Annotated in this window: 36 protein-coding genes; 18 read left to right on the forward strand and 18 right to left on the reverse strand. The window is 41.9% G+C overall.

What is annotated here, in order from left to right:
- Positions 1 to 746: 746 nt before the first annotated feature.
- Positions 747 to 1,265: a pentapeptide repeat-containing protein gene (locus KDK67_RS06440; RefSeq protein ID WP_250867987.1), complete on the reverse strand. Its 519-nt coding sequence runs from the start codon at positions 1,263 to 1,265 to the stop codon at positions 747 to 749.
- A gap of 304 nt (positions 1,266 to 1,569) precedes the next feature.
- Here KDK67_RS06440 and KDK67_RS06445 point away from each other — a divergent pair, with 304 nt between their 5' ends.
- The 4 genes from KDK67_RS06445 (at position 1,570) to KDK67_RS06460 (ending at position 4,852) form a co-directional block, all read left to right on the forward strand.
- Positions 1,570 to 1,863, forward strand: coding sequence for a hypothetical protein (locus tag KDK67_RS06445; RefSeq protein ID WP_250867988.1), 294 nt, complete (start codon positions 1,570 to 1,572; stop codon positions 1,861 to 1,863).
- 17 nt (positions 1,864 to 1,880) lie between these two features.
- Entirely contained in the window at positions 1,881 to 2,702 is an 822-nt protein-coding gene (locus KDK67_RS06450; RefSeq protein WP_250867989.1) for a TrkH family potassium uptake protein, read from the forward strand.
- Between the two features lie 67 nt (positions 2,703 to 2,769).
- Positions 2,770 to 3,717, forward strand: coding sequence for an IS5 family transposase (locus KDK67_RS06455; protein WP_250867990.1), 948 nt, complete (start codon positions 2,770 to 2,772; stop codon positions 3,715 to 3,717).
- A gap of 13 nt (positions 3,718 to 3,730) precedes the next feature.
- Positions 3,731 to 4,852, forward strand: a complete 1,122-nt coding sequence (locus tag KDK67_RS06460) for a FapA family protein (protein ID WP_250867991.1) — start codon at positions 3,731 to 3,733, stop codon at positions 4,850 to 4,852.
- A 114-nt stretch (positions 4,853 to 4,966) separates the two neighbouring features.
- Here KDK67_RS06460 and KDK67_RS06465 read toward each other — a convergent pair whose 3' ends face one another.
- The 7 genes from KDK67_RS06465 to KDK67_RS06495 all read right to left on the reverse strand — a co-directional run bounded on the left by KDK67_RS06465 (position 4,967) and on the right by KDK67_RS06495 (position 16,317).
- The gene (locus KDK67_RS06465) at positions 4,967 to 6,451 is read right to left on the reverse strand and encodes a type I restriction-modification system subunit M (RefSeq protein WP_250867992.1); all 1,485 of its coding nucleotides are present in this window, start codon (positions 6,449 to 6,451) and stop codon (positions 4,967 to 4,969) included.
- A complete protein-coding gene (locus KDK67_RS06470) occupies positions 6,448 to 7,878 on the reverse strand; it encodes an RNA-binding domain-containing protein (protein WP_250867993.1) in 1,431 nt (476 codons plus the stop codon). The genes KDK67_RS06465 and KDK67_RS06470 overlap by 4 nt, the downstream gene beginning before the upstream one ends.
- Positions 7,875 to 9,878, reverse strand: a complete 2,004-nt coding sequence (locus KDK67_RS06475; RefSeq protein WP_250867994.1) for a restriction endonuclease subunit S — start codon at positions 9,876 to 9,878, stop codon at positions 7,875 to 7,877. Before KDK67_RS06475 ends, KDK67_RS06470 begins: the two co-directional genes overlap by 4 nt.
- Positions 9,856 to 10,722, reverse strand: a complete 867-nt coding sequence (locus KDK67_RS06480; protein WP_250867995.1) for an EVE domain-containing protein — start codon at positions 10,720 to 10,722, stop codon at positions 9,856 to 9,858. The genes KDK67_RS06475 and KDK67_RS06480 overlap by 23 nt, the downstream gene beginning before the upstream one ends.
- 90 nt (positions 10,723 to 10,812) lie before the next feature.
- Positions 10,813 to 11,361 carry a PIN domain-containing protein gene (locus KDK67_RS06485; protein WP_250867996.1) on the reverse strand — a complete coding sequence of 183 codons (549 nt, stop codon included), beginning with the start codon at positions 11,359 to 11,361 and terminating at the stop codon, positions 10,813 to 10,815.
- Positions 11,362 to 11,494: 133 nt separating this feature from the next.
- Entirely contained in the window at positions 11,495 to 14,251 is a 2,757-nt protein-coding gene (locus KDK67_RS06490) for a type I restriction endonuclease subunit R (RefSeq protein WP_250867997.1), read from the reverse strand.
- Positions 14,252 to 14,397: 146 nt separating this feature from the next.
- A complete protein-coding gene (locus tag KDK67_RS06495; RefSeq protein WP_250867998.1) occupies positions 14,398 to 16,317 on the reverse strand; it encodes a sensor histidine kinase in 1,920 nt (639 codons plus the stop codon).
- 413 nt (positions 16,318 to 16,730) lie between these two features.
- Here KDK67_RS06495 and KDK67_RS06500 point away from each other — a divergent pair, with 413 nt between their 5' ends.
- Both KDK67_RS06500 and KDK67_RS06505 read left to right on the forward strand, forming a co-directional pair.
- On the forward strand, positions 16,731 to 17,537 hold the full coding sequence (locus KDK67_RS06500; protein ID WP_250867999.1) for a COG1361 S-layer family protein: 807 nt from the start codon (positions 16,731 to 16,733) through the stop codon (positions 17,535 to 17,537).
- A gap of 2 nt (positions 17,538 to 17,539) precedes the next feature.
- Positions 17,540 to 17,761 carry a hypothetical protein gene (locus KDK67_RS06505; RefSeq protein ID WP_250868000.1) on the forward strand — a complete coding sequence of 74 codons (222 nt, stop codon included), beginning with the start codon at positions 17,540 to 17,542 and terminating at the stop codon, positions 17,759 to 17,761.
- Between the two features lie 306 nt (positions 17,762 to 18,067).
- Here the strand turns inward: KDK67_RS06505 and purQ are convergent, their stop codons facing one another.
- The 4 genes from purQ to KDK67_RS14445 form a co-directional block, all read right to left on the reverse strand.
- Entirely contained in the window at positions 18,068 to 18,763 is a 696-nt protein-coding gene (gene purQ, locus KDK67_RS06510; protein ID WP_250868001.1) for a phosphoribosylformylglycinamidine synthase I, read from the reverse strand.
- Entirely contained in the window at positions 18,764 to 19,012 is a 249-nt protein-coding gene (gene purS, locus KDK67_RS06515; protein ID WP_250868002.1) for a phosphoribosylformylglycinamidine synthase subunit PurS, read from the reverse strand. It lies immediately after the preceding gene.
- Positions 19,013 to 19,166: 154 nt separating this feature from the next.
- Entirely contained in the window at positions 19,167 to 19,712 is a 546-nt protein-coding gene (locus KDK67_RS06520; RefSeq protein WP_250868003.1) for a CDP-alcohol phosphatidyltransferase family protein, read from the reverse strand.
- Between the two features lie 104 nt (positions 19,713 to 19,816).
- Entirely contained in the window at positions 19,817 to 20,317 is a 501-nt protein-coding gene (locus tag KDK67_RS14445; protein ID WP_420846924.1) for a tetratricopeptide repeat protein, read from the reverse strand.
- Positions 20,318 to 20,674: 357 nt separating this feature from the next.
- Here KDK67_RS14445 and KDK67_RS06530 point away from each other — a divergent pair, with 357 nt between their 5' ends.
- Together KDK67_RS06530 and KDK67_RS06535 are read left to right on the forward strand one after the other, a co-directional pair.
- Positions 20,675 to 22,150, forward strand: a complete 1,476-nt coding sequence (locus KDK67_RS06530; RefSeq protein ID WP_250868005.1) for an asparagine synthase-related protein — start codon at positions 20,675 to 20,677, stop codon at positions 22,148 to 22,150.
- 1 nt (position 22,151) lies between these two features.
- Positions 22,152 to 22,841: a diphthine--ammonia ligase gene (locus tag KDK67_RS06535; protein ID WP_250868006.1), complete on the forward strand. Its 690-nt coding sequence runs from the start codon at positions 22,152 to 22,154 to the stop codon at positions 22,839 to 22,841.
- A 119-nt stretch (positions 22,842 to 22,960) separates the two neighbouring features.
- Here the strand turns inward: KDK67_RS06535 and KDK67_RS06540 are convergent, their stop codons facing one another.
- Positions 22,961 to 23,158 carry a hypothetical protein gene (locus KDK67_RS06540; protein ID WP_250868007.1) on the reverse strand — a complete coding sequence of 66 codons (198 nt, stop codon included), beginning with the start codon at positions 23,156 to 23,158 and terminating at the stop codon, positions 22,961 to 22,963.
- Positions 23,159 to 23,525: 367 nt separating this feature from the next.
- On the opposite strand from KDK67_RS06540, the gene KDK67_RS06545 reads away from it, so the two are divergent.
- Both KDK67_RS06545 and pyk read left to right on the forward strand, forming a co-directional pair.
- A complete protein-coding gene (locus tag KDK67_RS06545; RefSeq protein WP_250868008.1) occupies positions 23,526 to 23,783 on the forward strand; it encodes a hypothetical protein in 258 nt (85 codons plus the stop codon).
- A 92-nt stretch (positions 23,784 to 23,875) separates the two neighbouring features.
- On the forward strand, positions 23,876 to 25,309 hold the full coding sequence (pyk, locus tag KDK67_RS06550; RefSeq protein ID WP_250868009.1) for a pyruvate kinase: 1,434 nt from the start codon (positions 23,876 to 23,878) through the stop codon (positions 25,307 to 25,309).
- 46 nt (positions 25,310 to 25,355) lie between these two features.
- Here the strand turns inward: pyk and KDK67_RS06555 are convergent, their stop codons facing one another.
- Positions 25,356 to 26,441, reverse strand: coding sequence for a (Fe-S)-binding protein (locus tag KDK67_RS06555; RefSeq protein ID WP_250868010.1), 1,086 nt, complete (start codon positions 26,439 to 26,441; stop codon positions 25,356 to 25,358).
- Positions 26,442 to 26,489: 48 nt separating this feature from the next.
- Here KDK67_RS06555 and KDK67_RS06560 point away from each other — a divergent pair, with 48 nt between their 5' ends.
- Complete coding sequence (locus tag KDK67_RS06560) at positions 26,490 to 27,746, forward strand: GntP family permease (RefSeq protein WP_250868011.1); 1,257 nt, start codon at positions 26,490 to 26,492, stop codon at positions 27,744 to 27,746.
- 44 nt (positions 27,747 to 27,790) lie between these two features.
- The gene (locus KDK67_RS06565; RefSeq protein WP_250868012.1) at positions 27,791 to 28,315 is read left to right on the forward strand and encodes an O-acetyl-ADP-ribose deacetylase; all 525 of its coding nucleotides are present in this window, start codon (positions 27,791 to 27,793) and stop codon (positions 28,313 to 28,315) included.
- Positions 28,316 to 28,559: 244 nt separating this feature from the next.
- Here the strand turns inward: KDK67_RS06565 and KDK67_RS06570 are convergent, their stop codons facing one another.
- Positions 28,560 to 29,468 (reverse strand): cache domain-containing protein, encoded by a 909-nt coding sequence (locus KDK67_RS06570; RefSeq protein WP_250868013.1) that lies wholly within the window; start codon positions 29,466 to 29,468, stop codon positions 28,560 to 28,562.
- A gap of 605 nt (positions 29,469 to 30,073) precedes the next feature.
- On the opposite strand from KDK67_RS06570, the gene KDK67_RS14450 reads away from it, so the two are divergent.
- The 5 genes from KDK67_RS14450 (at position 30,074) to KDK67_RS06590 (ending at position 34,514) form a co-directional block, all read left to right on the forward strand.
- Positions 30,074 to 30,193: a symporter small accessory protein gene (locus KDK67_RS14450; protein WP_332244238.1), complete on the forward strand. Its 120-nt coding sequence runs from the start codon at positions 30,074 to 30,076 to the stop codon at positions 30,191 to 30,193.
- Positions 30,194 to 30,196: 3 nt separating this feature from the next.
- The gene (locus tag KDK67_RS06575) at positions 30,197 to 31,789 is read left to right on the forward strand and encodes a sodium:solute symporter family protein (protein WP_250868014.1); all 1,593 of its coding nucleotides are present in this window, start codon (positions 30,197 to 30,199) and stop codon (positions 31,787 to 31,789) included.
- Between the two features lie 134 nt (positions 31,790 to 31,923).
- Positions 31,924 to 32,733 carry a DUF1638 domain-containing protein gene (locus KDK67_RS06580; RefSeq protein ID WP_250868015.1) on the forward strand — a complete coding sequence of 270 codons (810 nt, stop codon included), beginning with the start codon at positions 31,924 to 31,926 and terminating at the stop codon, positions 32,731 to 32,733.
- A gap of 139 nt (positions 32,734 to 32,872) precedes the next feature.
- The gene (locus KDK67_RS06585; RefSeq protein WP_250868016.1) at positions 32,873 to 33,970 is read left to right on the forward strand and encodes an RNA-guided endonuclease InsQ/TnpB family protein; all 1,098 of its coding nucleotides are present in this window, start codon (positions 32,873 to 32,875) and stop codon (positions 33,968 to 33,970) included.
- Between the two features lie 112 nt (positions 33,971 to 34,082).
- On the forward strand, positions 34,083 to 34,514 hold the full coding sequence (locus KDK67_RS06590; RefSeq protein WP_250868017.1) for an FAD synthase family protein: 432 nt from the start codon (positions 34,083 to 34,085) through the stop codon (positions 34,512 to 34,514).
- 48 nt (positions 34,515 to 34,562) lie between these two features.
- Here KDK67_RS06590 and KDK67_RS06595 read toward each other — a convergent pair whose 3' ends face one another.
- A complete protein-coding gene (locus KDK67_RS06595) occupies positions 34,563 to 35,705 on the reverse strand; it encodes a pyridoxal phosphate-dependent aminotransferase (RefSeq protein WP_250868018.1) in 1,143 nt (380 codons plus the stop codon).
- A gap of 50 nt (positions 35,706 to 35,755) precedes the next feature.
- On the reverse strand, positions 35,756 to 36,172 hold the full coding sequence (gene ribH / locus KDK67_RS06600; protein WP_270096836.1) for a 6,7-dimethyl-8-ribityllumazine synthase: 417 nt from the start codon (positions 36,170 to 36,172) through the stop codon (positions 35,756 to 35,758).
- Positions 36,173 to 36,324: 152 nt separating this feature from the next.
- On the opposite strand from ribH, the gene KDK67_RS06605 reads away from it, so the two are divergent.
- Complete coding sequence (locus tag KDK67_RS06605) at positions 36,325 to 37,371, forward strand: calcium/sodium antiporter (RefSeq protein WP_250868019.1); 1,047 nt, start codon at positions 36,325 to 36,327, stop codon at positions 37,369 to 37,371.
- A gap of 75 nt (positions 37,372 to 37,446) precedes the next feature.
- On the opposite strand, the gene KDK67_RS06610 is transcribed toward KDK67_RS06605, so the two are convergent.
- Positions 37,447 to 40,110, reverse strand: a complete 2,664-nt coding sequence (locus KDK67_RS06610; RefSeq protein ID WP_250868021.1) for a cation-translocating P-type ATPase — start codon at positions 40,108 to 40,110, stop codon at positions 37,447 to 37,449.
- Positions 40,111 to 40,510 lie beyond the last annotated feature (400 nt).

Raw genomic sequence — 40,510 nt, forward strand, 5'->3', positions numbered from 1 at the left:
GGCAGGATCAACCAGAGTTTGTTGTTAAAGCACACTTAAATGGAAGTTAAACTTAAAAATTGTCGGAAAAGAACACTCTAAAGTGAATTAGAGAGTTACTTATTCATGCACAATTTCGATTAGTTCTCGATAGATAGATTTACACTATCAGTCAGAATTAATCGAACTGCCAAATTCAACGTCAGACCGAAAAAGCTCCGGTCTCCACTAATGATCTTGATTTGAAGGTGATTGAAATTCCACACGTTGAGTGGATTTCCTTAAACTCCTCCATGCTATATATACGTTCCGAATCGGAAAGCATAACCACATTTTTGAGAATGTGAATCCAGTCATGAAAGAGCATAAACGTTTTTGAACCCTCATCCTGATCGTACCGAAAACGGCACCAATCAGCTCAATGAGAGCACCCCTAACACTACGCTCTCGTATTTATACGTTGTGTGACAATGTATAGCATGATTGAGCCATACACCAAAACTTGAATATCTAAAAGAAGACAGGTTGGTACATGATCGTCAGTGATAGCACGAAAATATGCATCAGCACTGAAGATACCCAGGGACAAAAGCACGCACGTTCATTAATGATCTTGAAATCGAGCTTTCAGACATTAAAACTTAAGCAAACATATATGAAAACCATTAATTATAAGCACATATGAGTTCGCTATGATGAAGACAAATGAAGTATCATTACAATTTACATAGGTACAATATGATACCATATTATGATTTAGAAGTTGTTCATTCCAATTCAATATCATAAACATTTAAGAGAGAAATAACTTCAGGAATAGAAAATTTTGTTTTCCTTAGAAAATTGTTGTTTGGATCTATATCATAGTTCTTTGCGTTTTTGAACGATGCAAAGCTCAGGTTCGCATTTTGAAAATGACTGTCCTTAAGATCGGAATTTTCAAAATTCGTTTTTGCCAAATTAGTATTTACAAAATCACAGTCATATATCTGGCAATTCGCAAAATTCGTATTTTCTAAATTCAGATGAGAAAACACTGACAGGGAAATAAATGAGTCTTCGAAACCAAAAGTGAGTATGAAGTCATTGCATTTTGAAAAGTCCAATCCCAGAACCTTACAGTTCTTGAATTTAATGTCCTGAAATCTTGTGTTATCCAGATCCACGTTTGATAAATTACAGTTTTCAAAAACACAATCAATGAACTTTGAATTTTTGAAAGATACGTCTGAAAGGTTAATATCCTTAAAAATTTGAGCTTCAAAGTACTCATTCTGAAATTCCATGGATAACAGATATTGTTGCCCCATTATATTCTTTGTTAGACTAACCCCTTCATTGATCATTTATAATTATTTTTTTGATTGATACCATTTCTATTAAAATGAGAAAAAACGAATGTATGAGAGGAAACGAATACATCCTGCAAGAATAATTTATCAATCATTAACAACAACGTATGGTATAGTGCACAATTTGCATCACATATCTATAAGTATACAGATTGATTGAGCATGGCACATTAGTAAAAAGGATGCCTTTTGATTGCAATCGAGTCTATTGTAAAAAACAAAGATTTAATAATGTGGTGTGATCGGTCTGAGATATAATGTCGTGCTGGGCGTATTGGGTTCTATTTTCTGGTTACTTGCCGGATTCATGATTATTCCATTGTTCGTTGCTGTTTATTATGGAGAAAGTTTACAGACATTTGCTATCCCTCTTGCCATTACCGTCGTTGTTGCATCTCTTTTTACATTGTTCTTTAAGAGAAAAGATGAGGAATGGAATCTAAAAGAAGGATTTTTTATTGTTGCAGTTGGCTGGCTTGTTGCTGCAATATTCTATTCATTCCCCTACATGCTTGAAGGCGTACCCCGATAAGTGCTTTATTCGAATCCATGTCCGGAGTAACAGCTACCGGAGCAACTGCACTTACTGACATTGAGAGCCATAGCAGAAGCCTTCTTTTCTGGAGAAGCATGACCCAATGGCTTGGAGGCATGGGAATTATCATGTTGTTCATTACCATCTTGCCAAAGCTCGGCATTGCAAGAAGGCAAATGTTCCGCGCAGAGGTGCCGGGGCTTCAGGAAGAGCAACTGCGACCGAGGACAAGGGAGACTGCAAAGATCCTGTGGCTTGTTTATATCGTGCTATCTATTTCGGAACTGCTTATCCTAATGATTGCAGGCTTGTCCCCTTATGATGCCATCACCCATACATTTACATCCATCTCATGCTCCGGATTTTCCCCATATTCAGACAGTATAGCAGCTTTTAATGACCCCATGGTCGAAGGGATCATCATGGTGTTCATGTTCCAGGGAGGAGCAAAATTTGCCCTTCATTATAAGTCGATCTTTTCTGATAGAACAAGCCTGATAAAGGACCAGGAGTTCAAGTTTTATTTTTCGATCATTGCAATAGCAACCATTGTTCTTGCCCATATGTTATTCAAGACCGAGGTATATTCGCTTGCTGATGCTTTCAGGTACAGCAGTTTCCAGGTCATTTCAATCCTCACGACCACCGGCTATGCGACAGCGGATTTCAACCTCTGGCCGGATTCTTCAAGGTCCATCCTCTTTTTGTTGATGTTCATAGGAGGCTGCGCAGGTTCTACTTCCGGTGGTGTGAAAGTAATACGTCTGCTTCTTCTATTAAAATATGCACAGAAAGGGCTCTGTAGAAAACCTATTTTCCGTTTAATTTTAACATAAAATTTTAAAAGGATTAATCCCCTGAGTATTACTTAGCACAAGAAAACACAAAGGGGATGATTGTGTTTTGCCTAACAAATATTTAAAGTTTGTTGATACAGCGCTAGCTGTATCAGGTAACTCCCACCTCCAGATATATAGTTGCAAGTATTCCAAAAGAAAATATACACAACACCAGTTATTGACATTGGTTTTATTGAAAGAGTATCTGAATGAGGATTATAGAGATATTGTTGAACTTGTCGAAGTAATGGATGAGGTCAAATCAAGAATCGGACTTAAACAGGTTCCACACTTTACGACACTTCATAAATTCACTACAAGACTCAATTCTGTTTATTTCAGCGGATTGCTACAGCAAACACTAAAACTCTTTTATTCTCATGGTGAAAAGATTGAGGTAACTGCCATTGATTCGAGTGGATTTACGAGTGGTCATTGTAGTTACTATTATTCGTGGAGAACAGAAAAGAAACGAAGATCTTTCCTGAAAACCAGTATTTCTGTTGATACTAATAAGTTTATTGTCACTGGTTTTAAGATCTCAGGTAAACCTGTACACGATTCAAAGCATGCAATGACATTGCTAAAGCAATGTCATAAAACTCGCAGATCAAGTTACTATGTCATGGATAAGGGTTACGATTCTGAAGATATACATTCTCTTGCAAGAGAAAAACTAGGGTCAATAGCCATGATTCCTTTGAGGCAAAGGAAAAGAAAGAAGATCAAAGGTAAGTACCGTAGAAAAATGATATGGGAATTTGATGAGGAACTGTATCATAATAGAAATCTGGTAGAAACGATGTCCTCGGTCCTGAAAAGAAAATATGGTGAGGAAATTAGGGCAAACAAGTACTGGAATCAATTAAAAGAGATTAAATTCAAGTTATTAGTGCATAACCTTGACAGGTATGCCCGGATTATTTTTATTATTCAAATGAGGATTTCTACAGAGCCCAAAATTCAGAAACATTTAATAGTCATTAATTTCAAACTTTACATTAAAAATTAAAAGGTGGGGTCATATGAAATTGAAAGATAGTCTATGGATGATATTCGTAATTGTATTCTTATTGTTATCTTTAACATCTAATGCAAGTGCATCCAGTATGTTCGAAAGCGGTAGCCTGGTAATCATCAATGAAACGGTCGAAGATGATGTTTACATTGCGGGGGACACCCTGATAGTGAATGGGGATGTCCGTGGAGATGTCGTAGCTGCCGGAGGTACTGTGCAGATCACCGGGAACGTTTCCGGGGATCTCATTGTTACTGCAGGTGATGTGACAATTACAGGCATTATCGGCGATGATGTGAGGGCCGCCTGTGGAACTTTCAAACTTAGCGGCCAGATAGGTGACGATCTTCTGGTAGCTGCCGGCACAGTGTCCACAACTGAGAATGCAAACATTGGCGGTGATACGACCATAAGAAGTGGCGATGCCGATCTTGGAGGAAACTTCGGAGGCTTACTTGAGGTCTCAGCAGGTTCACTGGTGATCTCAGGTAATATCGAAGGAGATGCAAAACTGGATTCGGCCGATATAACCATACAACCCGATTCAAGCATAAAAGGTAACCTGGATTACACCACCCCCAAAGAAATATCGATACCTACCGGTGTTGTAGGGGAAGATATCAAATTTGACAAGGGAGGAGAATACGACGACAGGTCCGATGCTGATGGAGTATTCAAAGGGATAGCCATCGTTGGCAAGATCTCATATTACATCTTCCTGTTCGCTCTGGGTGTAATGTCCATCCTGGTCTTCCCGGAAAAGACCGAAGAGATCGCAAAGAAAATACAGGAAGAACCTTTGAAGAAGATCGCAGTAGGACTGCTGATACTGATAGGCTCATTTATAGGAGCAGTCGTCCTCTTAATAACCATCATCGGCATCCCAATTGCACTCTTCCTGCTATTGCTGCTGGCCATCGTCCTGGTGATCGCAAAGATATACACTGCAATGTGGCTCGGAGAGGTAACGTTCAGAAAAGCAGGCTTCAAATATAACCAGTGGGCTGTACTGGCAGTCGGCCTCCTTATAATACTGATCCTTACAGAAATACCATTTGTAGGCGGAATAATCGGCCTTCTGGTTACACTGGTAGCAATGGGAAGTATGTATTTTGCATTGAAGAATTAATGCAGGGGACGTACTTTTTACTTTTTTACTTTTTTAAAATTAGACCTGAACGTGAAAATAGGTATCTATCCGAAAAAAGGGCTGTCTGCATAAGCAGACAACAGCATAAGATCCTCACTCTCCATTGATCACTACCATGATCTCCTTGAAGCTTTCAAGTGATGCTTCGATATTCTCGATGATCTCGTTTGCGAGAACATCAGGATCAGGCAAATTATCAAGGTCAGCAAGACTTGCATCCTTGAGCCAGAATATATCCAGATTCGTCTTATCCCTTGCCACGATCTCATCATAGCTGAACTTACGGAATCTTCCTTCAGGAGTTTCGTCGCTCCAGCTTTCCTGACGATCGAAGTGGTCTTCAGTATTGTAGCACTGGATAAAGTCTTCCAGGTCGGAGAATTTCAGAGGGTTCTTTTTAAGCGTGTGATGTACATTGGTCCGGTAGTCGTATATCCATACTTCCTTTGTCCACGGCTCTTTAGCTGCGGGTTTTGCTTCAAAGAAAAGCACGTTAGCCTTGACACCATTAGCATAGAAGATGCCTGTGGGTAAGCGAAGGATCGTATGCAGGTCGGTGGTCTCAAGGAGCTTCTTGCGCAAGACCTCCCCTGCACCACCTTCGAAGAGAACATTATCCGGCAGGACCACTGCTGCCTGACCGCCTGCTTTGAGGATGGTATGGATGTGCTGCACAAAGTTGAGCTGCTTGTTACCTGTGGTCACCCAGAAATCCTGACGGTTGTAGGTGAGGTCTTCTTTTTCAAGCTCTCCTGCATCGTTGGTGAAGGTCATGCTGCTCTTCTTACCAAATGGCGGATTGGTGAGGATGTAATCATAACGTTCCCCTGAATCAGCTATTAATGCATCCGAATTGGATATCGAAGGTTCCCCGTCGATCTCCCCGATGTTGTGCAGGAACATGTTCATCAGTGCCAGCCTTCGGGTTCCAGCAACGATCTCATTGCCACCAAAGGTACCATTCTTCAGGAAACGGCTCTGCTCCCGGTCCATCTGGTTATGCAAGGTCAGGAAGTCATAGGCTGCCAAAAAGAAACCACCTGTACCACAGCAGGGGTCACCTATTGTCTTCATGGGTTCCGGACGCAGACATTCCACCATCGTCCTGATGAGCGGCCGCGGAGTGAAATACTGCCCGGCCCCGCTTTTGGTATCCTCTGCATTCTTCTGCAAAAGTCCCTCGTAGATCTCGCCCTTGGTATCGACACCCATCATCACCCAGCTTTCCTTATCGATCATGTCAATGACCTTGTAAAGCATGGCAGGATCGCTTACCTTGTTCTGTGCCTTAAGGAAGATCTGCCCGAGCATACCCGGCTTTTTCGCCAGCTCCTCCAGAAGCATCTTGTAATGAGTGTCAAGCTCAGCCCCACGCTTTTGTTTCAGCACATCCCACCTATATTCCTCAGGTATCCCGATATCCCGATCATAAGGAGGTTTCCTGTATTCCTCTGCCATTTTCAGGAATATGAGATATGTCAACTGCTCCAGATAATCGCCATAGCTCACTCCCCCGTCACGCAGGACATTACAGAAACTCCACACTTTGGAGACAATGGATGATGTATGTTCGGTCATGTTTTTTTATCCTTGATATGTGAGTAGTATTTTTGATTTGGGCTATTTGGTTTATCTGGAATTGTCAGAAGGATTTTTCCTTCTTGAATAAGTGGATTTAAGATTTCTAACCTGAAATGCTTTCTATCCTTTAATCCCATAAATCCTTGGATTTCTTCCCTGCTTCTTGGTTCAGTACAGTATTCCAATAAGGCTTTAATTTTTTCACTTGTAGCTTGGGGGGTAGCTTGGGGGGTAGCTTGAGGGGTAGCTTGGGGGGTAACAGGAATAATTGTCTTGAAAATATCCCCTTCTATAAATTGTGTATCGTTCCCACCGGAATATATCCTTGTGTATTTATGGAGCTTGCGAACTCCTGAACCCAGTTCTTCAGCTCTCCCGATCTCTTTGAAAACGCGGGCAATTACTGGATTTTTGGGATAGGGGGTGAAATTTGAAGGATTGATCAGACCATGACCGTGCGGACGGTTCCCATTTTCTGTTATGACCTGATTCTTTTCAATGATCAATTTTGCAGGGAAATTGTTCAGATATTCCCTGTGGATGAGTATATTTGCAGCAACTTCCCTGAAAATATGATCACGCAGGCTGATCCTCTGGTCCTTTTCAAGATGGAACGGGTCTGGCAAATGTTTTGCAACAAAGGCCATCAGCCTATCATAACTTTCGATAAGATTGGTACGGATGTCATCCCTGTCATCATAGCGGTCAAGATTGACCCTTCGGAGAATGGCATCGGTTCTATATTGTGGCAGTATGCTCTGTATAACCTCATCTTTCCCAAATAGCAGAACTGCCGCAAGGGTATAACCTTCCTTTCCGCTCTGGTAATCACGCTGATATAAACGGGCACTGCTCAAAATCTCCTCATCACTCATAGCACCCCACGGATGATCTGGATTTTCAGCACGAACCATTTTCCTTACCCTCTGGAAAAGGTCACTTCTGAGATCATCCATTCTAACGTAAGGATAAATACGATTTTCAGAGAACGAACTCTGTTTACGAATATACAGATGAGCCACAGCATCGGACTGATTGGTTATATTCATATCTCCGTCCTCGTTCCTGTCAAATATCTTCCCGTTACAGTGATGAACCTGAGAGCCTTCAGGAATATTAAGATAAAGAACGATCTTCTCATCAATGACAATAGTCTCCGGCAAAATATACAAAGGCGGATTGATCTTCTGTGGATTGTTCAGCGCAGTGACCAGATCCTTTTTGATCTGTGGCAAAGCATCCTCATCGATCCCCGTAACGACCCCATCATCCCGAACCCCAAGAACGATATGCCCACCACTGCGATTCAGGAACGCACACACACTGTCATAGACATCCTTGTTCAGCTTATTCCTGCACTCCTTAAATTCCACAGTAAGCCCTTCACCATCCCTGATGATGCCCTTCAATTGCTCCGAGATCATGCTTTCCCCTTCTTACCGCTGCCCGCTTTTTCAGCCCTTATCCGTTCCAGCAACAACTCAGCCGGTTCCCAATCCGGCGCACTGTGCACCTCTTCCAGCTCCCGCTTATTGAGCAACTTCCCCTCGAACGCCCTTTTCAAAATACTCTGCCGCAGTGCCTCGGCTATTTTGAGATTCTCTTCGATGTCCTGCTCGACCTTATCGCATACTGAAAGGCGGGTTTCGATTTCAGTGACGATAGAATGTTGTTCGAGAAGAGAGCAGAGTGGGAAAACGGTATTTTCTATAATCCCTAAATTTAGATTTGGTTGAACTCCGCCTGAAGACTTTATTCGAATTTCATCATAGTTTTTCGTCAAGAACCATTTTAAATATGACCTGATTTTTTCTTCAGTTCTTTCCTGAACGATTGCAGCAATAGCTTGATTCGTTGTTGCTTCAATTAATAATTCAGAGCATTTTCCCCTTGTTTTCCCCTCTCCATAAAGAGCAATAAGCAAAGTATTCTTGGGATGAATTTTTAGATTTGTTTCTTTCAAGGCAATGTCAGTAACATAATCAGATGCTAAATTCACGTAGGATTCATTGAGTGCACCACTTGTAACCCAAGGGATTGTACCGCCCTCGTAAAAATCGCTCCTTTTTTTTAATGGTGTAACTCCAGTACCTACTTTTGAAACTTGACCTATTTTTGTCCATTCCCATTTTTCAGGTAGTTTAGGGAATTCATCTAGTTCGGGTTCTGTAAGTGGTTCAGTTTCCTTGGACTTTTTTGGTTTTGTGGGTTTTTTACCTTCCTTTCCTGCATCTTCCCACTCTCGAACTGCCCTTTTCCACTCATCCAGCTTCTTGTTGTAACTCTCTTCCCGCTCTACCTGAATCTGCTCCAGCAAATCCTTCGCTTCCGGCAGATCGGTCTGCTGTTCCCGCCATTCCCTCGTGAGCTCCCCCTCAAATGCTTTCTTCAGCACTGCCTGCCGGTACACCTTGAGCTGTGCCTGTGCCAGTTTGAGGTTGGCAATGCCGTTGTCCAGCTCGCTGAAGAGCTGCTCGATCTTGGAGACTATGACACGCTGTTCGGGGAGTGGGGAAAGTGGAATTATTTCACTTTTCAAAACTGCACCTGAAATCGCTTTAAATGTAGTGCCAGTACCTTTTTTATCCAACTCTTTTTCAATTAATCTTAAAAAGTAAAACACATACTTATTACAATAAGAGTAACGAATAGCTGCTAATCCTCTACCAATACAACAATTTTGATTGGCAATATTTGTTGTTCCAACTGGGGCTCGAACTGAAATTAGGATATCATTTGATTCAGCCGCCTTCTTTGGTTTTGAGCACCACTTTGAAACAACTGGGTGCAGTACAGTAAACTCTGCTTTTCCTTGAAAAAATGGGAGTCCAATTCCATTTTCATTGTAAGTTGAAGATGGTGGCGATTGTCCCATTATAATTTCAGCCATCTGGCTCAATTCGGCATCAATCCATCCAATTCTTTCTTCTACAGATTCAGAACTTTGGTTAAACTGAGACTTATTCTTATCAATTGCAGATATCTTTGCATCATATTCTTTGTTTTCTTCTGTTAAAAATACAGTTTCATATTTTTTTTCAAAATAATTCAACGGTAAATAGCAGTAAGATTGGGGTGGTCTAAAGTCCTTTTTTAATTTATAGGGATCAAACGGCTCAGAAAATGTCTCGAGATTGGTTATTTCGATTGCATAAGCAACATCTGAATTTTTGAAATACTCGAAAAAGTCATTTTCGGGAATTCCTCCGTATTTATGGCATTTATCCCACAGTTTTTGAGGTGAATCAGCAATGATTCGGGCAATCTCAAAGGAAGCAACTACTTTTTTGACAGGGGAACTCGAATAGATGAATACTTTTCCTAGATCTTTTTTCTTGAAAATAGCTTTTCTAAACTCGAATATCTTTTTACCTGCTAGGATTTCATCAACATATTTTGGTTTAATTGACAGTAAAACGTTCATCGAGTTTGCCACCGTTTTTTAGGGCTAAATATTGCTCATGGTTTATTTCAGTTATTGATTGTGGAGGACCATTGAGTATACCTTTTTGTTTAAGCTCACTCCAATTTAAAGGATTTGGGAAGTAAAAATGGTGTTTAAAAGGAATAATGAAAACTCCATCCTCTGCTTTTTCTATAAGTTGTTCCTCTGAATACACACTTCTTTTGCCTACAATTCTCTTAAGCTCATCAATATTGTTATTTCTTATAGGTTCTCGATCAACGATTCCAAGAGAAGTAATAGCTTTTTGGTCATGTGAACGATAGAATAAGACTATATCCCCTACACTCAATTTTGAAGAAAAACGTGATGAAAGATATGCTTTTTTTATTGTATTTCCAGGAACATTTATCTCAATATAATCTGTCAATTTCATTTGCCTATTTCTATATTCAGGAAATAGTATGTCATGAAATCGTGGCTGAATTGGAATTACAAATTTGTTAACACTTTCATCGTCTTTAAAACATGGATAATATTTTTTTGCAATCTCTAATGGAGATAATTCTTGTTGTTCACCGATGAGTTTTTTCAGATATACAGTTTCATCATTCTTTTTTAGTTTTCCAGCTCTTTCAAAGCCAAACTTATCAATAAGATGAAACAGACCATCATCTTCAACTTCAAAATGAGTTAAGTAGATTTCAAAAATATCATTATTGATACAATACTCAAAAGCGATTTTTAGGAAAAGCTCTCCTATTTTGGATCCAGAGAGATTTACTTTCAGTGTTGCAATTTTAACTCTTTTTGCCGCATGAATTGGATTATATGCCTCGATTGGTTCGTTTTCTTCTTTTAACATGAGAAAGGCTTTAGTTTCCCCATCAACTTCATAAATATAGCATTCACGACTTTCTTTGATACACTTATCATACCATATTCTAAAATCGATCTAACCATAATCTTCTTTCAATGAATCAAAAAAAGATTGGTCTATATTTATCTCGTGAGCATACATTTTCCTCAATAAACTGTGACTTGGAGAAAAACGTTGATACATCACATTAAAATAATCGAGAGCTGCCTCTATAGAAAAGACTCTATCATCGAGATTCAGCAAACTTGCTTTATTCTTGATACCTTTATCTTCTGTAATCAGGAAATCGACAAGATTTTTTTGAAGTGAATAAAGAATTTCGTTATCATTTTCATCATGTGAATTTGTAGGAGGACCTACTAACGAAATAAAATTATCATCTGGTTTAGGGGGTGAAGGAAGAAAAGGGTAACCAAATAATTTTGATAAAGTAACCTTCCTTCTTCCAATGTCATTATCATTTTCTATATCCTTTTGGGAAGCAGGATGAATAACCTCTTGATGACCATGTTCTCGGATTATTGCTAATAATGATTGGAGATTGGGAGAAAGTTCTTTTGGGTCATTAATATGAATCAGAATATTAGTATCATATAAAATTTTCATCTTCCACTTCAACTCCATTAATTATCTGAATATATAAACTTCAAATCTCAATAGGTGTATGACATTTTTTACTCCGAACTTTACTCCGAACTTTACTCCGAACCTTTCACCCAACGTATTACCCAACTTACCACCCAATCTTTTACCCAACTTAGACCGCCAATGCCTCATTCAATTCACTAATAACCACATTCATCCCGTCACCAAAGAGCTGGTACATCCTGCCACGGCCACCCATAGCATCGAAGGGGGTGTAATCGAGGTCTTCGAGGTCCAGGTGGAAACTGGTGGATACGTAATCCTTTATCATTCGGAGCCAGTTCATCTGGTCTTCATTGAACTTGAGGGTTCCGGCCTGTTTGCTGAATACCCAGTTCTGGAAGTTCCTGTTCACGGTCAGGTCGTAGGCTGTAAGGACGGGGTCGATCTCGGTAACCCTGCGGATGAGGGATACCAGGGCTGTAAGCTCGTTCTTTGGGGAGTTGCCGTTGGCCTTTTCCAGTTGCTCGTAGGCCTGCCAGACCCGTGAGGGTGCAAGGTGGGGTTTTTCCAGCTTTAGTTTCTCCAGCACTTCCCTGATCATTTTGAAGGTCACGTCCCTGCGCTGATAGGGCTGGTTGTAGAAGATGGTGAGGGCTGTGATCTCATCCTTGTTGGCTTCCATATAGGCTTTGAAATCACTGATAAGCTCATCTGCTTTTACAACGGCGTCCTTGTCCCACTCGGCCCTGAGGACTGTGTCGAGATTCACCGTATCGATGATCTGATCATGCACCCTGCGTACATTCTCTATATACTCGTTAAGCTCTCCTGAAAAGGTCGATCTGGCAACATCGATCAACTCCTGTTGTGCCTGCTCCTGTACCTCCTGTTCAGGCATCTGGGGTTGCTGTTGCTTTATGCCGGCGGCTCTGGCATCGATTATGTCAGGATTATAGGCACTGAACAGGTCCCTTATAGCCGCACTGATATCCTTTCCGTTGGCCTTTTCAGCAAAAGTTGCCCTCTCCTCATCGGTGATCTGTTTGTTCAGCCTTGCCAGCCGGCTGGCCAGTGAAATATAAAGGTCCTCATCCTGAGCGCCAAACGTTACCGCTTCCAGCAGGGTTTTCAGGGAGATCCCTTTTTTGCGGTCCAGCGGTCTGCTGTCGGTCTTGAGGTTCTTTGTAACGCCCACGGCATCTACTATCACAAAATGCGTCTTGGCCGAAACTGTCGAGGGTGTCACCTTCTTAAGATCATCGAAACCCATTGTCCGCGTACCTCTGCCCTTCATCTGCTCGAAATAGTTCCGGCTTTTCACATCCCTCATGAACAACAGGCATTCCAGTGGCTTAACGTCCGTACCGGTAGCGATCATATCCACAGTCACAGCAATTCTTGGATTGTAATCATTACGGAACTGCGACAGCACAGATTTCGGGTCTTCCTCGACCTTGTAGGTCACCTTCTTGCAAAAAGCATTACCTTCCCCGAACTCTTCCCGCACGATCTGTATAATATCATCCGCATGGCTGTCGGTCTTGGCAAATATCAGCGTCTTTGGAACCTCATCCCTTCCCGGGAATATCTCAGGCAGCTTATCCCTGAAGGTCCTTATCACATTTCTGATCTGGCTCGGGTTGACAACATCCCGGTCAAGCTTATTGCCAGCATACGTATAGTCCTCATCAAGCTGTTCCCAGCGCTTCCTGCGGGTAAGTTTCTCCCGCCTGTCCACGAACTCTTTGGCCTTGATCTGAGAGCCGTTCTTAGTTATCTCGGTCTCAATAGTGTATACATCATAACCAACATTCACGCCATCGGCTACAGCTTCCTCATGACCGTACTCGCTGACCACATTCTCATTGAAAAATCCGAAGGTACGCTTATCCGGTGTTGCTGTCAGGCCGATCAAGAATGCATCGAAATAATCGATAACCTGTTGCCACAGGTTGTAGATGGAGCGGTGGCACTCATCGACCACAATAAAATCAAACTCCTCAATAGGAATACTCTCATTATAGACAACCGGAAGTGGTTCCTTTTTCTGCCAGTCCTTCTCAGCAGGATTCTGAGTTTCAGCTTCATCGTCCAGCTCCTCACCTTTAAGGATGGAATACAAACGCTGTATAGTGGAGATACACACCTGACTGTCCGAAGAGATATAATTGGAACGTAAACGCTGCACATTGTACAGCTCAGTGAATTTACGGTTATCGTCATTTGGCATATAGGCCATGAATTCCTGCTCTGCCTGCTCCCCCAGATTTCTGGTATCAACAAGGAACAGTATCTTCTTAGCATCCACATATTTTAGCAAGCGGTAAATGAAAGTGACAGCAGTATAGGTTTTCCCGGAACCTGTCGCCATCTGTACCAAAGCCTTTGGTCGATTGTCCTTGAAGGACCTCTCAAGATTTTCAATTGCCATTATCTGGCAATCGCGCAGACCCTCTGTCTTTAACTCTGGTAGAGAAAGTAACCTTTCCCTTAATGATATCTCCTTTTTAAGATAAGGAGCGAATGTTTCCGGCCGATGGAAAGAGAAAACTTGTCTGGACCGTGGTTTCGGATCACGCTGGTCAGTATATCTGGTCAGCTTTCCGGTACTCTCATAAATAAAAGGAAGCGGATCATTTTTCAGGTATTTCAGTTTGCTCGTAGCATATTCACTTGCCTGCTCTTCAACAACGGTCAGGTGGTGACCTTCCTCATCCTTTTTAGCTTCAATGATACCAACAGGTCTTTTGTCAACAAAAAGTACATAATCAGCCGGTCCCACCTCGGTAGAATACTCCTTAACAGCAATGCCACGGGAAGCATTCCAATCAACCTCATTTTTTTTCAGAACTAGCCAGCCGGAATCAGTTAATTTTTTATCTATACTATCCCTGGCTTTCTGTTCCGGATTCTGATTATCACTCATAAATTTGTGCCCATTGAAGTTTTTAGCTCTTATTTACCTGGGGTCAAGCTGCCTATGATGACATTAGCTCATTCTGGCAACAGTTCAATAGTCACAATTAATATAAAAATGATTTCTTTTAGATTTTCGAAAGGACCTTAAAAATCTCATTCCTCATTTCCACCAACTTCCCCACCATCCCTGACCTTTGGAAGCCTGATATGAACAGTGGTTCCCTTATGGGGTTCGCTCTCGATCCATATCTCACCGGAATGAGCATCAACGATCTTTTTACAGATGTAGAGACCCAGGCCTGTTCCGCCGTATTTTCGTCTTATGGACGAATCGATCTGGTAGAACTTCTTGAACAGGTTCGGGATAAGCTCTTTGGGAATACCGATACCGGTGTCACTGACAGTGAGGTGCAGATGATTTTCTTCATCAGATGCTCCAAGGGTGATCATACCACCGGGAGGAGTGAACTTGATGGCATTATCGACTATGTTGTTCAGCATATCGACCAGGTGGGCTTTATCGGCTTCGATGGTCGGGAGATCTGAAGGTACCTTCTTTTCGATCTGGAGCTCGTTCGCTTCAACGAGCATGATGGTATCCATAATGGTGCTGTCCATTATTTCCGCTATCCGGTACTCCTTGAAGTCGTATTCAATGATCTCTGCCTGTGCCTGGCTTATATATAGCAGGGAATTTACTAGGCGCCTGAGCCTGTCTGCATTGCGAAGCACAGCTCCAAGTGATGTTTTTTGTGGCCCGTTGATATCACCCAGGGACTCATCATACACATTCTGGGTATAGCCTTTGATGCTGGTAAGCGGTGTCCTTAGCTCATGGCTGACATTTGAGAGGAAGACGTCCTTCATCTGGTCCAGTGATTTGAGCTCCTTATTTGCTTTTTCCAGGTCATCCGAATAGATCTGTAGCGAATCAAGGATGTCATTCAGGCCAGAGGGAATCTTCCTGAAATCCACTACCACATCTGTCTCAGCCCTTCTGTTCAGATCACCTTTCAGGGCAGAATCAGAGATATCTTCAAAATTGGAAACTATCTCGTTTATCGGACGAGTTATGAATATCGCAACGAGATAGGCTGCACCTGCCATGAAAATAAGTGCAAGCGATGAGATGAGTATAAGTTCATTCCGCAGGGCTGTGACATCTGATAGCATGTCCTCTTTTGGTATCACCAGAATAAAAGAATAATTGCCTGTACGTACCGGTTCATAGAATATTATCACATCTTCCCCTGTGGTCGGGTCAGCGGTCTCTATATGACCCCCTTGCCCGACAAGGATATCCTCTGCCATGATCTCTATTTCAGGGTCGTTGAAATCATTAAGGGTCTTCATCCCGATCCACTCCTTGTGCACAGGATGGGATAACAGTATACCGGTATTGCTAACAGTGAACGCATAACCCTTCTCAAAAGCAGTGACATTGGAAACGATCTCATCGATATAGTTAAGCGATACATCAACACCACCGATGCCAATGAACTCATCCTCCCTTATTATCGGGGATACATAACTAACAATCAGTTCCCCCTGATACAGGTATGGCTCTGTCAGTACTTCCTGTTCAAGTTGTTTTGGCAATTGGTAGTAATCGGAGGTGTCATAGTCCAGAAGAGGTTCCACGAACATGGTACCACCGATCTTGTTCCAGTAGGGTACAAGCCGGCCTGTGGAATCATACCCTTCAGTACCTGCATATTCAGCATCCTTTCCATCAAAGGCATTGGGTTCAAAACCCGTATAGGTACCTATTAGATTGGGATTAGCGATCAGCACTTCCCTTAGAATATCATTGACCTCATCCCTGTCAGAGGAATTGTAAACGGTAAGCGTGTTTTCAATTGTCCTTGCAATGGCCATGTTCGATTGCATATCCGAATTGAACTGGTTTGCATAGTTGCTTGCTTTCTCTATGGACTTTTTATATGCAAGGTCCTCATGCTGGGATGTGCTGGTAGAAATAATGATAGCTGTAGTAGCAGCCATCACTAAAAGAACACTGAACCCTATGTATAGGATCAATTTCACTTTTAGAGGTACATCATCCATTTTCATGCCGAACACCTTACTGAAAGGGCACAGAATTCACATCAATTAAATCAAATTATCGGAAGGCAGAAACTCAAAGGAAAGTACACAATTCCATTATGTAACGGTTGCACTAACCTCAATCCCCATTGTTATATTTGAATAACTCTCGTATAAATGCCTACCTGTTGCAACTATTTGGCACCCCCATAAACGACATCATAGGATAGATCCATATGGGGTAAAATTTCCTCCGCATATCTTTCCGATCATAAAAGATAGATTGCTATTTTAAACTGGTCTTATGCCCTTATTTTGTGTTGCATTTATGATAGGATCGAACAAAACTAAGAACACTTATATTTATTTTGAGTGACAAAGTTAAGTTATAAATTGCATTTTGTGTCCTACATGGTCCAAAAATGAAGGGGGATATGAGTATGTCAAAAAAGGTGCTGCTGTTGTTAGGAGTCTTTCTACTGCTTGCAGCAACCCCTAATGTTAGTTCTGAGGTCATTCCTCCCAACATTGGAGAACTCCTGGATGATTACTATGATGTTTCAGGAGAACCACAGCTATCAGGTTCTGTGATAGGGGACCTTGAATTTGAAAGCGGGGAAACTTCCAAGATATTCGTCCGGTTGCTGAATACCGGTCAGACAACTACCTTTGATACTGAAAATGAGCCATCAGGACCGAATGAGCTCATGGATGCCAGCACGGAACTTGATCTTGAATACGACATTACCACAGCAATAAATATCCATGGTACCCTGGAAAATCCTGAAGAAGCACCAATAAGGATCTTCAGCACGCCTCAGAATGTAGAATATCTCAGGAGCGGTGAGATGGCACTCCCAATGGAATTCGACATAGAGATCTTCAAAAATGCACCCTCTGGAACATATGAGCTCGCATTGGACCTGAACTATCAATACCAGATTGACGTTAAAGTTGAGGGCTATCCGAACCAGAAGATAGATTATTGGTATGTCACGAAGAACCAGACCCTGCCTATCTATATTGAAGTGAAGCCAAAGGCTGATCTTATCGTTGAGAGTGTAAGATCCCAGCTGATACCAGATCAAAAAAGCCTTCTTTACATCACATACAGGAATACAGGGGATGAGGTGGCTGAGGATGCCGTGGCCAGAATAACAGTATCAGAACCATTCAGCAATACCGATGATCAGGCATTTCTGGGCACCCTTGGACCCGGCGATTCATACCAGGCGCTTACAGTATAGAAGTGGAAAGTGACGCACTGGCCAAAACATATGGGATCGACACTGAGGTAGAATACAAGGACATCCACGGCAATGTCCGGACATCCGATGTGATCAAGGTGTCGGCAACAGTGGAGGAAACGGATGACAGCATGATGTTGTCTGTATACCTGCTTGCCATTATAATAGTGGGTGCTGCTGGACTCAATCTCCACATTAAGCGAAGGAAGCAAAATATTCGTTGAAACGTTCGTTTAAGGTTGTATTATATATGATCAGACGAAAAATGTGTATGGGGTACGGTTATGAAACGATTATTGATACTTGCAACTATATATCTGGAGGTGGGAGTTACCTGATACAGCTAGCGCTGTATCAACAAACTTTAAATATTTGTTAGGCAAAACACAATCATCCCCTTTGTATTTTCTTGTGCTAAGTAATACTCAGGGGATTAATCCTTTTAAAATTTTATGTTAAAATTAAACGGAAAATAGGTTTTCTACAGAGCCAAAAAAAGAATAAAAAGATAATGGGAGTATAACAGGTGTTCACCTGCTTGAAATATACTCTACCATTGACTTGAACATCCTGATCCCGTCATTGGAACCGAGGACTTCTTCAGATGCCCTTTCAGGGTGAGGCATAAGACCCATTACATTTCTGTTGCCGCTGAGTATCCCTGCAATGTTCTCCTGTGAACCATTGGGGTTTACTTCTTCGGTCACATGACCTTCGCTGTCAACATATCTGAACGCTACGAGATCATTGTCTTCCATTTTCGAAAGGGTTGCTTCATCTGCGTAGAAATTACCTTCCATGTGGGCTATGGGTATGCGGATGACCTCTCCTTTCTTGAATGCGGATGTAAAAGGTGAATCGTTCGTCTCGACCCTCAAGTTCGTCCATTCACATCTGAACTTTGGGTATTCGTTGGTGGTAAGTGCTCCATCCAAGAGACCTGATTCTGTGAGTATCTGGAATCCGTTGCAAATTCCCATTATAGGCTTTCCTTCGTCTGCCATCTTCTTGATGGAGTCCATAATAGGTGTCCTTGATGCGATAGCACCTGCGCGTAGGTAGTCGCCGTAGGAGAATCCTCCGGGGATAATTGCACCTTCATACTTATCAAGGTCGTGTTCCTTGTACCAGACAAGTTCTGCATCTGTTCCGACAACATCTTCCAGTACATGCAGAACGTCAAGATCGCAATTGCTTCCACCAAATTGAATGATGGCGATAGTCATTTAAACTTCCCTCAAGTCGATCGTATAATTATGGATCATCGGGTTTGCAATAAGTTTCTGGCACATTTCATCAACTTTAGTCTCTGCCAGCTCTGCGGACTCTTCTTCGAGATCGATGATATATCTCTTTGAGGTCTTGATATCATTTGTGTGGTAGCCAAGGTGTTCAAGTGCTCTCTTGATAGTAGTGCCTTCAGGGTCCAGCATTCCTGACTTACGTTCTATGGTTACTTCTGCACGGTATTGCATTTTTTTCCTCTGTGTTTACTTATGATGTGATTATGGCTATTAATGGACACCAAGCAATTAAAAATATCGCTTTGAAAATGATCTCTTCTTTAATGTGTTGTGGTCATTATCTGATCGATATCTTGTACCTTAAATTATTATCTTATATATAGGTTTATAAGGTTTGTTTGGCTTTCCATATCCTTTGTAAAAGCGTTACGTGTGTAAGTATTGCGATAAGTGCCACTGCGACCATGATCTGAGAACTGAATGCTCCCAGTACCAGTATGATCATACGCTCAGACCTCTCTGCGATACCAACGTTCATTGATGAAGAGCCTGCGGCTTCGGCACGGGCACGCGTGTAGCTGACCATGTAAGAACCGATCAGCGCGATTATACATAATAGCCACAATGGTGCCTGTAAGAATGTGGGCTGATGTATAACGCCTGTTATTGAACCGTAGATGATCCCGGCAAAGATAATTGCGTCAGCATATCTGTCACATACCGAATCAAGTACTCCTCCAAAAGGTGTTATCATCCCTGATACCCTTGCAACGGCTCCGTCAAGAACATCAAATATGCCACTTATCATTATATATGCAGCTCCCATTATCAGATCCCCTGTGGCGAATTCGATGGCAGCCAGAAAACTGATGCCAAGGCCTATCACGGTCAGCACATTTGGTGAGATCGGAATATTCTTTGCAATTGGCAATGCAAGTGTTCTAATATTGTTCTTCAGTTCATTGAAAATAGTTTATCCCTCATGAGATCAAGGATCATCTGTCTGACTGTACAACTTAAGGCTGGATCTGATTATTATGCTTCATCGCGTTTTAGTTTTGCCATTGCTGCGGCCATATTGATCTTTGCATCTTTATAATCGGGATCTGCATTCAAGACCTTTGCAAAGCAAGTGATGGCTTCTTCATATTTTTGCATGTGGTAGTAAGCGACACCTTTTTTGTTCCATTTAATGGTGTATTTTGAATTAAGTTCCATGCTACTGTGGACATTCTCATAACATTCAATTGCATCTTCATATCTGCCAAGCATGTCAAATATAATTCCCTTATTTATCCACGCATTATCATATTTTGGGTCGATATCAAGAGCCTTTGAATAAGATCTGATCGATTCTTCATGCTCACCAACATAAGAATGAGCGATACCCTTGTTGTACCATATATCAGGATTATCGGTGTCGAGCTCAAGGCCCTTTTCAAAACAGTGGATGGCTTTATCATAAATGCTAAGGTCGCAATATGCAATGCCGGTGTTGGTCCAGACTAATGCGATAGCTTCTTCGTTCCATAACAGGGGGTCCTTTGATTCGGATTCAAGTACTGCAGAATAGTACTATATCTTCTCATCCGGGTATTCCGCATAGAATCCCATATGGAATAGTTGCTCTACTGTCTTGCCTTTCCCTTCCACTAAAGTCTAACTCCTTTTTTATTTTTGAAACAATAAATAAAAGCATACCGATTATCAAATATACAATGTTTTATGGCTTTTTATTCCAAAGGACTTTCACTATTAGTGCATAATTAGAATATATAATCAGTGGTTCATTACTAAATAGTCAGTAATTTTGATGTCTTATTTTATCACTGTATATATTCCATGTGTCAATTTCCGATACATAAATATATGGTAGACAAGTGTTCAAACTACATGGGCAGAATCGCAGGTTTCTTCAAATTAGCTTCTTCTTCCATCAGTATGGTTAAGATCTTTAATGAAATGGAATCTCGTGGTGACTATAAAGCTTTCATCTATACAGGCGATGGTATTCATAAGGTGTGTTCTGCCTCTGAAATACAGTCCATGTCACTCAATGAAGCCATGATAGGTTTTGATAGTCTGGCAGCTTCATCCCCATTGAGTTCATCATCAGACCAGTTCGAATTTATCGGAGATACTGACATCTACAATTTAGATGAGCTTGCATGTGAACTTCATTGTGATGCTGTGGAGAACATGTCAATTCTGACACGACTTTTGCAGGATACTTTCAGCCTTGATAACTGCAGTGATCATGAGATGTTCCAACGTTTTGATAGTTCATTAAGGACTATTCGCGGGGTTTATGCAATTGCCTTTCATATAGGTGATAAACTGTTTCTCGCAAGAGATCGGATCGGTATAAAACCTCTCTGGTATGACGTATCTTCCGGTTTTGCATTCGCTTCGGAAAAGAAGTTCTTAGAGATGTCCGGGCTTCATGAAGTGGTGGAACTTGATCCTCGGCAGATCCTATGCTACGATCTTAAAAACGATACTATAAAGGTATACGATAGAGAATTTTTGCAGGGACTTGCAGAACATCAGGGATCTTTTGTGGAGGTCCGGGATGGTCTTCTTTCTTTGCTTAAAGACGCGGTCTCTATACGTGTGCCGGATGAGGATTTTGGTGTAATGTTCTCAGCAGGAATTGATTCCACTATCCTCGCCCTGCTTTGTAAAGGGTTTGCTGAAGCTAAAGGCGTAATATGTAATTGTTATACGGTGGGACTTTCAGGGCAGGTCCCGTCACCGGATATCACCTGTGCAAGAAAGCTGGCAGATGAGCTTGAACTTGAATTAAATGTGCATGAGATCGGTCTCGATACTGTGGAAGAGTATCTAAGTACAGTTGTCCCTTTGATAGAGGATGCGACCGTTCCGAAGACAGGTGTCGCATTGACGATGTATGCGGCATGTAAGGCGGCAAAGAATGATGGCATAAATATATTGTTCGCAGGTGCCGGAGCTGATGAACTTTTTGCCGGATATAACAGGTTCAAAAGTTCAGCATCTGTAAATGAGGATTGTATCAGGGATATCATGGAAATGCATGAAGTGAACACGTATCGCGATGATACGGTCGCGGCGTTCACGGGAGCGAAAGTGCGTCTTCCCTATCTTGATGAGAAGTTTGTGGAATATGCCCTTGCCATTCCAAAAGAGTATAAGATCTCCGATGAGATGAACAAGATCATCCTGCGAAAGGCAGGTGAGGAGCTTGGGTTACCAAAGTATGTGACCGAGAGGGGGAAGAAAGCTGCTCAGTATGGTAGCAGGTTCGATCAGGCTTTAAAGAAGCTTGCAAAAAGAGCAGGTTTTGCGAATAAGACCGATTATATCAATAGTTTTCAGGAGAGTAGATAAAGTGAAACTCGGCGTTCTTTTCAGTTCAGGCAAGGATTCCTGCTATGCATTGCATCTTATGCAGGAAAAAGGAAATTCCATTGAGTGTTTGATCACGATAAAAAGCAAAAATCCTGATTCATATATGTTCCATACCCCGAACATCGACCTGTCAAGGTTGCAGGCAGAAGCCATGGGATTTCCTCTTCTGGAGACCTTTACAGAGGGAGAGAAGGAGCTTGAGCTTGATGATCTAAAAAATGCCATCCTGGAAGCAAAGAAGGAATACTGTCTCGAAGGGATCGTGACAGGCGCACTGTATTCCAATTATCAGAAGGACAGGATCGAAAAGATATGCAATGAGCTTGGCCTCGATGTGTTCTCACCATTGTGGCATATGGACCAGGAGCAGGAAATGCGGGAACTGCTTGACAATGGATTCAGGTTCATTTTCAGCAGTATAGCTGCCTATGGTCTTGACAGTGGCTGGGTAGGAAAGGAAATTACTGCTTATGAAGTGGATAAGCTCGTAAAGCTCAATGAAAGGATCGGCTTGAACATTGCAGGGGAAGGTGGTGAGTTCGAGAGTTTTGTCATCGATGCACCAATGTTCAAAAAGAGGATACAGATAAACAAGTATGATCTTGTCGAGAGGGATGAATATACGGCGAGGGTAATTATCGAGGATGCTGTGCTTGTGGATAAGGGCTGATATAAGTATTCTTAAGAACTAAATCTGCCAAAATAAGAATGGGATTGGAATATAAGTCTACAAATAGGAATAGGAACCTGAATCTCTGTATAAGTGCAGTAAAATAAGGTCAACAGGCTTTATTCTGTATCTTTCTTTTCAGTTGCTTTTTTTGTATCAGTTTCGCCTTCTGAACCCTTGCACCATTCATCGATCACAAGGTCATCAGCACTCTTGCTATCGGAATTTTCAGTGGATATCTCGCACCAGCTTTCGATCTCATCATCCAATGAAGGTAATTCGATATCTTCTTCCTTTTTGTCTTTTTTGTCTTTCATTGATAGCCCCCATTTAGTATATCTAAAGGAAGTTGAAATATTTACTGGTTTTTGATGTTGCAGTTACCAATATCTCAAATGCACCTATCTCAAACGAACAGTATTCATTTAAGCCAAAAGACCAATCATTTGATCGGGGTGGTAGATTTAAACATTGATGTAGCAAAGATCCTAGTCCTATTAGGCTTATTGTGGCTTCTGTTTAAAATTCATGTGGTGCTTAAAGAAATGCATCTATTCCAATTGTGAAAGGTATCTTAAATGCAAGTTGGTTAGTTCACACAATAACCTTTATCAGTTCAGTAGCCATTAAATCACACTACGATCATGATATCTATCGTTCATAATTTCTTAAGAGGTATACTATATGGAAAATGACCCGTTCAAGCAGATCCAGAGGCAGATAGATGAGCTTAAGCGCCAGCTGGATGAGAAGGATAATAGGATAGCTGATCTGGATGAACAGATCGTTGAACTGACCACTTATATCAATATGCTTAATGAGAGATTTATAGGGCATTCTGATGAGATGAAAGAGCTTTTCGATGCAAATCCTTCACAAAAGCGGGGTATTTACGCCCGCGATTCAATTGTCTATTCTGCTGATACTGAAGAGTTGAAATAATTGTATTTGTTTTTCCCTTCTTTTTTTGTAGTCTCTGGTCAAAAAAAGGTAATGTTTTAAGTCAGCCAGTCAATAATTGAGCAGTGAGATAAATGAATCTGCCGGACCACAAGACCAAGATCGTATGTACTATAGGACCTGCTTCTTCTTCGGAAGAAATGCTGCGTGAGCTTATCTTTGCAGGAATGAACGTAGCGAGGATCAACTTCTCGCATGGCAGTTTCGAGGACCATAGTAAAGTTATCCGGCTGATAAAAAAGCTGTGTGATGAGCTCAACGTTGTTGTTTCGGTGATGGCAGACCTTCCGGGACCAAAGATACGTGTAGGCGAGATCAAAGATTCCCCTATAAATTTACAGAAGGGGGATAAGGTGAAACTGACCACTGAAAGGATCGTAGGGTCAAAGGACCTTATTCCGGTGGACTTTGATAAGCTTCCTTACTGTATCGCCAAAAAGTCGAATGTTTATTTCAATGATGGTTTCATTCAGATGAGGTGCAGTGGCATTTGTAGCAATGAGGCTGAATGTGAAGTGATCGTAGGTGGTCAGCTCTCATCCCACAAGGGTGTGAATCTTCCCGGGATCGATCTTTTGCTTGATCCTGTCACTGAAAAGGACCTTGAGATCCTGGATTTTGCATTGGAAGAGGGAGTGAACTGCTTCAGTGTCTCGTTCATCGAGCAGGGTTCCGACATACAGAAGATAAGGGACCATGCTGCTAAAAAAGGAAGGTCAGTATTCCTTGTGGCGAAGATAGAAAGAGGTCCCTCGGTCGAAAATATCGATGACATCATGGACGCTACCGATGCTTTGATGATAGCACGTGGTGATCTCGGTGTGGAAATTCCAATAGAGGAAGTTCCCATCGTACAGAAAGAACTGATACATAAGGCCAATCTACGTGGAATTCCGGTGATAACCGCTACTCATATGCTCGAATCCATGACCGATAACGTGCGACCAACACGTGCCGAAGCTACGGATGTTGCAAATGCTATTCTTGATGGCACCGATGCTATCATGCTTTCTGGAGAAACCGCAGTTGGTAAGTATCCGTTGGAGGCCGTTCATACGATGGTCAGGATTGCAAAAAAGACTGAAGCATGGCGTGATAGTACAGGTAGTGGAATGGGCAACATCAGGGATGCCATTGGTGAGACTGAGATGGGTATAAGTGATGTCATTTCATTGCAGGTCTATGATGCAATTCGTAAATTATCCATCGAATTCGTAGTTACACCCACTTACTCCGGGGCCACTCCAAGGCGTATCTCACGCTTTAAGCCGGAGAACTGGATAATCGCCATGAGCCATCTTGACCTTACATGTGAACAATTGGCATATTCCTACGGTGTCTATCCGCTTTCTGTATACGATGGCAGTGACGATCTTGAAAAGAAAGTGCTTGGTGCCCTCCTGTCCAGAGGGATAGGCAAGTCCGGTGACACGATCGTTCTGACACAAGGCTATTCTGGCGGCACCAACCTGCTGAAAATAATCGAGATCGAGCATTTGGTCGAGTGATCATTCGATCATTTAATTATTTGTTCTACATGGGGGAGATGTGTTCTTAAAGAACGCTCTCCAAAAGCAGTCCAGTAATATCCTTTATCCTGAACTCTTTTCCTTCTTGTCGGCATACATCCTCAAGATGATGATAGCAGAACGGACAGTAAGAGACAACACCGTCAGGATAATCCTTTGTTTTTTCTATCGTTATCATGCCGACCTTTGATGAGATTTCCGGGAAGTTCGGTTTCACACCTGCAGGTCCTCCGCAGCATCCGTGTTTACCGCCAAACATCTCCTTGACCTCGACTTGCATGGACCTTAGTATCTCTCTTGGAATGTCTGACATCTCCAGAATGGCACAGGCATCTCGTATAGCTACTTTTCTGTCCAATGCCTTGGGAACGAGCTTGCCTTCCTGTATCAGGTCTCTGAACAATTCAAGAGAATAGACCACTTCGAATTTAGGTTCCCTGAAAAGCCTGGCATATTCTTCCTTCAAGACAATATAGCAGCCAGGACAGGAAGCTATTATCTTTTTAATCCCGAGGGATTCAAGATATTCGACATACTCTTTGGCGTATTCCTTTGCTTCTTCCATATGACCGTTGTCAATGAGGAAAAGACCGCAGCATTTCTCTTCGGGTATAGCTCTTGGGGTGATACCTGCCTTGTTGAGCAGCTTGATGGTGGAGCGGGCGATATCCTGATGTGCAAATGCTATCCAACAACCGGTCATGTAAGCAACATCGGATGTTTCGGAAAGCTCGATCTCATCGTTTATCCAGGAGTTCCTCAGTGTGGCATCCTTTCTTCCGGGGCTTCCGGCTTCGATGATGTTCTTGCATATCTGTGATGTTCTTGCAGGTTCCTTTCCCTGTTCTGCCAGTATCGTCCTTTCCCTCTGAATGATATCGGTGATCGGAATGTTCATGGGGCATACATCGTCACAGGCACCACATCTGGTGGAAAGATAAACATCGTCCACCTCGTCCTGATCAAGCTCATCACCATCGATAAGTTTCTGTAAAAGCATTATCTTCGATCGGGGTGTATATTTGTTGTCCGTGACCTTTGCGATATGACAGACATCATAACATTTTCCACAGTCTATACAATAACTAACGGCAAGCAGGTCTTCATCCATATTATTGCTCCGATGCTATCATATATGTCCTGATACATCAAATCTCGTATGGAATCCTTGCTTTTATTTGTTCTCACGATCATCTTCATCAGTGTCCTTACCATTCGGTATCATGTCACTCCTTTCTTGACCCTGATAGCAGCAGCTTTCCTTTTTGGGACTTTCAGCGGAATGGACTGGCTCATACAGTATGTGACAGGTGGAGCAGGACGTATCTTTTCACTTCTGGGTATCCCCATCTATTGTGGTGCGGTCATTGCACAGTTATTAAGGCATGGTCATTTCATAGAAAAGATAGTCGAAGATGTAAAACGCACCATCAAGGCTCCTGACATGGCAGCCGGAGTTGTCGGTTATCTTCTTTCCATTCCTTTGATGTGCTGTCTTACTACCTATGTTGTGATGCTTCCTCTTATTGAACAGATGGAAAAGGAACAGTCTTCAGGCGGGAGACTTTTCTATATGGCAGCATTTGGAAGCGTGCTTTCCTTCGTGCTTATATTGCCGTTGCCGGTCATTTACAGCATGACCACGGCATTCGGAGTTTCCAATTCGGATACTTTCAGTATCAATTTCATCACTGTCCCCCTTTCACTGTTCCTTCTGGGTGTAGGTTATGTGGTCGCAAAAAGGCTTTCTGGAGGCTATCAACATCCTCTTCCGGAGCTTTCGGGTTTGGTCGAACCTGCTATGCTCTCATTGCCACGATGGAAGGTCTGGTTGCCTATTGCATTGCCGATAATCTTGATATCTATTGGTTATCTGTTCTCCCCGCTTTCAATTATCAGCAACGTCAATATCGCCCTTGTGATATCCGTGTTCGTTTCCCTGATGCTTGTTGACGAAAAGCCTCGCAAGATCGCCCTTGAGAAAGGAACGAAGAATGCAGGGATAATTCTCTTTGATCTGTGCGGTGCAGGTGCACTTGGTTTTGTGATAGCTGCCAGCAGTTTTCCGGATGATGTTTTTACTATTATCAATGGCGTATTCCCTGTTGTTGTAGTTCCCTTCGTTCTGGCGGTCCTGATCCAAACGGCACAGGGTTCACGTATAGTTACAGCGGTCATAACGTCCACCATCGTTGCAGGAACTGATATTGTCACATCCGTTCCGACAGTTCCACTTATCCTTATGATAAGTGCCGGCACTTTGATAGTTTCCTATGTCAGTGACCCATATTTCTGGCTGATACAGCGTTCCACAGGTGACAGCATACCAACCGTTGTACGCAGGTTCACGCTTCCTCTTGCAGGTGCAGGTGTCCTTATATTTTGCTGTGCTATGGTCTTGTTCATGTTCGCATGAGTTCAAGGATAACTATAAGTTCCTATGAATTCCAACAATGATACATGCTTTCGGAAAGAATAGTGGTCACTAAAGATGATATTGTAAAACTGAACGTTGATGCAATCGTAAATGCTGCCAACAATTCTCTTCTTGGTGGCGGAGGTGTTGATGGTGCTATACATAAGGCTGCAGGACCACAACTTCTTGAGGAATGCAGATTTCTCGATGGATGTCTGACAGGTGAGGCTAAAATAACCTCAGGCTATCGTCTTCCTGCAAAATATGTCATCCACACGGCAGGTCCAATATGGAAAGGAGGCTTTTCGGGTGAGGATAGCATGTTGTCCAAATGTTACCGTAACTCTCTGAAGGTCGCTGTAAAGAACGGTGTCAGGACGATCGCTTTTCCCTCGATAAGTACGGGTGCATATGGTTTTCCTGTGGAGAAGGCGGCGAAGATAGCCATGCGTGAGATAGCTGGTTTTCTTGAGAAAAATGGGACCATTGAGAAGGTACTGGTTGTTTGTTTTAATGAGGAGGCTTTCAGGAGCTATTCGAATGCTCTTGAGGAAGTTTTGGGGAATTGATTTATCTCACATTTAATTACAAAGGGATATTTACCATGTGGTTTTCATCCCTCTCCCATTTGGTTTTGAATATTTTTATTGTTCTAAGAAAACAGTTGAATTTGACATGCTTACAACAGTGGCATCATATCATTAATTCGATAAAAAAATGAAATAAAAGATGTGAGCGATCTCATATCAAATATAAGATTCTATGCTGCAAGATAAGCTAAGATCAAACTCTTAAAAATGGTGGATCAAAGGATCACTCCACCATTTCCTCGTTCTCTTCTGCCCAGGAAGGCTGGTTTATGGCAAAGAACTCAAGGTCAAAAATCCCGGTGTTCTCCGTATGCTGCTTTGAATTCGCAGGTATGTGAACAAGCTTTCCTTTGCTAAGCTCAAATGGTACATCCTCTATGTAGAGCAAACCTTCACCTTCAAGAACATAATATACCTCCGGGTTCTTCATCATGTGAGGTTCAATGGACTTGTCGGGCTTGATTATTACGTGTGCAATGCTGTAATTAACATCCAGCTCTCTATCAGCTTTTGCCGGGTGGAATAAATTACCAATAAATACGTCTCCAAAGCGGCTGAAGTGTTCAAGATCTTCAACATCATTGGTGTAGATGTAGTCATTAACGTAAAAGCCGGAATGCACAAGGTATGTCTGATTATCGATAGAAGTTCTCTTAACGAAAGTGGACTTCTTAGAAGGAGTAGTTTCACCTGGCTTTGGCCAGTAGTAATTTACCCAGCCCTCGCCCTCTTCACATAAAGCAGTGTCTATAAGCATTCTGCCTAATGGTTCGCCGTTATAATCTTCAAGATCGTTCACATCTCCGCCCTCACCACTTACTTTAGGGGGGAAGACAACACGTATTCCTTCAGTCTTCCAGATGGTTATGTAGGAATCATCATGGTACCATTGACTGTCCTTTTCTCTGAATTCAGGAAATGCAAGCTCTCCTTTTTCATCTATCAGGTCAATAGCAGCATTGACTTGGGACACGGTGTATTCTTTCTGGGATAAGAAGGTAGTCTGCTCTTCTTCAATTAGTTGTTCTTCCTGCTCATTAACGTTTGTATCGTCTGGCTGTACACAGCCGGCAGCTGCCAACAACAGAACAGCAATGGACAAAATAAAAACTATCTTTTTAAGCTCTTTCATATTATAACACCTGTCCTATTAAAAAATAAATATTAAAAGTAATTTTATAGTTGCAACAGTTTACTTGTTTGTCTGCATTGGGGGTCCACGCTGGACATTAAAGTGCAGTACGTAAACAGATGTTGTTTTCTATCATGGATTTGAAATATACTCAAGAGTATTTTACAACATATATATATATCGTATAATGTCGCTGATATGAGTTTAAAATGGGATTAGCGAACTACTGAATTTTGCTATCATACTCAAAAATATAGCTTAAAATTTGGTTTGATCTGTGGCTCTGTAGAAATCCTTATATGACGAAAGTATGAAGCTTGCATAACTTGTACTTTTAACAAAGAAATATTGTCATGATTAAAATATTAGTTTTCTACAGGATGATCTTTCTCCATTTCCTATTAGATATGACTACAATACAGAGCTGTTCCTTCTAAAACATCTATGTACTTTTAGTTCCATTGATGTCCTTTTTCATTCAATAAATTGTATCATTTTACAAAAACAACTTCGAAACATTAATGTATGGTACTTGTTAACAGATATCAACATCAGTGTGTGTTATGTGGTAGCATATATCAGGCAAAAAATGGCAAGTGATAATTATGTTAGGAATTGATGATCCTCAAATCTGGTTGGCATACATACTGTGCATTGTTAGTGCATTGGGTTGTATGGTGTATGGTCTTTTAAAGTGGAACGAAGAAGAAAGTGAGGAGTGGTGATAAATGGCGGTAAATACTTCAACTCTCGGTATCTTCATTCTTGTATATCTTCTCGCAGTCTTCTATTGTGGCTGGTTGGCTTACAAAAGGACGAAGGATGTAGATGACTACATGCTTGCCGGACGGAAAGTAAATCCTTATATCCTTGCTCTTTCTTATGGTGCTGCTTTCATCAGTACAGCGGCTATCATCGGTTTTGGAGGAGTGACGGGAACACTTGGTCTTGGAACTCTCTGGCTTGTGTTCATGAATATCTTTGTGGGTATCTTTATAGCGTTCGTGGTATTTGGTGCAAGGACCAGAAGGATAGGTTTGAACCTTGGTGCTGTAACTTTCCCTGAACTTCTCGGAAGGCGTTTCCAGTCTCGTTTCATTCAAGGTTATTCCGGTGCTCTCATTGCCCTTTTTATGCCTCTCTATGCAGGTATCGTCCTTATTGGTGGTGCAAGGTTCATGGAAACCGCACTTTCAATAGATTACAATATTGCAGTACTTATCCTGATAGTCATCGTAGCAGCTTATGTTATTACAGGTGGCCTGCTTGCTGTCATGTACACAGATGCACTTCAGGGAACTTTGATGCTTGTTGGAATGGCAATTCTTCTGGTACTGACCTATGCTAAGCTCGGAGGTGTCGTAGAAGCTCATCAGGCACTTACGAACCTTGCTCCAATGGTTCCTGAATCTCTTGCAGCAGGTGGTCATCAGGGCTGGACTGCAATGCCTGCATTTGGTTCTCCAATCTGGTGGACAATGGTTTCAACCATCATTCTTGGTGTTGGCATTGGTGTATTGGCACAGCCACAACTTGCTGTCAGGTTCATGACAGTCGATAGTAAGAAATCTCTTAATAGAGCAGTTTTCGCAGGCGGTCCGTTCATTCTTATGATGGCAGGCGTAGCATACATTGTAGGTGGTCTTTCAAACGTCCATTTCTTCAATACGGTGGAAATGATCTCTATCGATGTCGCAAAAGGAAATCTCGATCTTATCATGCCTGAATACATTAACAGTGCAATGCCTGAATTGTTCATTATCTTTTTCATGATAACTTTACTTGCAGCGGCAATGTCCACATTAAGCTCACAATTTCACACAATGGGAACAGCTATAGGACATGATTTTTACCGTGAGTTCCTCATGAAAGGGAATGCAGGTAATACTGTTACTGTTACCAAATTAGGTATCATTGTGACCATTATATTCAGTGTCATACTTGCATACATTCTACCTGTCAGCATAATTGGAAGGGCAACAGCTATCTTCTTCGGACTTTGTGCAGCAGCTTTCCTTCCGATGTATATTGGTGCATTGTTCTGGAAGAGAATGACAAAAGAAGGCGCAATCGCGAGTTTGATCATAGGCACTTTCAGCAGCCTGTTCTGGCTGGCATTCGTGCATGTAAAGGAAGCAGCACCCCTTGGCATCTGCAAGGCTTTTTTTGGAACCGATACTTTACTTACAGGTACCTGGACAGTCGTTGACCCAATTCTTATTGCCGTTCCTCTTGCAATGGTAGCTGCAGTGAGTGTCAGTCTTTTGACAAAACCGCCATCAAAGGAACACCTTGATGCGTGTTATGGTAAGAAGTTCTGATCTCAGTTCATTGAAATATACAATTTTGGGCAGCATTTGGCTGCCTCTTTCTTTTTTTGCCTTTTCAAAATGATGAACATCCTTATATAGTTCCGATAATCAACATTATCCAGCTATTGTATGAGGAATAACAGATGCCTGTAATGAGTCTTATTGGATGCCGGATGTTCGAGGATGAGATAGTCCATCTGGTGGAGAACGATCCGCTGATAGATGAGCTTATTGTGGTGGAGAACAAGGATTGTTCCCGTCTGGTGGAAAAGCTTGATGATGTCGGAATTTCCTACAAACTTGTTCCTGCAACATCCCTGAACTCTGCTTATAAGGGCAATTGTGCGGACAAATACTGTTTTATTATCAATATCCTTGAGTTCGCTCTGCATGCTATACCTCAAAACCTTAAATCTGAGGTATATAAGGCAGTTGAGGATATGGCCGACTTTTCTGATGGTGTCCTGTTGTTCTACGGGCTTTGTGGAAATGTTCTTGGCAAGATCGAGGAAGATCTTGGTGATTTGGATTGCAGGATCTGTATTCTTAAGGAAGAGAATGGCGAGATCGTTGATGATTGCATTGGAGCTGTACTTGGTGGCAGGGATGCATATCTTGAGCATCTTAAAAGTTTCAAGGGTGTGGGTACGTTCTTCCTTACTCCTATGTGGGCAGCCAATTGGGGAGATATGCTCGTTGCCGGAGGGTTTGGTAAAGACCCGAATGATGTTGAAACCTCAAAATGGGTGTTCGATTCCATTGGCTACAAGAAAGTTGCAAAATTGAATACCGGGCTTCATTACGAAAAGGAGTTCGATAATATCGTCAAGGAATTTGCCAATATCTTTGAGTTCGATATTCTGAACATCGAAGGTACCCTTGACCTTGTGGAGAGATGCTATCGTGGTTTCAGGGATGAAATTCTTGAAGGTCATCATGAAAAGCTCGATTGAGCATTCTTCATTTACGATTACGGGGTGTAGGGGCTAGAGAAAGCCCATGTTCTTTAGACATGGGATGAATCGCCCCCCACTTCTCTTTAATTAAGTTGTTATGGAATCCTTTTTAAGCAATTATGCCATATTGTATATTATGCGTAAAACCTATCGTTATAGGTTATATCCCTCAAAAGCCCAGATGTCCAGATTAGGGGATACTCTGGAATCTTGTAGATGGGTCTATAATGAAACTGTTGCACTACGCAAAACATCATGGGAAACCAATGAAGAATCAATATCTTTGTACACAACTAACAAAGAATTGACACAATGGAAAAAAGATAAACAGGAACTTAAACAGGTACATTCTCAAGTGTTGCAAAATGTACAGGTCAGAGTCGACCTTGCATATAAGGCATTTTTCAGACGTATCAAAAGTGGAGAAACTCCTGGTTATCCACGATTCAAAGGCAAAGGAAGATACGACAGTTTCACGTATCCTCAGTCTGGATTTGAAATAATCGATGATAGAACTATCAAGGTTTCTAAAATCGGTGAAATCAAAGCCAAAATTCATAGAGCTGTCATTGGGAATGTCAAAACAGCAACCATCAGACGTTATCCCACTGGTAAATGGTATGTCTGTTTTTCGACAGAATGTGACCTAATGCCAGAACCACATAAAAATGATAACGCCATTGGGATAGATGTAGGAATTTCAAAGTTTGCTACATTATCAAATGGTTCATATATTCCGAATCCAAGATGGGTTAAACAAGAGGAAAAAAGTCTTGCAAAAGCTCAACGGAAAATGTCAAAGTTTGCGATGGGGTCGGACGGATGGTTAAAATCCTTAAAAGTAGTTCAAAGGATATACGAGAGAACTTCAAATAGACGTAAGGATTTCACACACAAACTCAGCAGATCACTTGTCGACAATTATGGCATCATTGTTTTTGAAGATCTGAATATTAAAGACATGGTTCAGAACAACCATCTCGCAAAGAGCATAATGGATGTTGCATGGAGGATGCTAATAGACACTATCAAGAATAAGGCAGAATGTGCTAGTTCAAAGGTAGTATTAGTCAATCCTGCATACACTTCCCAGATGTGTTCAAGGTGTGGAACGATTGTCAAAAAGGAATTGAAAGACCGAATACATAAATGTAATTGTTGTAATCTTGAAATGGATAGAGATTTCAATGCATCTATCAATATACTGAGATTGGGTCTACAATCTCTTGGCTGAAAAACCATAGAAGCCCACGAACTTTAGTCGTGGGAGTAGTCACATACTGTTATTAAGGATATTGTCAATGATTAAGGCAAAATTAAGTTATCTATAACTATGGTGATATTTCTTGACACGAGTACTTGCTACGGGAACTTTTGATCTTCTGCATCCGGGACATGTTTTTTTCTTGACACAGGCACGTAGTTTAGGGGATGAGCTTTATGTCCTTGTTGCAAGGGATTCCATGATAAAACACAAGGCACGACCTATTGTTCCTGAAGGACAAAGACTTGAGATGATAAGTGCTTTCGGGGTCGTGGACAAGGCACTTCTTGGAAGTGAGAGTGATATCTTTGAGCCTTTAAAAGAGATCGAACCTGATATCATCGTTCTGGGGCATGACCAGTTCTTCGATACCCGTGAGCTTGAAAAAAGTCTGGGTGAGAGGGGCTTTAAAGCAAAGGTAGTACGTGTCGATGATGCGATGAAATGTGAACTTTGTAGTAGTGGAAGAATTATTAAAAGGGTACTTGAAAGGTACGGACAGAATGAGGAATGAAAGTTCTCTCAAAAATGTCTGGAAAAAAGGCAGAAAAAATATGTGAGATCAGAGGAGTGTTTCCTCTATCCTCTGAAGTGCCTGTTTTATCCTTTCCTGTGATGTTGCGTAGGATATTCTTACGAAATCCTTTCCACTGACTCCGAATGCTGAGCCAGGTGTTACGGCTACGTGTGCTTCCTGAAGCAGTTTTTCAGCTACTATATCGCCGTTGCCAAATTCACTGACATCGGCAAATGCATAGAAAGCTCCGTCCGGTCTTTTGCATTTGATGCCAATGGAGTTCAGTCCATCGATGAGGAGATCACGTCTTGCTTTGAACTCTTTGATCATGTCATTGACAGGTTCCTGTGGACCTTCAAGGGCAGCAACACCACCGAATTGTGCGAAAGTGGTCGCACTGCTTACGGAGTGTGAGTGTATCTTCTTGAACCCTTTCATGATCTCAGGTATTGCTGTTACGTAACCAAGTCTCCAGCCTGTCATTGCATATGCTTTTGAGAATCCGTTGACCGTTATGGTACGTTCATGCATGCCGTCAAGTGAACCCATGCTGATGTGCTTTTTCTCATAGATGATCTTCTCATATATCTCATCTGACAGCACCAGGAGGTCGTGGTCGATGGCAAGGTCTGCAATGGTCTTGAGCTTTTCCTTGTCAAATACTCCACCTGTGGGATTGCATGGTGAGTTCACTACAATGAGCTTTGTCTTGTTCGTGATGAGCTCCTCGATTCCGTATGGCATGAAACCGTTCTCTGGATCGGTTGGTGCCCATACGGGGTTTGCACCTGCCAATTTGATGCAGGGGCTGTAGGATACCCATGACGGGTCCGAAAGGATAGCTTCATCGTTATCATCGAGAACTGACATCATGATCTCGAAGATAGCCTGTTTTGCACCAGGTGTGACGAGTACGTCATCGGAGGTTACTTCCAGTTTGTTCTCTGTCTGCAACTTGTTTGCGATAGCTTCCCTCAGTTCAGGTATCCCTGTGGAAGGTGCGTAATGGGTTTCACCGCGGTACATGGCATCTGCTGCTGCTTTACAGATGTGGTCAGGTGTGTTGAAATCAGGCTCGCCAAGGCTAAAGCTGATAATGTCGATACCTTCGCTTTTCATCTTGTTTGCAGCATTGGCGATTTTAATCGTTGCCGATTCTTCAACACGTTCAAGTCTGGAGGATGGCATTTCAGATCACTCTTTAAATATTCGTTTTTAATTCAAGTATAACTCTAATATCACAGACGCTGAACCAGTTTCACAGCGGCTTCAACGGCACGTTTAGCATAGTCCACACGCTGATGTGCTTCCATACGTGTCATTCCCGGGCCTGCTATTCCAAGGGTCACCGGCTTGTCATATTCAAGTGAAAGGTCTATTATCTTCCTTGCTGCCTGCTGTACGACTATCTCATCATGTTTGGTGGCACCTTCGATAACGATCCCAATGGTTATCACAGCGTCAATATCATCCTTCAAACAAAGCTTCTTGATAGCAAGAGGCATATCATAAACGCCAGGAACAAGGATAGTTTCTGTAACTTCTGCACCAAGGAACTTTGCATGTTCAATTCCCATAAGTTCCATCTGGTAAGTCAGGTCTCTGTTAAATTCAGCTACTACAAATCCCAATCTAATAGTTTCACTATCACTCAAAGCATTAAACTCCTTTATAATGACTTAATTTCTTATTTATTAAACATCAATCTTGCATATAAATATACGTATAGGCTATTATAGCATCAAATTTCGATTATTTAAGGCTATCATACACAAGAATAAATAGAAATACTTTCAACTACCCGTTGATGCTATCAAATATCGTTGTACTGCTTATCGGGCTGTTACTGCTGGTCAAAGGCTCGGACGTTTTTGTCAGTTCAGCATCCGCCATTGCAAAAAAACTCGGAGTTTCAGAGTTCATTATTGGCTTGACACTTGTTGCGATTGGAACTTCGATACCTGAACTTGCTTCTTCTATGGCTGCATCAATTTCACATTCAAGTGGTATCGTGATAGGCAATGTTGTAGGTTCAAATATTGCAAACATAGCTCTTATAGTTGGATGTGCTGCGATCATCTCGGTGGTGAAGACCCATTCACACATGATACAAAGGGATGGCTACATCATGCTTTTTGCTTTCATTCTCTTCTTAGTTCTTGCATTTGATCTGCAACTATCAAGAACTGAAGCATCCATCCTTATCCTTCTCTATGTAGCTTATATTTTCTTTTTGTTCGAAGAGACATCAAAATATGAAGGTAAATTCTACTTTAAGGAATTTATAACTTATTTCGTCAAATTCAAATATGTAAAGACCATGAACCAGCGTATACGAACAGGGATCAATAACCACAACTCCGGTGATGAACAAGAAAATAATAAGGAACATAGTGATCTCTACAAAGATCTCCTTATCCTTGCCTTTAGTGGAATTGCAGTGATGTTGGGTGCGAAATACTTTGTTGAGCAAGCAATATTCTTTGCACAGCTCTTTCAGGTCCCTGACACTTTCATCGGTATCACACTGGTTGCAGTTGGTACATCCCTTCCCGAACTAATGGTGACAATATCTGCTGCACGCAAAGGCTATGGGAGCATTGCAATTGGGAATGTCATCGGTTCCAACATAACGAATATCCTTCTGGTACTGGGAATCTCTGCATTCGTGTTCCCTCTTGAAATAACAGGACTAAGCATCATGTTCACGATCCCGTTCATGATCATGATCAGTGTTGTTCTGTTATGGTTCATCCACACTCACTGGGAGATCAAGAGAATAGAAGGAATGGTATTGATATTGATGTATTTGATCTTCCTGATATTGTTGTTCAGTTTCGAGTTAGCTATCTGAGCATTCCCCTCCAATTAACTTCTCAACTGTTATTTGGTTAACTAACTAACTAATTAACAGTATAGTTTGACATGATCACCATTTCAGGAAAGTCTTTGCAAGCAACGATCCTTTTCTGATGTAATATTTCCTTATCTCATCCTGCACGAACAGCAATATTGCAAAAGGCATTGCAAGTACAAGATATTCCATTGAGACCGGTGCTGTTCCAAATATCTTGTTTGCAAATGGATGGAACATTATCATGGAAAGTATCACTAATTCGCTCACTACTGCCAGCAGTATCATTTTATTCGTGAACATATTCCTGGATAATGCAGACTCAATTCTTGTACGGGATACGAGCAAATTTGCTATCTGGCATATTATGACTGCAGCAAAAAATGCCATAATGGCCTGTCTGTAGAGAAGATCATTGCTTAGCAAGGCCTGTCCCCAGGTCCAGCCTCCATCCAGAAGTACTGCAAAATAACATGTAAAGCCTGCCAGGGCTTCGATGGGTCCTTTCATTCCATAGGATGTCAAAAGTACCTGTGGTGTCAGGAGCCTTTCATATTTTGAGCGGGGGGAACGCTTCATTATGTCCCCTTCCCCCTTCTCAACAGCCAGTGCCAGTGCCGGAAGTATATCTGTACCAAGGTCGATGGCAAGGATCAACTGCACGTTCATGGGCAGGGGTATCGAAAGGAGGACAAATGCAATGAATGGCAGTATTTCCGGAATATTGCTTGTAAGGATGTAGGCAATGAACTTCTTGATGTTATCGAAGACGGTCCTTCCTTCTTCCACTGCATTGACGATAGTGGCGAAATTATCATCAAGAAGTATCATGTCAGCAGATTCTCTTGCAACATCCGTACCGCTTCCCATGGCGACACCCATGTCTGCGTTCTTTATTGCAGGAGCATCGTTTACACCATCCCCGGTCATGGTCACTATCTCTCCCCTTGACTGAAACGCCTGTACTATCTTCAATTTCTGAACCGGGGATGTTCGTGCGAATATAATATACGGAGCCTTCAGTTTTTTTGAAAGTTCATCAATTGATAATTTGTCCAGCTCAGCACCTGTGATCATCACCGGCTCATGGCCATTGCTACTAAAACCAACGTTCTTTGCAATGGAAAGGGCAGTTACCGGATGATCTCCTGTAATCATCACTACCTTTATTCCGGCCCGATGACATCTGTTAATAGCATCTTTGACCTCAGGTCTGTGAGGATCGACCGCACCGGCAAAACCGATAAATGTAAAACCTGTGTCGTATTCGATCTCCTCCTCAGCCCTGCGATATGCAAGAGCAAGCACACGTTCACCTCTTCCTGCGATCTTCAAATGCATATCAAGGAGCTCGTTCCGGTCATCTTCTGTAATAGGTACTTCGTCCCCGTCCATCAGGACATGGTCGCACATTTTAATAACAACTTCAGTTGCGCCTTTCAGGTAGGATTCCTGTTCATCCGAATCAGTATGGTAAATTACCTGCATTCTTTCTTTCAGGGAGTCGAAAGAATATTCCTTCAAGCGAGTATTATTTTCCCGCATCAGATCAATATCAGTAAACTTGGATGCGTACATCAACAAAGCACCTTCAGTGGGGTCTCCCTTATATCTCGAAGGTCCTTCAACGAGCCTTGAATTATTGCAAAGTACTGCTACTTTCATTAGAATGTCCGGTGGAACTTCCCCGTTGCTCACATCAATTTGTTCAAAGCCCAGGGTCATTGAATGTATGGCCATCTTATTCTGGGTCAGTGTTCCGGTCTTATCCGTACAAATGACCGTGGTCGATCCAAGGGTTTCCACGGATTCGAGCCGCTTGATAAGTGCATTCCTTTTTGCCATTCTTTTTGAAGCCAGGCTTAGGGAAAGGGTTACAGTTGGAAGCAATCCTTCGGGGACATTGGCAACTATGATACCTATTGCAAAAATGAGATTCAACAGGAACAGGTCATGTGTCACAAAACCGATAGTAAAGAATGATATTCCGAGAAATATTGCAATTATTGAGATGATCCGGATGAAATTATTGAGCTCTTTGCGAAGAGGTGTTTCAACTGATGTTGTCTGTTCCGTCAGGGTTGCAAGCTTTCCCATCTGTGTATTCTGGCCGGTTCCATAAACAACAGCTTTTCCGTTACCTGTCAATACAAGCGTTCCTGAGAAGACCATATTCCTGCATTCGAGTATATTTGGGTGGGTACATTCAAGGGAGCGTAACTGTGGCTCAGCCTCACCGGTCAATGACGAATTGTCAACCTTTAAAGTATTTTCTTCAATGAGCCGGCCATCAGCAGGGACCTTGTCTCCTTCTTCAATGAATATGACATCCCCGACAACCAGTTCGGGTGCCAATATTTCCTTTATTTCCCCATCCCTCAATACCTTGGCAACAGGGGGTATAAGTTGGCGAAAACTCGCCATTATCTGTTCTGCCTGATATTCCTGTATAAAGGTGAACGTGGCATTGAGAATGACAACTCCAAAAAGCGCAATGGCGATGTACAAGTTGCCTTTTCCAGGGTCCAGCAGCTCTGATGCATATGAAAGCAAAGCCCCTGCAATAAGCAGGACCGAGAAAAAATTGTTGAATTGCTTAAAATACTTTTTAAGAACTGATTCTCCCCCTATATTCTCAAAAATATTCCTTCCACATATCTCCAGCCTTTCTAAGGCTTCACGTGTTGTTAATCCCTCGATACCAGCATCGAAGCTTTTGAGAAACTCTTCAAGAGAAATGCTATGCTCATCGCCTTTTGTCTCGCAATCAGGAACTTTATTGTTGAGTATAATGTTACCCCCGTACTCTCAACATATTTGTAGATATAACTGTAATAATGGGATATAGATTATTCTATCTGCTCAGCCTTTTAATTTGATAATCTCTTTTTGACGGTATCTGAAGACCAAAACTTATTTAAATTTTGGTAATTAACGATTAATACTCAGTAATGATTTGTGGTATTAATTATAAGAGGTGGTACAATGGATTTTCACAGTGGAAAACTTACTGTATTGACCGTATGTTTATTGATCGCAGGGATGGTAATTCCAGTTTCTGCGTTCGTACCATCGGTGAATGCTCATGATATTTATGAAGAATTGACTATAGATATACCAAAGAGTGGCTTATACGTAC

It is taken from the genome of Methanococcoides seepicolus (assembly GCF_023684405.1).
Lineage (GTDB): Archaea > Halobacteriota > Methanosarcinia > Methanosarcinales > Methanosarcinaceae > Methanococcoides > Methanococcoides seepicolus.

Excerpts from the sequence above, each read along its gene's own strand:
- KDK67_RS06440 (WP_250867987.1), bottom strand. The coding sequence starts at position 1,265 with ATGGAATTTCAGAATGAGTACTTTGAAGCTCAAATTTTTAAGGATATT.
- KDK67_RS06450 (WP_250867989.1), top strand. The coding sequence starts at position 1,881 with ATGTCCGGAGTAACAGCTACCGGAGCAACTGCACTTACTGACATTGAG.
- KDK67_RS06460 (WP_250867991.1), top strand. The coding sequence starts at position 3,731 with ATGAAATTGAAAGATAGTCTATGGATGATATTCGTAATTGTATTCTTA.
- KDK67_RS06465 (WP_250867992.1), bottom strand. The coding sequence starts at position 6,451 with ATGACCGAACATACATCATCCATTGTCTCCAAAGTGTGGAGTTTCTGT.
- KDK67_RS06470 (WP_250867993.1), bottom strand. The coding sequence starts at position 7,878 with ATGATCTCGGAGCAATTGAAGGGCATCATCAGGGATGGTGAAGGGCTT.
- KDK67_RS06475 (WP_250867994.1), bottom strand. The coding sequence starts at position 9,878 with ATGAACGTTTTACTGTCAATTAAACCAAAATATGTTGATGAAATCCTA.
- KDK67_RS06480 (WP_250867995.1), bottom strand. The coding sequence starts at position 10,722 with ATGTTAAAAGAAGAAAACGAACCAATCGAGGCATATAATCCAATTCAT.
- KDK67_RS06485 (WP_250867996.1), bottom strand. The coding sequence starts at position 11,361 with ATGGAGTTGAAGTGGAAGATGAAAATTTTATATGATACTAATATTCTG.
- KDK67_RS06490 (WP_250867997.1), bottom strand. The coding sequence starts at position 14,251 with ATGAGTGATAATCAGAATCCGGAACAGAAAGCCAGGGATAGTATAGAT.
- KDK67_RS06495 (WP_250867998.1), bottom strand. The coding sequence starts at position 16,317 with ATGAAAATGGATGATGTACCTCTAAAAGTGAAATTGATCCTATACATA.
- KDK67_RS06500 (WP_250867999.1), top strand. The coding sequence starts at position 16,731 with ATGTCAAAAAAGGTGCTGCTGTTGTTAGGAGTCTTTCTACTGCTTGCA.
- purQ (WP_250868001.1), bottom strand. The coding sequence starts at position 18,763 with ATGACTATCGCCATCATTCAATTTGGTGGAAGCAATTGCGATCTTGAC.
- purS (WP_250868002.1), bottom strand. The coding sequence starts at position 19,012 with ATGCAATACCGTGCAGAAGTAACCATAGAACGTAAGTCAGGAATGCTG.
- KDK67_RS06530 (WP_250868005.1), top strand. The coding sequence starts at position 20,675 with ATGGGCAGAATCGCAGGTTTCTTCAAATTAGCTTCTTCTTCCATCAGT.
- KDK67_RS06540 (WP_250868007.1), bottom strand. The coding sequence starts at position 23,158 with ATGAAAGACAAAAAAGACAAAAAGGAAGAAGATATCGAATTACCTTCA.
- KDK67_RS06545 (WP_250868008.1), top strand. The coding sequence starts at position 23,526 with ATGGAAAATGACCCGTTCAAGCAGATCCAGAGGCAGATAGATGAGCTT.
- pyk (WP_250868009.1), top strand. The coding sequence starts at position 23,876 with ATGAATCTGCCGGACCACAAGACCAAGATCGTATGTACTATAGGACCT.
- KDK67_RS06555 (WP_250868010.1), bottom strand. The coding sequence starts at position 26,441 with ATGGATGAAGACCTGCTTGCCGTTAGTTATTGTATAGACTGTGGAAAA.
- KDK67_RS06560 (WP_250868011.1), top strand. The coding sequence starts at position 26,490 with ATGGAATCCTTGCTTTTATTTGTTCTCACGATCATCTTCATCAGTGTC.
- KDK67_RS06565 (WP_250868012.1), top strand. The coding sequence starts at position 27,791 with ATGCTTTCGGAAAGAATAGTGGTCACTAAAGATGATATTGTAAAACTG.
- KDK67_RS06570 (WP_250868013.1), bottom strand. The coding sequence starts at position 29,468 with ATGAAAGAGCTTAAAAAGATAGTTTTTATTTTGTCCATTGCTGTTCTG.
- KDK67_RS14450 (WP_332244238.1), top strand. The coding sequence starts at position 30,074 with ATGTTAGGAATTGATGATCCTCAAATCTGGTTGGCATACATACTGTGC.
- KDK67_RS06575 (WP_250868014.1), top strand. The coding sequence starts at position 30,197 with ATGGCGGTAAATACTTCAACTCTCGGTATCTTCATTCTTGTATATCTT.
- KDK67_RS06580 (WP_250868015.1), top strand. The coding sequence starts at position 31,924 with ATGCCTGTAATGAGTCTTATTGGATGCCGGATGTTCGAGGATGAGATA.
- KDK67_RS06585 (WP_250868016.1), top strand. The coding sequence starts at position 32,873 with ATGCGTAAAACCTATCGTTATAGGTTATATCCCTCAAAAGCCCAGATG.
- KDK67_RS06595 (WP_250868018.1), bottom strand. The coding sequence starts at position 35,705 with ATGCCATCCTCCAGACTTGAACGTGTTGAAGAATCGGCAACGATTAAA.
- KDK67_RS06605 (WP_250868019.1), top strand. The coding sequence starts at position 36,325 with ATGCTATCAAATATCGTTGTACTGCTTATCGGGCTGTTACTGCTGGTC.